Consider the following 57,671-nt stretch of genomic DNA (forward strand, 5'->3'; position numbering starts at 1 on the left):
CGCAAAATATCCGCTGATCTGGTATCCCCAGCTCGGGTAAAACGGCGATTCCATGATCGGCATCAGCTCTACATGCGTAAAACCCATTTCCTTAACGTAAGGCACCAGTTTAGCAGCCAGCTGCGTGTAGGTTAAAAACTCATCAGGACTCTCTAAACTGCGTGCCCATGAACCTAAATGCACCTCATAAACGCTGTATGGTTTATCCAAGCCATTATGCTCCTGGCGGGTTTCCATCCAGCTGGCGTCTTTCCATTCGTAAAAAGTATCTGCAACGATAGATGCCGTGCTTGGCGGTACTTCCCAACGTAATGCAAAGGGATCGGCCTTTTCCAGGTCGGCACCGGTTGATGATTTGATATAATATTTATAGGTTTCGCCCACGCCTATATTAGGGATAAAGCCCTCCCAGATACCCGAGGAATCCCAGCGGGCATTTAAACTATGCGAACCCCGGTTCCAACCGTTAAAGTTGGCTATAACAGACACATACTGCGCGTTTGGCGCCCAAACAGAAAAATAGGTACCAACAACCCCATTAAATTCCACCACGTGCGAGCCAAACTTTTCATACAGCTTATAATGCTTGCCCGATTTAAATAAACTGATATCAAAATCGGTAAAACGACTGTAGGGCTCAACAGCATTCAGGATCACATGTGTTTTAGGCGTGGATGGCTTTACTTTTGCCACAAACGTTGCAGCTACGGCAGGCTTGGATTTTGCAACGGGCTTTTTAGCTGTTGCAGGTTTTTCTGCCGGTGTAACCACCTTTTTGTCTGCCGCTTTTACAGCTTTCTTCTCTTTTACAGGTTTAGCTTCCGGTAACGGGGTTTCGGTTTTCTTTGTTTGTTTGGCCATGATATAATAACCTGTTAAGGTATGTTAGAATAACCCAATGTACGGGAATGGTTTGGTTTATATAATATCAAATATAACAGGATTTGTAAGATTTTGATTTGATTTAAAAGATTATACTTCGATCCCTTATTTTACTCCACCACCCCTCGCCATCCGATGACCTGAAAAACTTTTTAAACCTTAAATTTTAACACTTTTCTGCTCAAAAACGGGACAAAAAGGGCTGAAAACTTGCTCAAAAACCCTCATTTTAACACTTTTTAACAAATTTTAACATGGTTTTGATGTGTTTTTGAAACTTTAAAAAGTATTAATTTATTGATTATCAATTAACTAAGTTAAAATCAGTCGATTTTGGGGCTTGTTTTGTCCTTAACAAAACAGCCCGGTTCTCTCTTTTGGAGGAAACCGGGCCGGTGTTTGTATAAAGATACGAAAAATAGTCGGGAGTTGGAAGTCTTTGGCTCTGCCTGCGGAAACCCCTCCCTGCCATCACTCCGGCAACCACACCCCTCCCGTGGGGAGGGACTGGAAAGTCACGTAACAAAAAAGGCCCCGTTTGGGGCCTTTTTGATTATTTTAAAATTTCGATATGTTTGAAATTCTTGCTGAACTTAAACTCTACCGTTCCATTGGTATTGATGATGAAATCGCTTACCACTTTGCCATCGGCCAATATTTTGCCGGGTTTAAATGGTAGCCCGATGATGTTGAGGTGATAGCCTTCATAACGCGGGGTATACAGGCCTTCCATACTCTGGTGAATGGTCATCTGGCGGGAGTTACCGTTTACTACAAACTTTTTCTCGAGATAGATATCCTGCTCGTAAGCAAAGGTTTCGCCATAATCTTCAAACAGGAAAGAGTTCACTTCGTAGTCTGAATAATAGATGTTTTGCTTAACCTCTTCTATTTCATGCTCGCCAACGTATTGCATTACCGGATACTCTGGTATTACCGAACCGGCTTTTACAAATATCGGTATAGTTTCCAGCGGTGTGGCTACAGCTACTTCTTTGCCCCCTTCTACTATCTCGTGGGTCCAGAAATTGAACCATTTACCTTTGGGCAAATACACATTGCGGCTGGTTTGGCCCGGCTCCATTACCGGGCAAATGAGTATTTTATCGCCATAAGTAAACTCGTCCTGACGGAAGTGGTTTAATTTCACATCCTGCTCATGCATCACTATAGGCCTCAATATCGGGAAACCATAACGATGATGCTCCCAGAAGGTAGAGTAAAAGTAAGGCATCAGCTTATAACGCAGCTCGATAAACTTGCGGTTGATGGCTGTAAATGGTTCGCCAAAGCTCCAGGGCTCGCGCTCCTTGGTATCACCCGCAGAGTGCGCACGCATGAAAGGCGAAAAAGTCCCCATCTGGATCCAGCGGGTAAACAGTTCGCCATCGGGCTCGCCGCTAAAGCCGCCTATATCGGTACCGCAAAACGGTATGCCCGATACAGAGAGGCGCTGGCATTGGATGTTACCTAATTTAAGGTGTTCCCAGGAGGCCACGTTATCACCCGTCCAAACGGACGAATAGCGCTGTACGCCCGAGTAACCTGCCCTGGTTATGGTAAAAGGGCGTTTATTTTTCATGATGTTACGCAAACCCTCATAGGTTGAGCGTACCATTTGCATACCATATATATTATGTGCCTTACGGTGCGATCCGCGGAAACCATCGTACTGGTGGCGTACATCATCGGGGAAAGTACCGGCGCCAAATACGGCAGGCTCGTTCATATCGTTCCAAACACCGGCTACACCCATCTGTACCAGTTCGTCAAACAAACCACCCCACCAGGTACGCACCTCGGGATTGGTAAAATCGGGGAACTGGCAACGGCCCGGCCAAACGTGACCCTCCATAAAATAATCGTCGCTGCGGCGGCAGAAATAACGGTTCTTTTTACCCTCTTTAAATACCTCATAATTATCGTCGACCCGGATCCCCGGATCAATGATCACCACGGTTTTAAAACCATCGGCAGCCAGTTCGCTGATCATCTTTTTAGGATCAGGGAAGTATTTGCGGTTCCAGGTAAAGCAGCGGTAGCCATCCATATAATCAATGTCCAGATAGATACCGTCGCAGGGAATCTTGTTATCACGGAAGCCCCTGGTGATCTTTTTCACCTTAGCCTCGGGATAATAGCTCCATCGGCATTGGTGATAGCCCAGCGCCCAAAGCGGCGGCATGGGGTGCGTTCCGGTTAAAATATGATAGCTTTTTACCACGTCCATCATGTGCGGCCCGTGGATATAGTAATATTGGAGTTCGCCGCCATCGGCCCAAAAACTTGTTTTGGTGGTATCTTCGCCGCCAAAGTCAAACTGAGCTTTAAACGTATTATCAAAGAAAATACCGTGCGCTATACCTTCATTTACACTGATGTAAAAGGGTATGCTGCGGTAAAGCGGATCCTGGTTCCACTGGAACGAATAAGCGTCGGTATTCCAGTTTTTTAAGCGTTTACCGCGCAGGTTAAATTCGGTTGGCTTATCGCCCAAACCAAAAAAGCTTTCGTCGGGGTGACAGGTTTTGGTGCAAAAAACATAATAACCGCCAAACTTCACATTCTCTTCCCAGTGCATAGGCACAGCATCGGTGCTGGTTACATGGTTATTGCTATCAGAAAATGATATAAAAAAGTCCTTTTTGCGGATATGACAGTTTATCGATTTAGTGGCTACCCGAAATTCCAGCTCATCTTCAAACAGGGTAAATTCGGCAGCTTTATGTTCCAGTTTCGGAACCGCGTAAGAGAACTCTTCCAGGAAAACGCCATGTGGAGCAACCCTGATCCGTATGATCTCGTCCGTTACTACTACCACCTCAACTTTCGCATCGCCATCGGTAAAGTAGAATTTATTCCCCAACTGCTCGGCATGATTTGGCGTACCAAGGTATTTCTTGATGATTGGCTTTATAGCATCAGCCGGGTTATTGAGATGGTGGAACTCCTCGTCATCTTCTTCTTCAATTATGTGTTCCGCTTCAACTAACTTGCGAGGTATCAGCTCCTCATTTGGTATATTACTTTCCATTCAAATCTATTAGGGGTCTGCTACAAATATGTATAAAGTGTACTTACTACGCAATATACGACTATTGAATTAATGAAAAATCATTAACCGTGCCATTAAACGCAATTTCTCATAAATTTAATTTAATTTTTATATCGATTTTTTATTGGTGTGCGGTTACTTGCGCTCGTTTGCAACGAGTGCTTAACATGGGTTTGCGTTTAAAACGCAAGGGCGATGCAATCGCCTCTCCACAATAAGCACTCGTTGCAAACGAGCGCAAGGCTGAAAGAGGGGTTAAGAAAATATATTTGTCATGCTGAACGGTTGAAGCATCTACTGTACAACATGCAAGCAGAAGAAGATCCTTCGCTATCGCTCAGGATGACAAAAAATAAAAACAATCACACCTTAAAACGCCAGCAACAACCCGCTCGACGCAGGTATTTTCACTTCTACACCATTTTTTATCTCGTCGGTATCGAATTTCACCCCGCTGAGCAGGTCGGTAAACTCTGTTTTCCCACTTAGGTTTAGTTTACCGAGCAGATCATCGGGCATTTTAACAACCAATTCGCGTTCTGTCCGGTTAAAGTTGGCGATCACCAATACACGCTGTTCGGCGGTATAGCGCAGATAGATATATAATAACTGATCAAAGCCCGGCTGATGCTCATTGGCCATCATCAGTTCATAAAAAAGTCCGTTGCTCAAAGCCTCATTATCTTTTACGCTGATCAATAGTTTTTGATAGAAGCCGCGCAGGTTGTTTTGACTTTCGGACAGGTTTGCCTCATCAAATGCACCGTTATTGAGCCATTTCTGATGTTCGGGCAGGCCGCAATAGTCAAAGATGGACGTGCGACCATCGTCACCACTGAAACCCTGGTTGCCCAGCGCAGGTTCACCTACTTCCTGACCCGAATAGATCATGACCGGACCGGTGTTCATGGTAGCCGTTACGATCATACCAGGCACAGCCAGCCAGGCGTCGCCTGCAAAATAGCGGGAGGCGATGCGCTGCTCATCGTGGTTTTCCATAAAGCGCAGCATGTGCTGATCGATGCCATGACAATGGGTATTCCATACGTTATTGATCTCCCAGGTGCTGGCGCCATATTCGTTACGGGTTAAGCGCCGTATCGCATCGTACAAACCCACCTTATCATACAGATAATCAAATCCGCCTCTAAAAATATAGTCGCCGTATTTGTTTTTATCGTAAGCTTCACCGATGAATATGGTACCAGGATAGGCTGCTTTTAGTTTGGGGATAACCCAGGCCCAAAACTCGGTGGGCACCATCTCTACCATATCGCAGCGGTAACCGTCAACGCCTTTCTGGCTCCAGTAGGTCAGGATGTCGTAGATCTTATTCCACAGAGGGGGTATAGGGTCGAAATGACCGTAGCGGCCATTCATATAGTCGACCCCATAGTTCAGTTTCATGGTCTCGAACCAATCGTTTATTGACGGGGTAGCGCTGAATACGTCGTTACCCGTAGCCTTAGCGGGATCTTCATCAAAGCGGCCATCTTTCAAAGGGCTGTGAAATTCGTCCCCGCCGGGATTATAGCCCGATGGCACTACAAAAGACTGACCGGGGATATAATAAAAATCGTTCCGGGGATCGAAAGCTTTGCCCTTGTCGTCATCCTGCCCAAAATCGCGAACATCAGCAGGCTTTACGTCTGAGGCATAGGTACGGGCCACATGGTTGGGCACCAGATCCATGATCACTTTAAGGCCATTATTATGCGTGCGATGGATCAAAGCTTCATATTCGGCTATACGATTGTTGACGTCAACTGCCAGATCGGGCGCAATGTCATAATAATCCTTAATGGCATAAGGTGAGCCTGCCCTGCCTTTCACAATATCCGGATCGTCATTGGCGATGCCATAGGCAGTATAATCGGTCATGGTAGCGTGTTCGATAACACCAGTGTACCATACATGGGTAAAACCCATGGCTTTGATCTGTTGCAGGGCTTTGTCGCTGATGTCGTTCAGTTTACCAATGCCGTTTTCCTCGATGGAGCCGTTGACCTTATTACGTGTTTGCGCATTGCCAAACAGGCGGGGTAGTAATTGGTATATGATGAGTTTGTTCATTTTTTAGTATCAAGTAGCGAGTATCAAGTATCAAGACTTTTTCTTTGATTTTGTTTAGTGATTGTTTATTGGTGTAAAGACGCTGTAGGAACAGGCGTCGACTCCGACCGCTCTTTGATCACTTTGAGTATATTTTGCTGAATATCCTTCATTATCCAGGAGGCCCATATACCGGCATAAAAATTAAACGTAGTATTTAATTTAAAGGTGCTAAACAAACGTAGTTTACAATGATGCGCGTCTACCTGCTCTAACTGATAGGTGCCGTTAAGCACATCAAAAAAGTCGCCTCCAATTACAATATGCTCATCCATCGTAGTTGATGGGATATCATACGGATTGGCATGGATGGTAAAGGTCATGGATTGCAGGGGTTTGTAGGCGGTTACTACTTCGTCAAATACCAAACCTTTATCAAATATGGCTTTGCGTTTGCCGCCTACTGCTTCCTTATCCAGCTCTGCTTTAATGGGTCGCGGAAAACCTAAAAAGCGGGTAAAAGCCGCACTATCCTGCTTTTGATCAATGGCCCGTACACGGGTCACATTTTTCCAGATCTGATCTTTGGAGGCGTGGATATCAATTTCGGTATAGGCCTGATAAGTACCGGGAATGGCGCCTATCATTTTTTCTATCGGGGCCAGGAAAAGTGGCAGCAGCAATATCACGTAAACAAAGCTTTTATTTTTATCCCGCTTTTTTAATTTAAAATAGCGGGCTGTGATACCACCTAATCCTGCCAGGACTAAAAAAATGGGCATGATCATGAGCCAGCAAGCCAGGCCTTCAACCTTGAAAAAGAGTGTTATGATAAAGAAGATGAATATGGGGATAAATGGTATAAAAAAGGCCGTTGCCGAATACGAGATTGTTTCCGTTTTACATAAATAAACGGTCAAAAAGCCCACGCCAAATGGCAAGCCCAGCAAAAAGGTAACCGTCATTACGCTGTAAAGCCCACTCAGACCCAAAGCAAATAAGCCCCGCATGATCAAGGCGAAGGCAACCGCGGCGATAACAGCCAATATAATACGCTGTGTTTTATTCATTTCAATGGATATTAACCCTTACTTCTGCATTGGCGGCCATTGTTTGCTCCTTTCCATAAACCACCACTATAGTTTGTTTATCTGATGCATTTTTGATCTGCACACCATCTTTACTTACCTTAATATTCAGTAACGCCCCCCTGAAACCGATATGGAACGAGAACGATGACCATTTTGCCGGAATAAATGGCTGGAAAGACAGTTTTCCATCGCGGACACGCATCCCTCCAAAACCTTCTACTACCGACATCCAGGTGCCGGCCATCGAGGTGATGTGGCAGCCATCTTCGGTATCATTATTATAATCGTCCAGATCAAGGCGGGCGGTGCGCAGGTAAAACTCGTAAGCACGGGCTTCATCGCCCAGTTTGGCGGCTAATATGGCGTGCACACAGGGCGATAATGAAGATTCATGCACGGTACGTGGCTCATAAAAATCAAAATTCCGGCGGATGGTTTCCAGATCGTATCTATCTTCAAAAAAGTAAATGCCCTGTAATACATCGGCCTGTTTGATATAGCACGACCGCAGGATCCTGTCCCAGCTCCATTTCTGGTTCAGCGGACGGTCGGCAGCGGGCAGGTCTTTTACGAGGATCTGTTCTTTGTCCAGGTAGCCATCCTGCTGTAAAAACACCTGCAGCTTTTCGTCGTAACCATAGTACATCTTTTCGATGATGTGTTTATAGCGTGATGTTTCGGTGGCTTCGTTAAAGTTTATCCTGGTAGCCAAAGCATCATATTTGGCTTTATCGGCAGCTTTTACTTTTTCAATAACTTCTATCGTATACGCCATACACCAGGTAGCCAGCGTACTGGTGTACCAGTTGTTGTTGATATTGTTTTCGTACTCGTTTGGCCCGGTTACGCCCAGCATCACATATTGCTGCTTAGCCTGCGACCAGCTTACCCTTTGCGACCAGAAACGGGCAATGGCTATCAGCACTTCCAAGCCATAATCGGCCAGGTACGCTTCATCGGCAGTATAACGCACATAGTTAAAAATGGCATAAGCGATGGCCCCGTTGCGGTGGATCTCTTCAAAAGTGATCTCCCACTCGTTATGACATTCGGTGCCATCCATGGTTACCATGGGGTACAGGGCAGCGCCGTTTTTAAAACCCAGCAGGGCAGCGTTCTCTATGGCTTTACCCAATTGTTTGTACCGATACAGGAGCAGGTTACGCGTCACCTTTTGATCGGCAGTGGCCAGGTAAAAGGGCACGCAGTACGCTTCGGTGTCCCAATAGGTGGAGCCGCCGTATTTTTCGCCGGTAAAACCTTTGGGGCCGATGTTCAGGCGATCGTCCTCACCTGTATAGGTTTGGTTGAGCTGGAATATATTAAAGCGGATGGCCTGCTGGGCCGATACATCGCCCTCGATAATAATATCGTTATGCTCCCATTTTTTGGCCCAGGCCGCGGCTTGTTCGGCCAGCATGGTTTCAAAACCTTTAGCGCTGATACGGGTCAGGGTGTCGTTCAGGTGCCCAACCAATTCTTCCGGTTTATGATTTTGGGAAGATAGGTTAGCCACGTATTTTATGATACTGATGCTTTGCCCCTGCTGCGCCTGTATGGTTATAGTCGAAGCCACATATTTTTCCTTGGCGATGGTTTCTGCATTAGCCGGCACAGGCTGTCCATTCTGTAAAAGGCTGAACTTCATACCTGTGGCAACTTCAAAGCCTGTTTTTTTGGTGCGCATCACCACGTAGCCACCATCGGACTGGTTGGCTTTACTTATTTCGTCCCAAAACTTTTCGTCGTAATTGGAGTCTTTGTTTACTACATCGCCGTCGATAGCAGGTGTCAGGGTAATGTTGCCGCTAAAGTTTACGGGGGTAATGGTATATTTTATGGCAGCCGATTCGTCATCCACCATACTGCAAAAGCGGATGGCCTCAACCTCCACCGCTTTACCACCGGCTGTTTTGGCGCTGAAATTTCTTTTCAGAAAGCCTTCCTTCATGTTCAGTTCCCTGCGGAAATTGCTTACCACACAGTTGGCCAGATCAAGTTGTTCACCATCCAGATTAATGTCGATGATCGTCCAGTTGGCGGCGTTGAGCACTTTGGCAAAGTATTCGGGGTAGCCGTTCTTCCACCAGCCTACCCGGGTTTTGTCGGGATAATAAACCCCAGCCACATAGTTGCCTAATAATGATTGTCCGCTGTAAGCTTCCTCAAAATTGGCACGCTGACCCATGCGGCCATTGCCCAAACTAAATATACTCTCTGATATTTGATGATGATGCGGATCAAAGCCTTCTTCAATAATGCTCCACTCATCTGGTTTTATGTAGTTTTTCATTTAAAATTTCTACTCTACCGTCATTGCGAGGTACGAAGCAATCTCTATGCTGCACAGAGCAGTTGTAAGTGACCTGCCTATGTAGAGATTGCTTCGTACCTTGCAATGACGCGTTTGGGGTTTAGTATATAAAAGTTATAATTTGTCTAAAGTCATCTCATTCAGCCCACTCACCACCAAATCAGCTTCATACAACACCTTGGGGTCGCCTATGCCAATGGCTTTCATACCGCCTGCTTTGGCTGCCTCCACACCGGCAATGGCATCCTCAAATACTACGCAATATTGCGGTTCTATATCCAGTGCCTCCGCACCTTTTAAAAATACTTCGGGATCGGGCTTGGCTTTGCTCACTTTATTACCGTCGATAATAGCATCAAACAGGTGTACTATCTCCAGCTTCTCCAAAATGGTCATGGAATTTTTACTCGCGGAACCCAGGGCGGTTTTGATGCCCGCATCACGGCAACTTTGTACAAACTCGCGTGCGCCGGGCAATATTTCGGCGGGTGTCATCTGGTTTACCATGTCCATATACCAGATATTTTTCTGGGTGGCCAGTTGCTCCTGCTCAGCTTCAGTTTTGGTTACGCCGCCCCAACCCAATATCAGCTGTAAGGATCGTACACGGCTTACGCCTTTCAACTGTTCGTTCTGTTGTTCGGTAAAATCAAAACCCAGGGAGTTGGCCAGGCGTCGCCAGGCTTTATAATGGTATATGGCTGTATCAACAATTACACCGTCGAGGTCAAAAATACAGGCTTTTATATTGTTCATTTTATACTGTGTAAGCTGAGCCTAATGTATTGTTTTTGGATTGGGGGAGCAAAGATTTTTGGAGAAATAACAAAAGAAAAAATCTTTGCTCCCCCAATCCAAAAATCTCAAAATCCAGTATCCGGCATCAGCTTTCCATACCCTTTTGCGGTATGTTAATAAAAAATCGAGGGCTTTATTTGGATTAATTATAAATAATAATAATCTTTGTGCCCAGATATGATAGCCTCTACTCCAACCATCAACCACTGGACAGATGTTTTTAAAACATCGACCGGTGCTATTTACCAATGCGATGCCGAGCGTTGCTGGTATGTTGATTTTGCGGGAAAGGTGGCCAAATTCGATTATCGCTGCCTGTTAAAGCTGCGTAAGTCGGTTTATCATATCGATATTGAGCATGCCCTGCTCAATACCACCAAAGACCCCGATGTGGAGATCATTTTTATCTGCGCCTGCGATCATTGCTATGTATTATCACTATTACAGATCATAGCTTTGAAAGAATTATTGGAAGGTACTTTTGTCATGCTGGAGTTAAATCACATCCTGCATGAACGTCTCTGTAGCATAGCTAGTTAACTATTTAGACTAATACTAAATTCATATTATCTTTAAATTATAGTTATATTAACTTATAGCATTATTATTGTATCATAATACCTGCAACAAGTTATAATTACTGTTCAATTTAATACTACTATGAAAGATCTACTCCGCATAAAAAGCCTCATTTCAACTGAGATTGAAGCGCTTTTAAATCAACAAGTAAAAAAAGAAGCCCTGTCTTCATCTATATATTTATCCATGGCTTCATGGTGTAACCGTAATGGTTATGACTTTTCGTCCGACTATTTTTTTAAACAAGCTGAAGAGGAAAGAGTTCACCAGTTAAAATTTTATAAATACATCCTGGATATGGGCGGCAACGCTATATCTCCCGAAGTTACCGGCATCAAACAGGAATATAACTCTTTCCGCGAAGTGTTTGAAGAAGCTTTGGATCAGGAGATCAGCGTCACACAATCCATCAAAAATATTTATGCCCGTTGCATGAAAGAGCAGGATTTTGTGACCATGGAGTTTCTGAACTGGTTCCTGAAAGAACAACGTGAAGAAGAATACAAAGCCCGTCGCGCCCTTGAACTGTTTGAAGTTATTGGCGAAGAAGGTACCGGCAGATGGCAGATCGACAAAAACGTTGGCCAGATCAAATACGATAGCGAGGCGTAAAAGGCCCCCTCTAAAAAGACTTTTGAAAATCAAAAAGACCTTTGTTGATGCAAAGGTCTTTTTTTATAGCCCCCTTCAAGACACAAGTACCTAGAAGTGCAAAATTCTATAAAATGATGTCATTTCGATAGAGCAGAGTTGGGAAAAGCGTTGGGGCGAAAGAGAAATCTTCTGCATTAAAACAAGAAGCAATGACATGTCGAAGAAGATTTCTCCTCGTACCTCGTTCGAAATGACAGCCGATTTAAGTCTTTCCAACACGTGTGCTCTTTCAAAAGGGAGATTTAGAGAGACTATATCAGATCCATCAGTTTCAATACATCTTTGGGGTGATATTCTTTTAGCCAGGTGTTACCAGGCTGAATACTGCATATGGGCGCGTATTTACACCTGTCTGTACATTCGGTCTCTATAATTTCTATGTCTTCGGGACCGTGATGATGCTTGGCGTATGCTTTAGCCAGTTTAAACATATCCTTGCCACCCCGCTTTCCGCATTTGCTACCAACGCATACATACAGTACTTTGTCTGGTATGGTAAATTTACCCATCAGGATACTTAATTTATGGTTAACATTAAAGCAACAAAGATAAAACAATAAAGTTCCATTTGCGTGATCTACAGATCATTCAAAGCTTTTAAGATATTTTTCTAAAGGCTCCATACCCATTTGTTTACGTAGCTTATTTACTTCTTTAGGGTATTTCAAGGGCAGAGGTATTGCTTTACGAGTTTTAGGATCAACATTTACTTGAGTACCGTAAATTTGCTTTTGATGTTTGCCAACAAGTACCCGGTCGGTCAATAAAGCATAATTCTCCTTATCCGCGTTGTTTTTTTCTACCTCCTTTTTCATCAAAGCAAGTACCCGTTCCTGAAAAGGCACATCATCATCGCAATGTTGTACAATGGCCCAAAAACTACCGCTTGAACCGCCAACCAGATCATACCCCGGGTAGCCATATTTTTTGATGATAGCCTTGGCTTTTAGCTCATTTATACTGTCTGTCTCAGCCCATCTTTTTTGAATTGTTTCATCACTATAGGCCGATTTCTCCTTTCGTTGGGTTTTTGCAAATTCCTTGCGCCAGAACTGATCGGTCTTAAACATGGAATCGATCTGCTTTATTAACGCGGCATTCTTTTTAACAACCTGTGCCGAAGGCGCAATAGCAAAATAGCCGCAAAGGAGCCCTACAATAAGCAATGTTTTGATAAGTAATATTTTCATGGGATATTTTACAACTAAAGATATAGTTATAAATTCGATTATTCAAAATAAAATTTCTTTAATCATCGGAGCATTTAAAATCCAAACAGCGAAGCCTTTTTGAACACCATTCAAAACAAACAATTGTAAAAAAATCTGCACATTTGAAAAATGTTCAAAAAGTATCACACCTGCCTTCTCATCTGTCTGTTCCTATTATGGGGTTGTAACCCCAGGCCTGCTAATCAATACAAAGTAGTTAAAATAAAAGATGGCGATACGTTGGGTTTGCTCAGCAATGATAACCAGCAAATTACCGTTCGCCTGGCCGAAATTGACTGTCCAGAAAAATCTCAAGCATTTGGTAAAGCGGCCAAAAAATTCACTTCCGATCTTTGCTTTGGTAAGGATGTTACGCTGATAGGCAACACTAAAGATCGTTACGGCCGTACTGTTGCTATGGTTATTTTACCCGATGGCACTAATGTAAATTATCAGCTGGTAAAAAATGGTTTTGCCTGGCAGTACAAAGCTTATTCGCAAAGTGCCGAATTAGCCCAACTGGAGCAAAATGCCCGCGAAAATAAACTGGGCCTTTGGCAGGATGTCAATCCTACCCCACCCTGGGAATATCGCAAAGAAGGCCGGTCCTCCGGTTACGACAATAATCCTTACAAAAAACATTATAAGCACAAAGCAAAGCTTGAGGATGTGTATTAAAACAGTAACTTTATAGCAAGTCAAGTATCAAGTAATTAGTATCAAGTATCAAGACTACTTTGCTTTAGGCACTCTGTCTGAAATCTCGATTCTAAATTAAACCATATACATCGATATTCAATTCGGTCTTGATACTTGATACTAATTACTTGATACTAACATATGAAGTTTACAAAAGCGTTTTTATCCATCGCCTTTACACTGATCCTGATTTGGGCACTGCAAAAAAAATTTGGGCCTGTACCACCCCTTGGTGATTTTTTAAGTCCTGCCAATGGTTTTTGGCAAAATGCCGAAAGCAAGAATATCTTACCAACTACCCACTTGATGCTGCCAGGCCTTACCGGCAAAGTAACTATTAAGTATGATGAGAACCGTATCCCTCATATTTTTGCCGATAACGAGCACGATCTATATTATGCACAGGGTTATATAACCGCAACAGAGCGCCTTTGGCAAATGGATATACAAACCCGCCAGGCCGCAGGTCGCTTGGCTGAGGTACTCGGCCCGCAACTACTGGAGGTGGACCGTTACCATCGCCGCATGGGTATGGTGTATGGCGCCGAAAAAACCCTAAAGGCCATGATGAGTGAACCGGCCGTACGCCAGATGATCCTGGCTTATACCGATGGTATTAACGCTTACATTCACCGCCTGCACCCGCGACAGTATCCCATTGAATTTAAAATGCTGGATTATGCACCCGAAGAGTGGAAACCGATCAACTGTGCCTTTTTGCTCAAACTGATGAGTGAAACCCTGGCCGGAGGCTCCAACGAATTTGCCATGACCAATATTTTAAGGCGCTTCGGTTCTAAAACCACCAATGATCTGTTCCCGGATTACCCCATGCATGAAGATCCGATTATCCCGGTGGGTACCAAATGGGATTTTAAACCGCTGCCCATCCCTCATCCTTCAGCCAACTTTTTGGGTCTGATGAACGATAGTGTTAAACGTGCTGTTAAAGAAGAAGGCATCGGCAGTAATAACTGGGCGGTATCTGGCAGCAAAACCGCCAATGGTTACCCTATTTTAGCTAACGACCCGCATCTTGATCTTACTTTTCCATCTATATGGTACCAGATACAACTTACTGCGCCATCTGTAAATGTTTACGGAGTATCCTTACCGGGTTCGCCCACCGTTATTCTGGGTTTTAACAATAACATTAGCTGGGGTATCACCAATGTAGATGCCGATGTGCTGGATTGGTACCAGGTAAAGTTTAGGGATAATAAAAAAGAAGAATATTGGTATAATAACCAATGGAACAAAACTAACAGGCGTGTAGAGGTGATCAACATTCGCGGACAGGAGCCTTTGTACGATACAGTGATCTATACCCATCATGGCCCGGTGGTTTATGAAGATAAAACAAAGAAAACTGCAGGTTCACATGATTTTGTACCTGTGGGTGATGCCTTAAGATGGATAGCTCATGATGAATCGGACGAGTTGATGACCATGTATATTTTAAACCGGGGTAAAAACTATGCCGATTACCGCAAAGCGCTTACTTATTTTAACGCCCCTGCATCCAACTTTGTATTTGCCAGTAAGGATAATGATATCGCTATCACCCCCAATGGTAAATACCCTTTAAAATACCGCGACCAGGGTAAATTTATACTGGATGGCTCAGACCCAGCCGACGACTGGCATGGCTGGATCCCTTTTGATCAAAATCCCACGGTTAAAAATCCACCACGCGGCTTTGTCAGTTCGGCCAATCAATCATCCACCGATCCTACCTACCCATACTATATCAACTGGTCGTTTGCCCCATATGAACGTGGCAAACGGATAAACGACAGGCTCACCGCTATGCAAAAAGCTACGGTCGACAGCATGCGGATCCTGCAAACTGACACTTACAGCATCCGCGCGCAGGATATTTTACCAACCATGTTAAAATATGTCGATCCCTCCAAATTGGATCAAACCCAATTAACAGCGCTTGGTATTGCAAAAACATGGAATAAGGATTTCGCCGCCAACTCCATCGGAGCTACCATACTCGGTTACTGGTGGGCCAAGCTTTACAATATGATCTGGAGTGATGAGTTTGCGGCTAAAGATATGCAGCAAAACTATCCATCGGTTGACAGAACCGAGCAACTCTTACTAAAAGAGCCCAACTCCAAGTGGTTTGATGATATCCGTACCCCAGCAAAAGAAACCTGTACCGATATAGTAACCCAGGCTTTCAAAGCTGCTATCGGCGATTTAACCAAACAATACGGTAAACCAGGCAAAAGCTGGGAATGGGGTTCGGTCAAAAAAATGGAGGTCGCACACCTTACACGTCAGGAAGCATTCAGCTCGGGCAACTTTGCTACAGGAGGCACAGGTTCAACTGTTAACGCTTTAACCGGCGGGCACGGCCCGTCATGGCGTATGGTGGTACAAATGGGGCCAACAGTAAAAGGCTACGGCATTTTACCCGGCGGCGAATCGGGTAACCCCGGCAGCTTTTTCTATGACGACATGCTAAAAACATGGCAACAGGGACAACTAAAAGAGTTGCTATTCCTGCAGTCGGCCGATGAAATGTCTGATCGTATCAAAACAACATTAACTATAAACAGTAAATAGGTATCAAGTAGCTAGTATCAAGTATCACGACTTTTGAAAATCATCAGAAAATTTAGTTATCTTGATACTTGATACTAGCTACTTGATACCCTCAAATAAAATATAAGATCATGTTATTCCTCATCATACTCATACTATCATTTGCAAGCGGTTTCTTTTTACCCTGGTGGGTAGTGGCTATAGCAGCGTTTTCGGCAGCTTTCTTTATCGGCAAAACATCGGGCCAGGCATTTTGGTCGGGTTTTTTAGCGGTGTTTATTGTTTGGATAGTATTGGCTTTGTTTAAAAGCATCCCTAATGATCATATATTGGCCAAAAAGGTGGCCCTGCTATTTCATTTACCGGGTTGGGGTTACCTCCTCGTGATCACCGGGATAATCGGCGGACTGGTAAGCGGTTTCGCAGCGCTCTCGGGCGTGTTGCTGCAAAAAGCCTTCGGAAAATCTTAAAATAAAAATGCCCGGACCATTCAATCCGGGCATTTTTATTTTTCATTTCTGTTATTCTTAAAAAGAGCTTACAGCCTCTTTCAGCACAGCAACACCTTCTTTATCACTTTTTGATGAAGCAAAAATTTCCTGCGAGGTAGATTTATCGCCATAAAAATTAGCGATAGCGCTTTTATCAATAGCCAGGTTTGAACCATTAATAGTTATACCGGCAAATAATCCGCGGCTGCGTGAATACGAGTAAACTTCGGCCTCCAGTTTATAATCAGTACTTGCAGAAGAACTACGACCAACAGGACCTGCCGCCGCCGAAATATCTCCACCGATGGTAAAATCGCCGTTTTCAACTTTGGTTAGTACACCTTTGTGATGGAATACCAGGATCAGATCGACAGATTGTACGCCAATCTGCAAACCAAAGCTACCACCGGTTAAGGTTACAAATACCGGGTCGCTCCATTTGCCGTTAGCCAGTTTTACCATGGCAACGCCTCTGCCCCGTTTACCGCCAATACCAAAACCCGCATTGATCATTTTAGGGATAATAACAATTCCTTCAGACTGCTCCATTAACTGATGCGGAATAGTCTCTTTCATTTTACCAAACTCTTTTAATACGTTAGCAGCGTTATGCACACGTTCCGTTTCTTTATCGCCTGCTTTGGCCGATATCAGCACAAAAAACAAGCTTAGGATCAATGGGAACTTCAAAAATTTTAATGTTTTCATGGGGTAAAATTACAATTTGTACAATGTATATATAATTACTAACCCCCAAAACGTATACTTGTTTACATAATTGTGCAAGCCAACGGTCATTTGTTTTTTGTTTGAATCTTAGCAATGGAGATTCGGATAATCTGCACATCTGAAATCCTTATCTTTGCCAATAATGAGCACACCGGATAAACAGCAGATATTTTCTATCAACAGCACCGACGATTTTGATCAAACAACCCTGCAAATCTTTCGGCACCAAGCCAAAAACTGTAGCGTTTACCGGCAATTTATTTCGGGCCTGAGGATTGATGCAGATAAAATTACTTCAGTTGACCAGATCCCCTTTTTACCCATAGAATTTTTCAAATCGCACCGGATTCTCAGCACCGATGCCCCGGTTCAATTAACCTTTACCAGTTCGGGCACAACAGGCATGGTTACCAGCAGTCATTTGATAAGCGATAAAACCTGGTATGAGGATAGTTTCGGTAATGCGTTTCAATTGTTTTATGGCGATATCAAAGATTATACGGTACTCGCTCTGTTGCCATCATACCTGGAGCGCGAAGGTTCGTCGCTCATTTACATGGTTGATGACCTGATCAAACAATCCGAAAACCCCGACAGCGGTTTCTTTTTATACAATCACGACGAATTATACCAGCAACTGCAAAAACAACAGGAAGCCAAACGTCCCACGCTTTTAATAGGTGTTACCTTTGGCTTGCTTGATTTTATCGAAAGCTACCAGATCAATTTCCCAGAGTTGATTGTGATGGAAACCGGCGGTATGAAAGGCCGGCGTAAAGAGATGATCCGTGAGGAACTGCATGACACCCTATGTAAAGGCTTCGGTGTAAGTCATATACATTCGGAGTACGGTATGACTGAACTACTATCACAGGCCTACTCCAAAGGCGATGGTATTTTTGAATGCCCATCCTGGATGAAAATCATTATCCGTGATACTAACGACCCGATCAGTGCGTTAGCAAAGGGCAAAACGGGCGGTATCAATGTGATCGATCTGGCTAATATCAACTCCTGCTCATTCATTGCCACACAGGATCTGGGTAAGATCAACACCGATGGAGCATTTGAGGTATTGGGCAGATTTGACCAGTCGGACATCCGCGGATGTAATTTGCTGATTGCTTAATGCATTTTTGTATCAAGTAGTTAGTATCAAGTATCACGACTTTTTGGTATGGCCATATCGGTTTTAAAAAAGTCATGATACTTGATACTCGATACTAAAATCTTGTCTTTTAACCGGTATTATTATTATTTTTGCACGCATCATAAATGCTAAAAACATGATTGAGAAATTTTTAAACGAGGAACAAGATCCTAAAGCAGTTGAAAAAGTATACTCCCGTCTGGTGGACCTGCTATCTTCTGGTGAAGAGATCATTTATATAGCGGTTCAGAAAAAGCCATTAGTAAACTTATTTCCGGATTGCATTGCCATTACCAACAAACGTGTATTGTTTTTTACCCCGGCCAACCTGGGTTTATCCATCAAGTTTGTTGATTTTGTTTGGAAGGATATTGTTGATGTACATACCAAAGAAGAGATCATTGGTGCTGTATTCAGCGTAAAAACTACCAACGGCGCAGAAATGGCCGTTGATTACCTGCCAAAAATCCAGGGGCGTAAATTATACCAATACGCTCAGGAACGTAAGGAAATTGAGCGTGAGGCCCGTCGCCAGCGCGATCTGGAACAAAAACGCGCCGAGTCAGGCTCTATACAGTTTGATAATCCTGCCGCTGCCCATGCTGCTACAGCACAACAAACTTATACTGCACCAGCTCCTGTAGTAGCGCAACAACCAGCTCCATCTCCCATTGCTCCGCCAGCGCCTGCACCCGTTGTGCACGAAGCGCCAAAACCGGATGAGCTTACCGAAAAACTAAAAAAATTAAAAACGCTATTTGATAACGGCCTGATATCCCAGGAAGAGTACAATCACAAAAAACTCGATCTGCTGAGCGACCTATAATAATCATTAAGTCATTAAAAAAGGGCGATAAGTTAAAACTTATCGCCCTTTTTTGTCATTACGTTATTTTTAATGACTAATTAATCAGCCTGTCATCAAAGCTAAAAGATTCTTTATTCACTATTTTGATGTTCTTTGCTTCGGGGTGTAAAGGGTTTAGGATATAATTAAACTCTGCCGGTACTATGGCCGATGGTACCCGCATGGCCAGGTATTCTTGTTTTTTCAGAAACTCGTCGCCCAGTTTCCTCAACGCTACCGGCCCTGATACATCCTGCCAGTTATCTGGCAGCAAAGCAGGGTTTAATTGTGTTATACTATAATCCGGTACATCAATTTGAGCAAGGCAAAAATTTGCAGGGACAATCAGGGGATTCAAATGCACCAGCACTTCCAAATACGCCAGTGATCTCGACGAAGCCAGGTAAAGCATGGGTTTGCCCTCGCTGTTCCACCGGCCGCCATACAAACGAGCGCCCGTTCCGCTCAGATCATCCACATAATGGCATTTTGCAATACGATATAAAACCATTAGGCAAAAATACCATGTTCTATACGCCCCAACTCTCTAAAAACCATATCAAAGCCGGCTGAGGTATCCAGGATGGTAACGGGGGCCTCACCTTTAAATACATGGCCCGGGGTTTTTACCCATATTTTAAACTTATCCATGGAGCCAAACACTTCCTCGCCGCGGGTGTACAGCCGAGCAAGCTCAACGGCCTTTTCAGCGTACTCAGTTTTGATAATGGCGTTATCATCATAACGCTGTAAGGTACGCTCAGAGATGTGTAATATATTGGCCAGCTCCTGTATATTGAGAGATATTTTTTTGGCTAATGAAAGCAAAACACTTTTAGGGAAACCTTTACGCGCCAGGTTAATGATATCAAAATCTGTAGAGAATTTTACAGACCTTGCCCCTTCCAGTAAATGGTAAAATGAAGGAACCGGAGCCTGAACAACATACGCTGCCATGGGCTCATTCAATTCATTTTTTTTGCTATCAACTTTTGTTTTGTACGACATATATACAAATATAATTACCATTTGTCGTATTTCAAAATTTATAGCAATAAAAAAAGCGATGAGTGTAAAACCCATCGCTTCTTGATTATTGATCTAATAACTTCTTATTCAGCAACAATTAAAAAGTAGTTCTTTTTGCCTTTTTGCACTACCAGGAATTTATTGTTGATCAAAGCATCGGCAGTATAAATATCGTCGGCGGTGCCAATTTTAACTTTATTAATTGCTGAGCCTCCACCCTGTATCATTTTTTTGGCCTCGCCTTTTGAAGGGAATATCGCTGTTTTAACGGCCAGCAGATCGCTAACATTAATACCTTGCTGTAGCTCGGTTAAAGCGATGGTAAAATTAGGTACACCAGCAAACAGGCCTAGCACCTCAGTATCATTTAGTTCATTTAAAAACTCAATACCTACGTTACCAAATAAAAACTCGGATGATTTAATGGCTTTTTCATATTCCGCTTCGCCATGTACGCGTATGGTGATATCTTTTGCCAGCGCTTTTTGTAATATCCGGGTATGTGGCGCTGCATCGTGCTCCACTTCCAAAGCCTCAATTGCATCGCGTTCAAACAGGGTAAATATGCGGATATACGCTTTCGCGTCAACATCGGTAGTATTTAACCAGAACTGGTAAAATTGATATGGCGATGTGCGCTCGGCATCCAGCCAAACCGCACCGCTTTCGGTTTTACCGAATTTGGTACCATCAGCCTTTTTGATCAGGTTGGTAGTTAAGGCAAATGCTTCGCCGCTGTCTTTACGACGGATAAGTTCTGTACCGGTAACAATATTACCCCATTGGTCGCTGCCACCCATCTGGATACTACAGTTATGGTGTTTCCACAGGTAATAAAAGTCGTAACCCTGCACCAACTGGTAGGTAAACTCGGTGAATGACATTCCGGTATCGCCTTCCAGGCGTTTCTTTACCGAATCTTTAGCCATCATGTAATTAACCGTGATATGTTTGCCCACATCGCGGATAAAATCAAGGAAGGTAAAATTCTTGAACCAGTCGTAGTTATTCACCATTTCGGCGCTGTTGGCACCGCTGTTAAAATCCAGAAAACGGGTCAATTGCTTTTTAACCGACTCCAGGTTATGCTGCAAAACATCTTCGGATAGTAAATTACGCTCCTGCGATTTACCCGAAGGGTCGCCAACCATACCTGTAGCACCACCAACTAAAGCATACGGTTTATGACCAGCCCGCTGAAAATGGATCAGGGTCATGATCTGGGTTAAGTGACCCACGTGCAATGAATCGGCAGTTGGATCAAATCCTATATATCCCGAACTCATGCCTTTACTCAGCTTTTCTTCGGTACCCGGCATTTCGGTATGCAGCATACCGCGCCAGCGTAATTCTTCAACAAAGTTCATATTCAATATTTCAAAGGCTGCAAATATAAGAGAATAATTGGCTGAGCCGAATAGCTATATCACGCCAAAGCAGGGTTAACTAAAGGTAAAATCCATTTCAAATAATTACTTATTTTTTGTACCTTGAACAAAAGCCACTATTTTGCACAACAGCGCCTATGAATTTTTTATCGCATTATTACTTTGATCGTGATATAAACAACTGTTACCATATATTAGGTATCGTTTTACCCGATCTTTTAAAAAATGCCGATAAAAACATCATTCTTCACCCCGAAAAACTACACCATACCGATAAAAATATCAATTCCATCATCGCCGGCTGGAATAAACACCTGGCAGTCGACCGTTATTTTCACTCATCCGATTTTTTTGCAACACACTCGCACCAGTTAAAAAAGCAATTGCTGCCTGCCATTGAAGGTTCGCCGGTAAAGCCGTTTTTTCTGGGGCATGTGGCGTTGGAATTAATCATTGATAATCTGTTGCTTACCACAGGTAAAATACAGGTTGATGATTTTTACGCTCAACTGGCCGGTTGCGAAACAGCAGTGATCAGCGAGTTTTTAAATTTTTCGGGATTGCCAGACAGTCGTGTATTTTTTAGGTTCTACGATGATTTTAAGCGCAGCCAGTACCTGCACACCTACGCCGAAACACATCAGATAGCCTACGCCTTAAAACGTATTTGCATGCGCATTTGGCGAAACCCTTTTACTCCGCAGCATGAAGCACAAATGAATGAAGCACTGAGCGATTACCGCGACTATCTGCTCCCTGATTTCATGTCAATATTTGATGAGATAGCCAATAAGCTAATCGCTATTTGAGTTCTTTCTTTTTGTTCTTAAGGATCACAAATCTCACAAACAGGTATGTCGGTATCAGCATAATTGCTTGGATAATAAACACTGGTTGAATGTCTTTTGCATCTGCAAATCTATAGGCAAAACTAATTATGAATACCGGCAATGTTATTATAAGGCCAAACAATACCCATATACCAGAAAAGGTATCATCAGGATATACCGAACATACAGATAAGGTACCTAACCCCACATAAATTAATGTGATAACAAGTGCTTTCAGATAGTTATTTTGAGGAAGCAGTTTCATAAAGTATTGGTTAAATAACCATTAATGCAACAGGACAAAGCTATTATTTAATGTTTGATTAACTTAAAATCACAGAAAAACCCTCTATTTCGGTCAAAAAGGCTTAAATATCAGCAATTAACATTTAAAAATTCTTTTATTTAATAAAATTATATACCTACCTTTGCAGTCCCAATTAACAAATTGGGAAAAGGAGAAAAATTATTTAATGGCAAAAAAACAAGAAGCAGAAAAAGAATTAAAAGCGAAAGAGGCTGAACTGGACACAGTTACCGCATCTGGCGAAAAAGAAACCATTGAATCAGAAGCTGATTCAATATCTATCGAAGAGATCAAATCAAAAATTGCAGCTACTCCAAGTGCGGATTTCGACTGGGATGCAGATGACAAAAAATTTGGTAACTATACCGATAGCGACCGTGAGAAATTCGAGAAAATGTATGATGGAACTTTCAGCTCTATCACCAAAGGCGAAATCATCACCGGTACTGTTGTTAATGTTAACAACAAAGATGTGGTACTTAACGTAGGATTTAAATCAGACGGTTTAGTTTCAGTATCAGAATTCCGTGATACACCTGATCTGAAGATCGGTGATAAAGTTGACGTATTTGTAGAGTCACAGGAAGATGCTAACGGTCAGTTAGTACTTTCACGTAAACGTGCAAAAACTCAAAAATCATGGGAGCGCATTAATTCAGCCTTGGACAATGATGAGATCATCACTGGTTTTGTGAAGAGCAGAACTAAAGGTGGTTTAATTGTTGACATCATGGGTGTTGAAGCCTTCTTACCAGGTTCACAAATCGACATCAAACCTATCCGTGATTACGATGTGTACGTAGGTAAAACAATGGAATTCAAAGTTGTTAAGATCAACCACGAGTTTAAAAACGTAGTGGTATCGCACAAAGTGCTGATCGAAGACGATTTGGAAAACCAAAAAACAGAAATTGTTGCACGCCTTGAAAAAGGACAGGTATTGGAAGGTACCGTTAAAAACATTACCGACTTTGGTGTATTTATTGACCTTGGTGGTGTTGACGGTTTACTGCACATTACTGATATATCTTGGGGCCGTATCGAGCATCCACGTGAAATTCTGGCATTGGATCAAAAGATCAACGTTGTTGTGCTTGACTTTGATGACGAGAAAAAACGTATTGCTCTGGGCTTAAAACAATTAACTCCTCATCCTTGGCAAAGCCTTTCTGAAGATATTCAGGTTGGTTCAAAAGTTAAAGGTAAAATTGTTACCGTTGCTGATTACGGCGCATTCCTTGAAATCATCCCTGGTGTTGAAGGTTTGATCCACGTATCAGAAATGTCATGGTCACAAAACCTGCGTAACCCTCAGGAATTCCTGAAAGTTGGTGACGAGATCGAAGCACAAGTGTTAACACTTGACCGCGAAGAACGCAAAATGTCATTAGGTGTTAAACAATTAACTCCTGATCCATGGCAAAATGCTGGCGAGAAATACGCTATCGGCACTCAGCACATCGCTACAGTTAAAAACATGACCAACTTTGGTGTGTTTGTTGAACTGGAAGACGGCATCGACGGCTTAATCCACATCTCTGATCTTTCTTGGTCTAAAAAAGTAAATCACCCTAACGAATTCACTAAAGTTGGTGAAAAATTAGACGTGGTTGTTTTAGAACTTGATATCGAGAACCGTAAATTAAGCTTAGGTCACAAACAGCTGGAAGAAAACCCTTGGGATACTTTCGAAACCGTATTTACCATTGATTCAATTCATGAAGGTACTGTATTGAAAGTAACTGACAAAGGTGCTATCGTAGCTTTACCTTACGGTGTTGAAGGCTTCGCGCCAACCAAACACCTGGTTAAAGAAGATGGTAAATCAGTAAAAGCTGAGGAAACCGCTGAATTCAAGATCATTGAATTTAACAAAGAGAACAAACGTATCGTTATTTCACACTCACGTATCTGGGAAGAAGCTCGCGCTGACGCTCGTGTACAGGAATTTGAAAACCGCAAAAAAGAAGCAAAATCTGCTAGCAATGCGGTGAAAAAAGTGAAAGAATCAGTTGAAAAATCAACCTTAGGCGATCTTAGCGTATTAGCTCAGTTAAAAGAGCAAATGGAAGGTGCTGAAAACAAAGCCCGCAAGGCTGCACCAGCTGCTAAAAAAGCTGAAGGATCTGAAGAAGAAGCATAAGCTTTAACTGAAGCAATATTCTCACAAAGCCCTTCCGTTTATTCGGAAGGGCTTTTTTTATACCTTTAATTATTATGAAGGATACAAAACACACCAGTAAACTCATCAGTTACTGGCTCAGGCACCATCCCGAAGACGGGAACCTTGCTATTGATGATTTTGGCTGGGTAGCTATTACCGACTTATTAAATGCCCTCACCTTAAAAGGACAGGTATTTACATTTTCTGAGATTGAAGAACTAAGCAGATCATTTGATAAAGTAAGATGGGAATTTAGTGCGACTGGCGATAAGATAAGAGCAACCCACGGCCATTCTATTGAAGTTATTTTAGATGAGAAAGCTGTAAAGCCACCCGCTTTGCTATACCATGGCACATCAATCAATAAAATAAAAGCTATTATCGAAAACGGCCTGCTTGTGATGCAAAGGCAATTTGTGCATTTGTCATCAGATATCGAAACTGCTGTTACTGTCGGTAAAAGACACGGGCAACCAATATTGATAGAAATTGATACTAAATGGCTTGAAGAGGATGGCTCGGTATTTTATCAAACAAGTGATAATATTTGGCTTACTACAAACATACCGGCAAAATACCTGAGTATTAAACCATGGGAAACTGTAAGTGATAACGAAAAAATTGATTTGTTAACCCAGTTAAATAAAGAGGTAACAAGCAATCATCCACTATTTCATAAACTTAAAAATTTAGAATTGGTAATGAGACGACATGATAATAATGATACATTATTCATCGACATGACGGACAATAAGGTTTATATGGTGCATCTTACCTGGAATACTTCTCAATTGTATGATAATTATCCTTACAATAAAGAATATTCATCTTTTGAACATTGGATGAAAACAGCTTTAACAGCCGATCAAATGGATTGGTATCCATATTAACCATATAAAATAGTTTATATCATGACCGGTGAAACCAACCTCAGTACCCTACTTAAAAACATGACACCCGTATTAAATAAAGGCGATTATGTTTATTGTACCGTATCATCTCTCCATTCCATCGATACAGCCCATATTTTAGGTCTTTTTAAAGAGGCGGAAGGTTTTACACTTATCCTCAAAAAAGAGATCGCCGATCAGCTTCAACTGGAGTATAGCTACACTGCTGCCTGGATAACACTCACAGTACATTCATCATTAGCGGCCACTGGACTAACCGCCGCATTTGCCACAGCCCTGGCGCAGGAAGGCATCAGTTGTAATGTTTTGGCCGCTTATTATCATGATCATATTTTTGTGGCAAAAGAAGATGCAGACACAGCCATGGCCGCGCTTAAAAAGTTATCTGCCGGATAAATGAAAAATCTAATTACAACCCTATTCTCACCAAAACTCTGCGTTACAGTAGTGCTGGCATCTTTTTTTGTAAGTATTTTCTTGTTCGCTATTAATTTTAACCATTATGTAATACCCTACACAATATCCAAAGCACTGCTTATAGTATGTTTATTAGCCCCAATAGTTTTTTATGCAGGTATTATAACCCGGACCATGTATCTATGGAAGACCTATTCCAAAGCACAAAAAAAAGCCCGACTATTTGCTTTGATTATTTCGGGGTTTGCTCTGGCTCTTATTTTCCTTTTTCTGTTCTACTAAATGTAATTTCTAATGCCCTGTTGATTAAAATTATTGAATACGATCAGCAATAAGACTTGAACTTGCAAGGCTCGCTTTTAAAACTCATCACCCAAAACTCAAAACTATTTACTATTTTTGCCCAAATCCACCCATACGATGCAAAATCTTACACTGCTCGACGGACAAAAGTTTCAGATCACCATACAACGTTTATGTCGCCAGTTGATTGAAAATCACGATGATTTTTCAGGATCGGTACTCATTGGTATCCAACCCCGGGGCATATACCTGGCCAAACGTGTAGCCGAAGAACTAAGAAAAATATTACCCGGCAAAACCATTTTACAGGGCGACCTGGACATTACCTTTTACCGCGACGATTTTCGCAGGCGCGAATCGCAACTGGTACCTAATCAAACCAAGATAGATTTTATTATTGAAGGTAAAAAAGTGATCATGATGGATGATGTGCTCTGGACAGGCAGAACCATTCGTGCAGCCATGGATGCCATGCAGGCTTTTGGTCGCCCGGAAAAAGTGGAATTGCTGGCGTTGGTCGATCGCCGTTATTCGCGTCATATACCGGTATCGGCCGATTATGTAGGGATAGAAGTGGATTCCATCGCATCGCAAAAAGTAGTAGTAAGCTGGAAAGATACCGACGGCGAAGATAAAATTGTGCTGGTATCGGAAGCGCAAGACTAATTATAGATAGTACATATTATAAAGCGTCATTGCGAGGAACGAAGCAATCTCTATACTATACAGGGCCGCTCTGTAAATTGGGGATTGCTTCGTACCTCGCAATGACGGGAAGGATAAAAAATCCGAAATAAAAAATCATGGCAGGACTAAGCACAAGGCATTTATTAGGCATAAAAGATTTGAACCGGGCAGATATCGAACTGATATTTGAAACTGCCGATACTTTTAAATCGGTTTTGAACCGGCCGATCAAGAAAGTGCCTTCGTTGCGTGATGTAACCATTGCCAATATATTTTTCGAAAACTCTACCCGCACACGCTTATCGTTTGAGTTGGCCGAGAAACGCCTTTCGGCGGATGTGGTTAACTTCGCTGCCTCCTCATCATCGGTAAGTAAAGGCGAAACACTGATTGACACCGTAAACAACATCCTGGCCATGAAGGTAGATATGGTGGTGATGCGCCACCCTTATGCCGGCGCGGGCATCTTCCTGTCTAAACACGTAAAGGCGCAGATCGTAAACGCCGGCGACGGCGCTCATGAGCACCCTACCCAGGCCCTGCTGGATGCCTTCTCTATCCGCGAAAAATACGGTGATGTAGCCGGTAAAAAAGTAGTGATCGTGGGTGATATACTGCACTCGCGGGTGGCGCTTTCCAACATCCTCTGCCTCAAACAATTGGGTGCCGAGGTAATGGTTTGCGGCCCGACCACGCTGATCCCTAAATACATTGGCTCCCTGGGTGTTAAAGTTGAACATAACCTGATCAAAGCCCTTAACTGGTGCGATGTGGCCAATATGTTACGCATACAGCTGGAACGCCAGGACATTAAATATTTCCCTTCCCTGCGGGAATATACCATGCTCTTTGGCCTCAATAAAACCATCCTCGATTCGCTGGATAAAGAGATCACCGTAATGCATCCCGGCCCTATCAACCGTGGCGTAGAGATCACCAGCGATGTGGCCGACAGCAAGCAATCCATCATCCTTGACCAGGTAGAGAATGGTGTAGCCGTGCGTATGGCGGTGCTGTACCTGCTGGCCGGGCAAACGCCGTAATGATCAATAAGAGGCAAAATAAAGGTTCAATTTTCTTAACCCCATTTATATAACAACGCTTGTTATCAGCGTTGATAATCAAACTAAAATGATAAAGTTTAAGAATCTTTGCTGTTTATGCCTTTTCCTCTCCCCTGTATTTTACTTGGCACCAGCTCATGCCCAAAGCCGCCAGCAGGTAAAAACGGATTCGGTGTTTGCGCTGGTTCAAAAGTATTTCAATACCCAAAAAGCAGACTCGCTTTACGCGCTTGGTGGCGAATTATTCAAAAGAACTTTAACGCCGGAAGGTTTCCGCTCGGTGGCCAATCAACAGCTTTTCCCGCTGGGCGATATTAAAGGTTCGTCCCTCGTTAGTTTCGTCAATAATAAAGTAAGTACGTATAAACTGATATTTGGTGCGGTTACTTTACAACTGCAAATGAGTCTTGATCAGGACAATAAACTTGATCTTTTCCTGTTTCAACCATTTACCCAGGTAACCGCTGATAAACTGGGTCAGGCTGCCTCAACCAATAAGCTATTAACCCCCATGGATAAAGTGATCGAATCTGTTGTACGCCCATACATTCAAAAAGCCAATACCGTAGGCTTGAGTGTAGGCGTTTTAAAAGATGGTAAAATAACCACTTACAACTATGGCGAAACAACCAAAGGCAACAAGCAACTGCCTACGCTCCATACCATTTTTGAGATAGGATCGATCACCAAAACATTTACCGCCACATTGCTGGCTTATTATGTAAATGAGGGAAAAGTAAAACTCAGCGATCCCGTTACCAAATACCTGCCCGATTCTGTCGCCAAAAACCCCGAATTAAAGCTGATCACACTTCAATCATTAAGCAATCATACATCGGGTTTGGCCCGTATCCCTGACAACCTGGAGGCTCAGGCGACTGATGAACTTAATCCCTATAAAGATTATACCAAACAGCAGTTATTCGCCTATCTGAAAACATGTAAGCTGAACAACCCAACCGGCGAAAGATATGATTACTCCAATTTAGGTGTAGGGCTGCTCGGATCTATCCTATCGAAAGTGAGCGGTAAAACATTTGAGCAAATGGTACTCGAGATCATCTGCCGCCCTTTAGTAATGTCAAGTACTACCCAGCAACTAAGCCCGGCACGACTCAGCAATTTCGCTACGGTTTATAATGCTACCGGCGAGGCTACCCCTGCCTGGGATTTTGACGTTTTAGCCCCCTGCGGAGCCCTGCATTCATCGGTAAATGATCTGCTGGTATATGCAAAGGCTAACATGTCACCAGCTCCTGACAAGCTCGGAAAAGCTTTGGAGCTAACCCACCAGATCACCTTCAGCAAAGATGCCAAAATGGGCCTGGCCTGGCATATTATTATTGTTGATGGTGTAGAGTATTACTTTCATAACGGCGGCACTTACGGCAGCAGCAGTTTCCTGGCTTTTAACGCGCAAAAGAACCTGGCAGTAGTGATACTTTCCAACTCAGCCGAAAGTACTGATGCCATTGGTGTTAAAATGCTGCAAGCCTTGCAGAAGTAAAAGCGGTTTTATAAAACACATGTCATTTCGAACGAACAGCGGGGTGGAATCAAACGTTGGGGTGAGGAGAAACTATCTCTTGAGCGATAGCGAAAAATCTTTTGCGCCATGCATTACGGCTTGTCGCTCGTAAAAGATTTCTCCTCGCCCCCACTCGCATTACCCCTTACTGCTCGTTCGAAATGACACTCGCTTTAATCACTATTACAAAAAAACATCCCACCTTGCCTACAGCAAAGCGGGATGCAAACAAAAGTAATCAGTCAACTGAATTAACTCAATCCTTATCCTATCAACTAATTATTTATCTTTTACTGTTGATCCGTTTCTGATCTCGTCTGAGGCTACTTTTACCAGTTTGTCATCTGGTTTAATGTCACCGTAAACTTCCATCATATCGCCCGATGTTAAGCCTTTTTTGGCGTCAACCCATATTGCTTTGTGATTTACCACCTTAATTACAAACACCTTTTCGGTTGAAGTGTAAACGGCCGTTTTTGGTACTACGTAAGCGCTATCGCCACCAGGCAATGGTACGCTCACTTCGGCAAACATGTGCGGCAAAAGCTTTTTATCTTTATTGTATACGTCCATTTCCAAACGCTCAGCTCTCAATTTTTCATCCAAAGCGCCAGCCAAACGTTTCACCTGTGCGGTAAATTTTTGATTGGGTAATGCTTTTACAGTAAAATCCACTTCACTTTTATTGCTCAATGAACCTGTAGAACTTTCTGGTATAGATACTACCAAACGCAGCCTTTTCTGATCCTGCAGCGTAAACAGCGGATCGGTACTTTTACCACCCGGACCTACATAGGCACCCAGGTTTACATTACGACTGCTGATCACCCCATCAAACGGAGCGCGTATTTCCAGGTAAGCCAGGTTGGCGGCAACTTCCTTATAAGATGATTTTGCAGCTTCTACGTTAGCCAGATCAGAGTTTTTCTTGGCCTCAGCCTGTTCCAAATCGTTTTGAGATACGGTACCGGGAGTTTTGCTGGTGCTTACTAACCGGTCATAAGTAGCTTTGCTGGCATAGTAAATAGCTTCCTGTTGTTTTATTCTGGATTGTGCTCCCGCTAATTGCGAGTTGATCTCCGGTGCTTCTAAAACACCCAGTAATTGTCCCTGGTGAACTTCGGAACCGATATCAACCAGCAGCTTTTTCACATAACTATTCACCTTAGCGTACAGGTCAACCTGTTGGTAAGGGATCAGTTCGCCGGGAATAGTAACCGAGCCGCTCAGCTTTCCTTTTTTAACCGCAACCAGCTCAACCGATGGGGTTTCCACCGCTTCCTGCTGCTGTTCTTCGGCGCTTTCTTTTTCTTTTTCCTCTGAATGACAGGCACTCAGGAAACTTATAGCTACCGCTAATACGGCAAGCATAATGATGGATCTATTTTTAAGCTTTTTCATGATGATGCAAAGGGACATAAAATTTACTTTCTTTATCTTCTGGGTCTAATGATACTGATTGTGTGCTGGCATTACCTTGTACCCAGGCAAAAACCAATGGTAATATTAACAGGGCTGCAAATGTTGAAGCAATAAGTCCGCCAATAACCGCGCGGCCAAGCGGCGATGTCTGATCACCACCCTCTCCCAGGCCAGATGCCATCGGGATCATACCTACAACCATGGCCAAACTGGTCATTAATATAGGGCGTAAACGCAGGGCAACTGCTTCGCGGGCGGCTTTCAACGCGTCGCCGTTATGTTTACGTAACTCTTCGGCGTTGGTTATCAATAACACCGCGTTGGATATGGATACACCTACCGACATGATCATACCCATGTACGATTGCAGGTTGAGTGTCGCCCCGGTTAATTTAACTAAGAATAATGATCCGAACAATACAGCCGGCACCGTTGATAAAACAACTAACGACATTTTGAACGACTGGAAGTTGGCTGCCAGCATCAGGAATATTACGGCAATGGCTACCAATAAACCTGATTGTAAACTATCCAATGTATCGGTTAGTGTTTGGCTCAGGCCGCGCATGTCAATCGTTAATCCGTGTGGTAATTTACCAATTGATTTAATAGCTTCCTGTACATCATGTGTAGCCGTGCCTAAATCTTTTTTATTGATGTTGGCTGTAACAGACATGGTTGGTATGGCGCCAATATTATCATCTTCGCCATTAGCTATGCCGGTTTTTACATCGGCTACATCACCCAGTGTTGGTCTTGACTGATTGGCTAAAATCGGGATCTCCTTTACATCATTCAGGCTTGCCATTTGATATTCAGGTATCTGTACCTGTACCAGGTAGCTTAAGCCGGCACGTTCATCGATCCAGTTATTTTTTTCGGTAAACCTTGATGATGAGGTAGAAGCGATCAACGAGCGGGAAATATCATTTAAACCCACACCCAGTTGCGCCGCCCTTTGCCTGTCGATAGTAATATCTAACGATGGATAGTTAAATGATTGGCCTATCTGCGCATCGCGTAGATATTTGATCTGTTTTAATTTATCCAGCACCTTGAAGGCATATTCCTGGTTCTGTTTTTTGTTTTTACCAGCCAGAGTAACCTCTATCGGTGTAGGGGATCCCTGACTCAATATCTTGTCAGTCAGCTCTATCGGCTCAAATGAAATCTTGATACCAGGCATTCTCTGCGCTATCGAATCCCTGAATTTTTCTTTCAGATCGTCCAGGTTCACTTTATAATCTTCTGTTAAACTCACCTGCATAACCGCTTCCTGCGGACCAGCCATGAACATATATATCGGGTTGGTGGAGAACGATGACGGGTGCGTACCTACCATCGTAGAGGTAATAGCAATGTGGTTTTTACCAACTATGTTACCTAATATATGCTGCGCTTTCACCACTTCTATCTCAGTACGCTCCAAACGGGTACCATCCGGTGCACGTAAACGTACCTGGAAAGTTCCGGAGTTTACTTTAGGCAATACATCGCGACCGATAATATTAAAGAGCAGGAAGGCTAAACCAAAGGCTACGATAACGTAAACAGTTACCAGGATTTTCCGGTTGGGCATCATCCTGTCCATCAGGCGCATAAAGCTATCCCTGAACTTGTCAAAGCGGGTTACTTCTTTACCGGTATGCTCCAAAGCCCTTTTCATGGCTTTTTCTTTTTGTTCCCATGGTTCGCCTTCATCTTCCAAAGCAAAACCATCTGCATGGCTGTGATCTTCGTGTTTGTTCACCATGATCCAGTTAGCCATGATAGGTACAAAGGTTTGCGCCAGGAAGTAAGAAACGATCATGGAGAAACCAATGGCTAATGCCAACGGCAGGAACAAGGCTCCAGGGATACCTTTCATGGTAAAGGCCGGTGCAAACACCGCCAGGATACAAAACAAGATCAACAATTTAGGGAAAGCGATCTCCTTACAGGCATCCCATATAGCCAGGGCTTTTGGTTTACCCATATCAAAGTGCTGGTGTATGTTCTCGATCGTCACCGTCGACTCATCCACCAGGATACCAATAGCCAGCGACAAACCGCTCAGCGTCATGATATTGATCGTTTGTCCAAAAAGCGAAAGGAAAAATATAGCTGATATAATACAGGTTGGAATAGTTAATATTACGATGAGCGCACCACGTTTATCGCCCAGGAACAGCAATACCATTAAACCGGTGAGTACCGCACCTATGGCACCTTCTTCGGCCAAACTCTTCACCGCGTTAATTACATAAACCGACTGGTCAAACACGAACGACAATTTCACGTCATCCGGCACCAAAGCCTGGAAACGGGGAAGCGCTTTCTTCAAATTCTGAACCACATCCCAGGTTGAGGCTGTGGCCGATTTGGTAATAGGCAGATAAACCGAACGTTTACCGTTGATCAGCGCATAACCGTTGGTGATATCCGCACCGTCTTCAACGGTAGCTACATCATGTAAAAAAACTGTTTGTACACCATTTTTGTATAATGGGATATTACCAAAATCAGGAATCTTTTTGATAGTGGTATTTGCCGGTGCCAGGTAGTTATAGTCGCCTATACGTACGTTACCTGCCGGCGTGTTCTGGTTGTTTTCGCGCAAAGCAGCCACGATCTGGTCGGGCGTTAAGTTATGCGAACGTAACAATCCGGGGTCAACCTTGATCACCACAGTACGCTGGTTACCGCCAAAAGGAGCCGGTGCTACCAGACCGGGAACTGATGTAAATGCCGACCTGATGTAAACCAGGGCGAAATCAAGCAACTCGTTGTTGGATCGGGTGGGACTACTGAGCACCAACTGACCAACGGGTAACGTGGAGGCATCAAACCTCAAAATAAACGGAGGCTGCGAGCCCTGCGGGAATGCCGACTGGGCCCTGTTGGTGAACGCCGTGACCTCCGCCGCGGCCTGTGCCATATTAGTACCTTCGTAAAAAGTAACTTTTATCAGTGTTAAACCTTGTACGTTTTTGGTTTCGATGGTTTTAACGCCCGAAACAAAAAGCAACAGGTTCACATACTGCTTACCAAAATAAGCCTCCATCTGATCGGGGGTAAAACCTCCGTAAGGGTGGGATATATAGATAACCGGCAGGTTAAGATCAGGAAAGATATCTATCTTGATAGTACGTACCGCATTGATCCCGAAAAAAAACAGTCCGGCAACTATAACCAATATGGTGATTGGTTTTTGTAGCGCCCCTTTGATCATTCCCATTATAAATGTGTATTACTGTTATTAAAAATTATTAATGAATATGCCGAAATCGCCTGTGGCTGCCGATTTAAACAGCAAGGCCTGCCATACATTGTTTAAGGCAATGTAGCGGTCAACCTCGGCACGGTTCAGTGTATAAAGGGCCTGGGTAAAATCAACAATGTTGGCCAGTCCGTTTTTATACAAGGTATATTTCTGCTTATACGCATCGCTCGCGGCCGAAACCTCAACCGGTACCTCGCGGTAATTTTTCAAGGAGTTACCGATACGGGTTTGCGCCAGTGCCAGCTGTGCTGTCAGTTGCTGCTCCACCAGGTCGTAATCATTTTTAAACTGCTCTGAGGTATACTTTTGCGATTGTACCTGATAATGCACCCGGAACGGGCTGGTAATGTTCCAAACCATGGCCACGCCAAACAGGTAATTGTACCGGGTTGGATTGGCACCCGCTCCGTAACTGCTGTTAACGCTGTTAGGATTGGTAGTATAATCATAATTAAAGCCAGAGCCCCTGCCCTGGTATACGCCAAACAAGGTAAATGTAGGATAGCTGAAAGTTTTTAGATACTTGGCCTGTTCGTCGCTTACGCCAATGCGGTTTTGCAGGTAGCGTAATTGTGGGTGGTCTGCCAGTTGCACCGCACTTAAAGCATCCAGTGTGGTGGGCAGCTTGGTAACAAAAGCGCTATCCAATAAAAAGTCCTGCGCAGGGATACCCAGGTAAACCGAAAGCTGGTTGCTCTGATCCTGAACAGTTTGCTGCGTATTGGTCAGCGAGATCTTCGCATTGGATACTTCTGCGTTAGCCAAAGCCGAATCAACACCCGGATTCAGTCCATTCTTTACGCGGGCAACCACCACCTTTTGCAGATCCATGGCGCGGTTCAGATTATCCTGCTGAGCTTTTGCCAATTGCTGGGCTGCCAGTAAATTTAAATAGGTGCTGGCCACGCGAACTTCGTGTTGAAACTGCTCCTGTGCCAGGTCGGTCTCTTCACGGTTAACGATGTTCTTTTGTACTTTAATGCGCTCATGCGATTTGCCAAAGCTGAAAAAGTCCCAGCTTACGTTACTTAAATACAAGGAGCCGAATGCCGCGTTCCAGTTTTGATTGGCCTGGGCCGGGCCCGATGATGCTACGGATAAACCACGGTAACCATACAAAGGTCCGTTTTGACCGTTGGCCGTTCCGTAGTCTTGTTGTGCCGAGATGCTTACATCTGGTAAATATTCTGTACGTGTTTCTTTTAGAAATGCCTTAGCAGCGTTTAACTGATTAGCTTTGGATTTGATGGTACCGTAATTAGCGAGTGCCATTTGTTCAGCATCTTTGATGTTTAAAACTTTTTGCTGAGCCTGAGCCTGGAAGACAAATAAAACACCTAAAAACAGAAGTAGTTGTTTTGAAGGTAGCTTATACATAACGTGTATTTTATACACGGCAAAGGTAGGCCTATAGGATGTATGAAAAAAATGAATTAATTTTGTCATAATCATTAGTAAAATTCATAATGAATATAGCACTCCACCATTTCCGCTTAGTTGATACCATATCAAAAGAGGGTACTTTAACTAAAGCAGCCGAAACATTGCACCTCACCCAATCGGCCCTGAGCCACCAGTTAAAGGAACTGGAAAAAGAGTTGGATATCGAAGTTTTTCACCGCGAAGGCAAAAAATTACATTTGTCTGAGATTGGCTACCGCTTTTTGCGCAGTTCTGAGAAGATCATCGCCGAAATACGCTCCATGGAAGAGGATATCCGCAACTATAAGAACGGTAAAACCGGCAAGCTCAATATCAGTATGCAGTGCTATACGGCTTACCACTGGCTGCCCGGTGTTATTAAGGATTTTAAAAGCCAATGGCCCGATATTCATATCAACATCGTGTCAGACGCTACCCGCCGTCCGCTGGAATATTTGATGCGCGGTGATCTGGACCTGGGTATTGTGCGCACCCAAATGATTAATACCAAAATAACTTACGAGGCTATTTTCGAAGACCGCCTGAATGTCATATTACCAGCAGATCATCCGCTGGCGAGTAAAGATGTGATCAATATCAGTGATTTTCAGGATCAGGACCTGATACTGGCCCTTTACGACCCCAGCTACCAGGACACCCCATTGATTGAAACCCTGATCCAGGAGCAGCATGTAAAGCCCAAAACATTAAACCGCATCCACTACACCGATGCCACCATTGAAATGGTAAACGCAGGCCTGGGTATCAGTGTAATGGCCGATTGGATAGTAAAACCTTACCTGGCCAACAGAAATGTAGTAGCCAAACCCCTGCACCACAGCGTAGCCAAAAGAACCTGGTATGCCGCCACCTGCAAGGATAACCCGGTGATACAAAATTTCCTGGCTTGCTTAAAAGTGTATTTTGCCCAGAACCAAATGTGCATGGAAGAAGAACATTTTGAAGAATTATTGGAACAGGTGGTTTAATATAACACGCAGACGACTCACCCCGTCTGCGCTCCGCTGGACGCCCCTCTCTCCCGCTTTGCGGCATAGAGGGTACGGAATTTACCTGTTTTTCTTTCTGCTGATGCTGATCTTCAAATCCCCTCTTTACGCCTTCGGCGTAGAGAGGGTGACCGAGCGCAGCGATGGTCGGGTGAGTCAACCGACCAAACCCTTCCCTCAGCATTATCCCTACACCAAAGGCACCATCAAACCTAATCACCTACCCCAGCAACAACTGGATAAACAGGTAGAAGTATTTTACGACCAATGGAAAAAGCGCTATGTAAAACCCGGCTGTACCCCTGGTCAATATTACATCTGGTTTGAAAGAAAGGGCAAGGAGTGTGTATCCGAAGGTCAGGGTTATGGTATGATCATCACCGTACTGATGGCCGGTTACGACAAAACCGCTCAAAATACTTTCAACGGTCTTTATCAATATTACAAGGCCCATCCTGCCAAAACATCACCCTACCTGATGGCCTGGGCACAGGTAAAAGGCTGCAAAGATCTTGACCACAGCACCGCTACCGATGGCGATATGGACATTGCCTATTCCCTGTTGCTGGCTGCCAAACAATGGGGCAATACCGGGAGCATCAATTACCTGCACGAAGCCCAGGGCATCATCGCGGCTATTATGCAACATGAGATCAACCAGAAAACTCATTCCATTTTGCTGAGCGACGCCATTGAATATGATAGTGCCGATTATTTTGACACCCGCTCATCCGACTTTATGCCGAGCCATTTTAAGGCCTTTGAAGCCACTTTACATAATGGTAAATGGAAATCAGTAACCGATAATACTTATCGCCTCTTTGCGGCCATGCAGGTCCAATACAGCCCCGATGCGGGCCTGGTGCCCGATTTTATCCGCAGCGTTCATAAAAATCCACATCCGGCTCAGCGTAATTACCTCGAATCGCCATACGATGGCTCTTATAATTACAATGCCTGCCGCGTACCCTGGCGCATTGCCAGCGATTATTTGCTATATGGTGATAGACGGGCAAAGACTTTCGCCGATAAAATAAACCATTGGATCCGTGCAACCACCAGCGGTAACCCCGATAATATTTCGGCGGGATATACACTAGCGGGCAATGATATCAAAGGACGGTATTTTGAGGCACTTAGCTTTATAGCACCTTTTGCTGTATCGGCCACGGTTGATCAAACTAATCAGCAATGGCTCAATAAACTGTGGGATTACCTGGTGGCCTTTAAACTCAAGGACTACGACTATTACGATAACAGCATTAAAATGCTGGATATGATCATCGTATCGGGCAACTACTGGAAAGCATCTTGATTTCGGATATCGGATGTTCGATTTTGGATTTAAAACCTCGGTTTTAAGATCTTAGTAGAGACGCATCACATGCGTCTTTCAAGGGCTATAAAACTGCTTGCGTTACTGGGAGACACATGTGATGTGTCTCTACATCAAATTCCCCTCTTGGCGCAAGTCTTCTGTTTTGGGTTTGAGGGCAATAGCTGACTTGTGACTTCCGAACAAGCACAAGTCATCTACCCAACAAGCACCCGCTCAAGACATGCGCTAAAAACGGTGTTCAAGAAGGCTTCGCCGTTTCGGATTTAGAACTCTGATTCAGAAAAATTTAGAGCTTAGAACTTAGTTTTTAGAATTTAGAGTTTCGATTTTAAGATTTAGAATTTCGATCTTAGTGTTTAGAATTTTAAACCCCAATGGAACAATACCAGAAAATGTATTTGTACAAACGAATAGTACAGGCAAAACTATTCATCGACAATCATTTCTCTGAAAATATCGACGTTTCCAACATAGCCGATGAAGCTTGCTTTTCAAAATATCACTTCATCAGGCTTTTTAAATCCATATACGGCAAAACGCCTCATCATTACCTCACCAAAGTGAGAATAGACAATGCCCAATTGTTATTAACAGAGGGGAGGTCCATCACAGATGTTTGTTTAATGATAGGTTTTGACAGCCCAACATCATTCACGGCGGTATTCAAAAAAATAGTGGGCAAAACGCCATCGGCATTTCAAAATGATCAAAAAACAAAGCAACAGGCCATCCGCATCAACCCGCTGTCGGTAGTTCCAAATTGCTTTGCAGAATCTCATGGTTACATCAAAAAATAGCAATTTTCAAGAGGTATTACTGTGATTGATTGCTCATGTTTGTGCTGCTAACCAACACCTACAAAAAATGATCACCAAAGTAACGCACATGTGCATTTATGTCCTGGATCAGACCAGTGCATACGATTTTTATGTAAACAAACTGGGTTTTAAAGTACATACCGATGCCCCCATGGGCGAAGGCGCCCGATGGCTTACCGTAACCCCGCCCGAACAACCGGAATTGGAAATAACCCTGTTCCTGGTTGCTGAAGGTGGTATGTTCGACAAAGAAACAGTAGGCACCATGACCCACCTGATCAAAAAAGGGACCTTCGGAGCAGCTGTATTTACCTGCCACGACCTGCTGGCCACATACGAAGAATTATCAGCAAAAGGCGTAGTGTTCAAAAAAGCACCCACAAAAGAGTTTTATGGCTATGAGGCCTTATTTACAGACGACTCTGGCAATTGGTTTTCATTAGCACAAATTGAATCCTAACCTATGAAGTCAATCTTCGACCAGGAAACAAAAGATGAACTCATCGGCAGGGTGAATTCATTAAATGCTGATAGCCATGCGCAGTGGGGCAAAATGAATGTGTACCAGATGGTAAAGCATTGCAGCCTTTGGGAAGATATGATGCAGGGCAAGCAAAAGTACAAGCAAGCATTTATCGGTCGCCTGTTTGGCAAAATGGCTTTGCGCAGGATAATGAAAGATGAATCGCCCCTGGCGAAGAACACCCCTACGCTTCCGGAACTTAGAATTACCAGCAATGGCGATATGGTATCGGAGCGGACAGAATGGATTTCTAAAATCGAGGATTACGTTCATTTTTCCAACCCAGGTTTTGTACACCCCTTTTTTGGCAGCATGACCGAAGAGCAAATCGGATATATGGCTTATAAACATACCGACCATCATTTGCGGCAGTTTGGGGCGTAAATACATGTATGTTAATCGATGCTTGATGCAGTCGCTCGGCTCCAGCCGAGTGATGATTATTTTCAGGCCTCTGGCCTGCGAGTTTCCGGCAGCGGCCGGAGGCCGGGTAATATAGGTTACTCGGCTGGAGCCGAGCAACTGCAGAATTGAAAAATAACTGAAGCTTTAAATGCCCAGCCCAGTGCGATTCCTTCCCTCGGGAAGGGGAGGAAGGGGTTTCTGTACGATGTTTTTTACCCCTTACCAGCCAGTTCTTTTTCCCATTGCCAAAACAGATCAGTAAATTTTTCCTGGGCTGGGTCTATAATTTCTTCATAAGGTTCTTCTGTAGGCTCTGCAGCAAAATTATCGTGTAGCCAGGCCATATAGGCTTCTATATGATTACTCGGTGCATAGCTGTCCCTATCATTGCTGAGCTTAACACACTCACCATCCAATACGGGTTCTATATCATATGTAAGCAGGCGCAGGAGCTGCAATGCATTCTCGGCTACAACATCAATTCCGTTCTCTTTGTCCAGTACAATTACAGGCATATCCCTGGTTTCTTTTCCCAGTCCCTCATCCCACAGGGCATATAATGCACCAAAGCTGGTGGCCCGGGCAAAAGGTATAAGCGCGCTTATAAACGCATTGCTCTGGTTCCATGTTTTCAAGACAGATGGATCATATCCTCTCAGCAGAAAATATTGTGCATAATTGGCGTGCTCTTGCTGAAAATCAAATAGCAAAACCAATTCCTGTGGTATTTCTCTCCCCCGGAAATTCTTTTCAAATGCTTCAAAACTCCGGTGTTCCTGTACCGCTTCAAAACCCTCCTCAGCATCAATATCGTATTTCAACAAAAAATCATACAGACTATCGGCATACTGATCATTGGCGGCTTGTATAACAAGCGCTGCTTCTGCATCTGTTTGTATAGGCTCCAGTCCAAAGTTTGCTTTTGACCAGGTTAAAAATGCCTCCCGGTTTTCGCTCTCATCTTCGTGTTCCTTGCCCTTATAAAAATAGGCAGAACTCCAATCTATGGTAATCTCCACATCATAACCCAGCAGCCTGATCAGATCTTCCGTATTTTTTGCTACCAGATGTATCCCGCCTTCATCGCCAAAAACCACCACCGGGCATTTGTCCAGGTTTTCATTAATTACCCAAATGGCATAGGTGCTTCCACCGGCCGTTGCTGTGGCAAACTCTATAAACGAATGCAGGAAACTTTCTTCGCCCGAATAAGTGTTTAATCCAACCTTATCAATCACACTCAGGTAAAAACTATCCGCATAGCTCCCTCCCCCATACTTGCTTTCAAATTCAAATAATTTTTCCAGATCATAAGGAATGCCATATATCCCAAACTGCTTTTGAAAATCATGAAGTGTGATCCGCCCGGCATCCACGTTTTCTATATAATCGACGATCCCTGTCCAGGTCTGCCAGGTAAATTTTTTGATGTCGTCCGGACTGCTGGCTTCGAGCTTTTTAAAACCTTCGTTTTCATTCTCCCTGTAAAAAGTAAACAAAAAACCGGCTTCTATCCGCATGTAAACATTCAGACCGTTATCGTGCAGAATAAAAATACTGTTGCCCATACCCTCACCGTCAGCATCGATATATGGCTTCTTTATATTAATCTCCGTACTACCGAATTCAAGATCCAGTCCATTATCGTCGTGCGCAGGAACAGCGTCGGAATTAATGATCCTGCTGAAATTGTCAATATCAAAATCGTATTTCATAGCCGTGTTTTTTTGTTAGAATTGCCCTTTGTAAAACTACAGCGCATAAAAACAGCCGGCAAGTTTCAGCTGGCTACAGAATATCTACCGGTCATCTACAATTCGTCTACATCCATGCCAATTTACACCTGGCGTATAAACCCCTCCCTGCCATCGCACTATCCAAACGCGCCCCTCCCGTGGGGAGGGAATTGAAATTTAAAGATCTTGAACCAAATTTTAAAAGTCAGGGCCAGTGCGATTCCTTCCCTCGGGAAGGGGAGGAAGGGGTTTCTGTACGATGATTTTTAACCAAGCGATCAACGTCACAAAAGTCGTATTGCTTATCCCAAACTATTTCAGGAAATTTGTTTTAAACCAACCATACGATGGAAACCACCGACATCAGCAACCCTATATTTTTACAAGCTGCAAATGCTTTGGATGCTGGCAGACTGGATGAATTGCAGGAGCTGGTAAGTCAATACAAAACCCTGTTGCGTGACCGCCTGATTACGCCCAATGAGGAAGGTTATTTTAAAGATCCATACCTCATTTGGTTTGTGGCCGATAACCCTATCCGCAACCCAAAATTGCCGCTTAACATTGTGGAGATCACCCGTTTTTTGATCGACGCAGTAAAGCGTGAAGCGCCGGATACGTATCAGCAACAGGTAGATTATACACTCGGCCTGGTGGCTACCGGGCGGATCCCGCGGGAATGTGGTGTGCAGATAGTGATGATGGATCTGCTGATCGACGCCGGAGCCACCCCCGGTGGCGGTATGGGCGCTATCGCGCATGGTAATATCGAGGCAGCCCAACATTTAATTAACCGTGGCGGCGAAATTTCGCTGGCATCTGCCATGCTACTGGACCGCAAAGCAGATACCGACCGTTTAATGGACACCGCGCCCCATGCAGAAAAGCTGACGGCTTTAACCGCGGCGGCATTTTACGGCAAGGCAAATCTGGTGAAATACCTGCTGGATAAGGGTACCGACCCGAATGGCTATCCTGAGCAGGGTACGGGTTTTCATTCGCATGCAACACCCCTGCATCAGGCTGTATCCGCTGTCTCTCTGGATGTGGTGAAATTATTGGTAGATGCCGGCGCCCGGCTCGACATACCCGATACTATATATGACGGCACACCGCTTGACTGGGCTTTACACTTGCAAGCTGAAACCAGTAACGAAACAGAAAAGGCAGCTTATGCTGATATGGCGGCTTATTTAAAAGAGGCGCAAAAATCTAAGTAACACTTTTTTCAGGGCGCATAAACCCCTCCCTCCCACTACACAAGCCAAACGCGCCCCTCCCGAGGGAGGGAATTGAAGTTTAAAGATCCGGAACCAAATTTTTAAAAGCCGGGGTGGTGCGATTCCTTCCCTCGGGAAGGGGAGGAAGGGGTTTCTGTACCATACCAACTTATACCTGTGATATCATCTCCGCCACACCCTTTCCACTGGTCAGAGCTGCCTCCACGGTACCCATAGCCGTACCTTCGTAAAGATATTCGCCTGTGAAAAACAGGGTATCACCAACCGGGGTATTCAGGGTGTTACGACAAGCGGAAGCATTAACGGTATCATAAGCGTATGAGCCCAGTGTAAATGGTTTGGCTGTCCAGTTCATTACCCGCCAGGTTTTAAGTCGTTGCTTTAGCTCATCTACCCCTAACTGGAAAATATTAGCCACCGATTGCAGACCCTGCATCAGTATGTCCTCATCGTTCATCTCTTTTTTGGCTTCGGCATCCGGGCCACCTATCCAACCGGTAAATATGCTGGAGCGTTCGGGAAACTGTGTCCACCAGGTAGGTATTTCTTCCTGTGATAGCAGATAGCCTATATTATCAAGACTCCGGCCAATACGTGCCTCCGTTTCTTCGGTGTACCAGAAAGCCTCGTCAAACTCCAGTAATATTTTGATCACCGAGCCAAAACCCATCCCTTGTATAGCCTCTGCATACGCTTTAAGCGGCGGATGAAAAGTTATTGCGCCGGTTTGCCCTTCGCTTGCTTTCAAAACACCAAGTGGCACAGCCAGTATCGCCTGTTGGGCATGGTAAGCTGTTCCATCAACCGTGATAGCGCTCACCTTCCCGGGCTCCCAATAAATATCTTTGACGATGCTATTCAGCAATATTTCGCCGCCATTTGCTTTGCATTCGCCGGCCAGGTAATTCATCAGGCTCACATACCCTCCTTCTACCCGATGCTGCGCGCTGTCATCCTCGCTTTGCCACTCCTTTCGCAAGGCAAAACAACTGGCTTTCTGCGGATCACCGGTATCATAACCCGATACAAATTGCCGTACCGAGGTCCTCATCTGGTCGTATTTATCGCCGGGAAATTCCTTCGACATAAATTCCTCGATACTGATGTCCTGCTGCAGGCTGTTCAATTTGTCGATGAGCAAATCCCAGTGCTCAATAAATGATTCATTTTCTACAAAAGCGCCTTTATCATATTGCACCATTTCTCCCGAAGCGGAACGGTATTTAATTCCCGCCTCGTTTAGCAAACCAAGGGTAACCGGCAGATCGCCGTGTACAAACTCCGCCCCCAGCTCTATATGTTTTCCGGTAATGGCATCCAGTTGTGTGTGGATCCGGCCGCCAATACGGTTATCAGCTTCCAGTACGATTACTTTTTTACCGGAATTAGCCAGTTCGCGGGCAGCCATCAGTCCGGCAGCACCGGCGCCTATGATCAGTATATCAGCAGTGTTCATCAAAGTATTTTACAGGCAAAGTTATATTTTGTATCGATGATGGCAACCATCAGTTTCGGTGCTCTTCCATTTGCTTTTGACCATAAATTTTCGTACCTTGTATATCAATTACGACGGCCCGGTTTTCTTGTAAAAAGAGAGAACCGGGCCGTTTAGTTAAGCCTAAAACAAGGCCAAAAATCGACCATTTTACATATAGTTATTTGATAATCAATAAATTAATACTTTTTAAAGTTCCAAAAACCACTTAAAACCGTGTTAAAATTTGTTAAAAAGTGTTAAAATCGATGGTTTTGAATCAATTTCTGGACCTTTTCACCCCGTTTTTGGGCAGAAAAGTGTTAAAATTTAAGGTTTAAAAAGTTTTTATTTACCTTTTGATCCGGCAACACTTTTGGAATTGTTATGCAGCACGATGAACGGTTGGTACAGGTCCCAATTGGGTTCTATATCTTTTTGCACCATCAGTCCCTTTGCCGTAAATGAAAAATTTCCAAGGATGATGTCCGGGTAACCATCATGGTCGATATCGGCTACGTCCATAGCTATCCAGCGGCCATATTGGTTAATAGGTAAAGCATGTACCCTAAACTTGCCGGGAGCGGTTTGCTCATGGTAGGTAAAACCTTCTTCGGGGTGGTATTTAAAATCGGGGAAGAAAGCGATCACTGCTATGTCCAGATCGCCATCATGGTCAAAATCGGCAGCAATAGCCTTTGAGCAGCCATTGATGTGATAAAAATAGGTTTGCTTAAATTTCCAGTTGCCCTGATTGGTAAAAACATACACCCCATGGTAGGGTTTAAATACAGGCGAAAAATCATTGTTATCGCCACAGGTATACACAATATCCAGCAGGCCATCATGGTTAAAATCAATCAGCTGAAAACTGCTGGAGCCATATACCGAAGGGAAACGCACCAAATTCTGACTGGTAAAACCGCCTTTTTTATCATTCAGGAACATCCAGATGCCTTCGTCGGCCTGGGCAAAAAGGCAGGCAATATCGGGCCAGCCATCGTGGTTAAAATCACCGGTAAAAATCTGCGTAGCGCCAGGCAATGCCCGTAATATTTTTTTGCTGAACTTGCCCCCTGCCTGTTGTTGCATCACATACAAACCGCCGCGGTCGCGCCCGAAACCGCAGGATACATAGTCAGTGAGCCCATCTTGATTAAAATCGGCATAGGCGCTTTTCACGGGGCGGGGTAAACTATCGGTAATTAAGGTAGAGTCGTTTTTGACAGGTTTGTCGAGGTTAATATTGATCAGTTCTCCCTTCAAGGCATCATTTGGTGGCAGTATCCCGATACAGGTAATGACAGCCCCATTGGGTTCGTTCTTTGATTTAAAAAAATTGACATCCGTAACCGGCGAATGAAACTTTTTGACCAATACAGGTTGCAGGTCACTGTTCCATTTGTACAGGTTATTGCCTGCATTACCGGTATAAATGAAATTATCATTGGGATTGTAAGCAACCATGGTTGTCATCGCCTGTAACCCTTTACGATCTACGTTTTGGGGTTGCCTAAGACTAAATATAGCCCAATCTTTTACCTCGTTGGGCTTAGGTATGATCAGTTTTTTGGGCGATGTATTTTTATAATAAGCCAGTATCTTGTACCAGTCTTCCTTGGATATACTGGTGTTTGCCGATACCAGATAGTTGCCCATAAAACTTTTGAAACCAAATTTGGGAGCCATCGCGGGCATAATACCTGTTTCCCAGGTAGCGCTGTCCAATAGCGAAGGATCCGGAAGCTGGTGGCAGCTTGAACAATGGATCGCTGCCAGCCTTTTGCCTTCGGCTAAGTATTCGTTGTTGCTTTGGGTAGTATTGTTGCTGTTTGAACAGCTGGTGATCAGCATTGCTCCACTTAACACCATAGCTTTTAGTAAACACAAGCTGTTTACCCGCATCCTGTAGTTTTTAGTCATGTACACATTTCAATTTTGGCAAACACAAGCAGGGTGCAGCTTTTATACTTATTTTTTGGTGTGATTTTCGAGTACTATCAAAGGTAACTTTTTATCCCATGTGGGTTTAAAACCGGGTATAAATAAAAACCCGCTCGAATAATTGCCCAATATAATATCGGGTTTTCCATCATTATTTTGGTCGGCAACTTCCATACACATCCAGTGTCCGTATTGGCTTACTGGGATGGCATGTGGTTTAAAATCAAAGGGGTTAACCTGTTCAAAATAGATAAATTCTTCGGCAGGGGTATTCTTCATATCGGCAAAGAAAGCAATGGTGGCTATGTCCAGATCACCGTCACCATCAAAATCCGTGGCTATGGCTTTGGTACAACCGTTGATTGGATAAAACCAGCGCTGTTTGAAATTCCAGTTGCCGGCATTGGTATAAATATACAGGCCATGATATGGTTTTATCCTGCGCGAGTCATGATAGTTATAACCGCAGGTATAGATCAGATCGGGATTGCCATCATGATCCATATCAGCCAGCTGAAAACTGGATGAGCCATATACCGGTGGAAAACGAAGCAGGTTCCTTTTAGTAAAACCTCCTTTGTGATCATTTAAAAACTGCCAAAGGCCTTCGTCGCCGCTGCCTATCAATACCATTACATCGGGCCAGCCGTCTTTATTAAAATCACCGGTGATAGCCTGAACAGCCCCTGGTTTATTATAAATTGTTTCCTGGCTATAAGTGTGGTCTGCATTCTGTTTTAAGAGGAAAACACCGCCTTTAAGTTTGCCCGCACCACAAACTATCATATCGGTAAGGCCATCCTTATTAAAATCGGCAAATACGGTTTGCTGGGGTCGGGGCAGATCTGAGGCCACAAAGGTTTGATCGTTGTTTAGTTCCTTAGCATCCAGGTTTATTTTTACAATTTTACCATTGGGAAAATCGGCAGGCTCCAAACGACCTACACAGGTAAAATAACCCGCATTGTTACCCGCTGTATCTTTTGTAAAATGCACATTTACCGCGGGCGAGGGTAATGTACCCAGCGAATCGGGCTTTAAATTACTGTCCCAGCCAAGTAGTTTGCTGTTGGTAAAATCGGCGCTGTACAATTTATGCGTATACGGGTTTACAGCTACCATTGTAGTAAAACTGTTATAGTTTACGGGCTCTGGCTTTTTTAGTGTAAAACCAGCCCAGTCATTGATCAACGGAGTAGGCTTTGGCGCGGAAACAACTGTATCCGGCGCAGCTTTTTTATAATAGGCCACCAATGCGAGCCATTCCTGTAAAGATGCGCCCGCAGTATCGGCTATATCACGTTTATAGTAGGTTGACCCATAAATGGAGATGTGCATAAAACTTGCCATATAAGGTAATACATGCTTTTCCCAAACATCTTTACTCAAAGCATTGGCGGGTACAAGAGCATGACAGCTTGTACATTTTAACTGGGCCAGGTTTTGCCCATCTACCAGTACATTGCCCGTTAATTGATAGGGTTGTTTAGTTTTATTTTTGCAGCTGTTCATGAACGTTATGCCAGACAACAACGCAATAAACAACACGATATAAAATGTTACATAATAGCTTCTTCTCATAGAATTATCCGTCAGCTATTTTTTAAGTTTTAGTTTTTTCCAGATGTATTCGCCAACCTGCCTGCCTTGCACAGCACCCTGATCAACACTGTTACGATAGTGTATACCTCCATAAAAACGACTGATCGAGGTTTCGTCTGAAGCTTTTAAAAAGGAATCAAAATGACGCTGCATACCGATGTAACGCAGGTCGCTGGTATCCTGATAGGCAAAGTTATCGCCAAAAATGTGGGTTAATATCACTGCCGATGCACCACTGATATCACTATGCCCGCTCGGGAACTCCGGGAATGGAGGTGTTTGCAGCATGGGCAACCAGTTAGCGTCAATTTTATCGTTAATAACCGTTACCGGTCTGATATAGTTAAGATCATATTTCACCTGCCAGCCACAGATAAAGGCGTCAAAAAGAGCTATAGATGTTAAAGCATAGGCTTGTGCCGTTTTCACCACATCGGCATGTGTTTGTTTACAGGCAATAGCGGTGATACCTATCCAGTGCCCCCCGGGTGTGATTTTTTTATTAGCAAACATCACGTGCCCGCTATGCTGAATTACAAAAGGGTTATCATCCCAAAATTTAGCGATATCGATCTGTTCTTTGGTCAGATTTTTACTTTGCTGATACACCTCTACATTCTGCTTAAAATAGGCGCTGTTTTTATCCTCACTAAAAGGCGGTGGAGGTGGCAACGGGAAATTGGTGGAGGTATCAACCGCAAAGGTGTGCATGGTGCCCCAGCAAAACTCTACCCCATCCAGGTAATCGGGTGGTGTTGGATGCCATTGACCAGGGTTATCGTTACCTAAAAATCTGGGTTTACCACGGGTTTGCGGATAATTGTCGACAGATGCCCGTTTGAGTATGTACTTGCCAATTTTTTCGCCAAATGCCATTGAACGCGCGTAGGTAGAATCGTCCAGGTTGTCTTTGTAACTGGCAAACACCTTATTTTCATACTTTTTCAAGGTATCAACCGAGAAGGTAACTTTATGAGCTACAGTAAAAAATGCCTTGGTAGCCGCCAAAGTAAAATTGTAATTTTTATCTTTTTGAGGCTTAGGTGGTTCACCAAACCCTCTGAGCTGTGCAGTAATCGAATTGTAATCGGGGTTTGCATAACGTACGGCCTCATAAGCTGCAAGCGTGGTATAACCATAAATACGACTGGCAACCGGCGGGGTAAATACATCATATATAATTACCTGCGTTAGCTGGTCGACGTTTTGATGCAGTACATCCGTATCTTTCATTAACGCGGCTTTCTTTTTATCACCACAACTAAAAAGTAAACAAATACCGGTAACGGCTATAATTATTTTAAAGCACTTCATGTATCAATTAATTAAGCTGTAAGTTTCTTTGGTGGCCATTGCTATCAGTTATAGTCACTGATGCCATATTGTTCTCAATATTAAAAAATCTGCCAGACTGCGACAAGAAAGAGCTACCGTTGTAAAACTCTTCCCTCCTCATCTTGCCATTTTTATATTTAACAATAGCATACGTATCCAAGGGCTGCAGGTTAACTGTTTTAACCGCTCTTTTTAATTCAAATAGTTTCATAACGCCGCGATTTTGCGTAGCGGCCAATAAGTAGTTCCCTTTAGCACCTTTTAATTTAACCAGTGCCTTACCGTTACCTGGAATAAAAAGACCGCCTTCCAGTAATGTAAGTGGCTTAAACCCGCCTTTACCATCACCTTTAAGTATAAGACCATTAAAGGCATCGTAACGGCCTGTTGTAACTTCGGTGCCAAAATCATTACCGTTGATAGCTACATCAAGATTACCATCACCATCAAAATCATCAACCGTAATGCCGCACAGTTCAGACATTTGAGCTTCCAGCGGTAACGGCATAACAGTAAATTTACCATTGCCATCATTACGCAAATAGCATGACTGCAGATAATTTGCTTTTAACCGTATGGCACCTTTACGCATTTCAGGTGTTAATACAGAATCCATGGTAGCTATGGCTAAAGATTTATAATTCTGATACCGAATGCGCATGCCGATCATCTGCTTAACAATATCATCACGCCCATTAACCGGGAATTCTTTCATTTCTCCCTGCTGATCTTTTAGAAAAACAGATGGAAAAGCATCGTAACTACCATTATTATCAAAATCCTTTGCGGTAATAAATATGGGATATTGATCTGTAGCCTTATAAAAAGTATTTAAGCCAGTGTTACCAACTATATAATCAATATCGCCATCATGATCGAAATCGCCGGCGGCAATGGTGTTCCACCAGCCCAGCTTATTTTCGACCCCGGTATTATCGGTTATATTTTTAAAAGTGCCATGATCATTCTGCAGGAAGGTAATAGGCATCCATTCTCCTGTAAGTATCAAATCGGGCCAACCATCATTGTTAAAATCGGTAAAGGTGGCATCACATACCAAACCAACATCTTTTAATGCTTTTGCAGCCGTTGCCGATACATCGGTAAATTTAATAATGCCCTTTTTACTATCGTTACGTAAAACAAAGCTCGAAACAGGCTTAGGATAGTTCCAGGGATCAACGCGACCGGATACAAAAAGATCAAGCTTACCATCCCTGTTAAAATCGGCAGCTTTAACACACAATTTGCTGGTGAAGTTTTTAGGTAGCGCATCTGGTTGCAGTTTAAAATTCCCCTTACCATCGTTCAGGTATACCCTGTCCTGGTAGTTTGTTGATCCGGATTCACTTTCAAAACCACCGCTGGCTATATACAAGTCGGGATGGCCATCGCCATCAGCATCAAAAAGCAGGATTCCTTCATCTTTAACCCTAACTTTTTGTGATAAAAAGTCGTTATGGGCCGAGATTGGGTTAACTGCTAAAGGTAGATCCTTTGTTTGGGGTAACAGATCGCGCTGTATAAATTTACCATTGGCTTGCTGTAATAATATCTGGGCCGGGTATTGGGTTGTGCCCCCTACTACCATATCGTCAAAACCATTGCCATCTACATCGCCAACGGCAACGGCAGGCGTATATTCTGATAATTTATGTGGTATAAGCTTTTGGACGTTAAAATCAACATAATCTTTATCCTGATGCTTATAGGTGATACCTGCCGATGTGGTTATTTCTTTAAATAAGGATGATTTATTGATAACCGGGTGGTTATAATTGTAGTTTTCTTTAGCGTCGGCAATATTTACTTTAAGTGTTTGATCGGCTTTTACATTTGACAATAACTGCTTTTTACCATTATCCCATCTAATCACCACAGAATCGAGCTGGTCTATCTTACCTAAACCAAAATGAGCAATATTTTGTATGGTTGACAGGTAGCCCCGGTAAGGCATGTTTTCATACACCTGCTGTTTGCCATGATCATAATAAATATTGGCCATGGCACCTATGCCATTGAGATTTTGGTTACCGCCATGAAACTGTATGTGTAAATAGTGATGGTTATTTTTATCTTTTTCGCGGGTGGTATTTTTATAGATGAACGCTTCGTCATCAATGTTATTGATGATCATATCCATAGTACCATCATTGTTCAGATCGGCATAGGCTGCTCCGTTTGAAAATGACGGGATATCTAATCCCCAACTTTTAGTTACATCTTCAAATTGTAGCCCGTTAGTATTTTTAAAGGCATAATTGGGTATTTTAACAATAGGTATTTGATCAAGCACCTGTTTAGTTGATGCTACTGAATAGGCCTGCTGTCTGAACACAATAAAATCATGATCGGTTACATCACGCGGATAACCGTTTGTTATTACCAGATCGCGGTATCCGTCATTATCAAAATCTGTAAGCATGGGTCCCCAGCTCCAGTCTGTTTGCGCTACACCACTAAAAAAGGCTGTTTCACTGAAGATCGGATCTCCAATAGAGTCATTTTGCCCTAATCGTGGGCCCTGATTAATTTGTAATGTATTGCGAGTATATTGATACTGGTATTTATACCGGTCGAAGTTTTGAAATATCTGGTAGTTGTTTGGTGGCATGAACATCTTTTTGCGATAATTATCTTCAGGATTCATGTCAACCTCAAATACATCCGGCAATCCATCATTATTTACATCTTCAATATCCTGCCCCATCGCACTGTAGGATGTATGTTTAAAGTATTCCTGTGCCTTGTCTGTAAATGTGCCGTCGTGGTTATTAATGTATAATATGTTACTGGGCAAAAAATCATTAGTTACATAAATGTCTTTCCAACCATCGTTATTAATGTCCACTATACTTGCAGCGTGGCCATATCCCTCTATAGTGATACCTGCCTGTTTGGATACATTGGTGAATACCCCATGTTTTAACACCGGGTTCCAATCGTTACGATAAAGTCTGCCTGTACTGCGATGGCTACCATCTGTTATAATTGGTCTGAACGTACTCTGGTTATCACTTGCTACCGCCTCATTAACGGCGAGATACATATCCAGATCGCCATCATTATCATAATCAAAAAATGACGCCATGGTGGAATGAACATTAATGTCAAGGCCATACTCTTTGGCCATTTCTTTAAACCTTGGTACACCATCGGTACCTACTCCCTGGTTTACATATAATAGGTTGGTTCTTTTAACAGAATCATCCAATAAAGTATTACATACGTAGATATCGGGTAAACCATCGTTATTTATATCAACAACAGCAACTCCACGTCCCCAGCCGCCTTTACCACCTACTCCTGCTTGAGTGGTTACATCTTCAAACTTCATATTACCCTTATTCAGGTATAAACGATTAGGCACAGCATTCCCAATAAAATAAATATCCTGAAGACCATCGTTATTAAAATCGCCAATACCCACGCCGCCACCGTTGTAAATATTAAGCATGGTGAGGGGGTTTATTTTTTCGTTTTCAACAATAGTATTACTAAAGGAGATCCCAGAATACGATGAAGGTATTTTTTCAAAAAGCGTTGACTTTTTGCAGGCCATTAATGAACACAGGAACATGCATAAAAAGGGGATAATACGCTTCATGAAATTTTAATATCAGGCTATAAAAAAGGTGGAGATAAACATCTCCACCTAAAATTACAATTTATAAATTATAACAGGTTTAAATTAATAACCTTTGTTTTGAACCAATATAGCCTTACCACCTAATGATTTTGATAAATCAATTTGTTGCTGAGGTATTGGATAATACTCATTTAACCCAGGAGTAAAGTGAGCTCCCTGCAATTGAGAATTTATTCTTACATCGTAAGCAAAGAAGGCATTAATTTCAGTTGCCATGCTACCGTCACTTACCAACGAGCCATTAGGAAGACTTGATGAAGCACCATCCCAGCGTTGTAAGTCAAAGAAACGGACGCCTTCCATACCAAACTCAAGCTTTCTTTCAAAGCGAACAGCTTTGCGTGCATAAGTTTTATCACTAAATGAACCCGCTGGATAATCCTTCACAACATATTTATCGGCAGCGGTGGCCCCTAAAGTATTTCTGGCGTAGGTGGAGGTACCTGTGCTGTATGGTGCTCCTTTATAAACCCAACCGTCAGGATTAGCGGCTCTTTCCCTTACCAGGTTAACATCAGTCTCTGCATTAGCAGTGATACCAGCCTCAATTTCTGCTTCAGCAGCCATTAGTAAGATATCGGAAAAACGCATCAGGTTAATATTATTTGACGTAAGCTGAACGTTATTCCAAACACCTGGAGTAACATCCGAATTGGAGCCTTTTTCTGATTGTGAATAAACATTTTTACGTGGATTGAAAACACCATCTGTAGGGTCACGTATCCATGCAGCTGGAGGATTACCCCAGTCAAGATACGGAATATTAGGGCGGCCTACGGTAATATCCAAACGAGGATCGACATTACCTGCCCATGGCGCTGCACCATTGCTTACATCCTGACCAATAACATCAAAGCTTGTAAACAGCGGTAAACCGTTGCCATCAGTTTTGAATGAATTGGCTAATGATTGGGATGGATTAAACCAACCGCAGCAACCACCAGGGCCACCATAAGGGAAGTTCAAATCATCGCCGGCATTACCGTTTTGACCCAAGCTACCGTCATTTACGGAGTTTTGTGCTGCGAATACAGATTCAGGGCTGTTTTTTTGTGAAGCTTCTGGGCTAAAGTTGGTCTGAAAAACCGGGTTAAGGGCATATTTTTGACCACGTGCGGTAACTCCATTTGCTATTAAATCACGCAAAATTGGTAAGGCTGCAGTATAGTTATGCTCAAACATATAAGTTTTGGCTAAGTATGCTTTTGCTGCCCAGCTGTTAGCACGACCTGCCTGGGGCTGAGTGGCTGGCAAACCTGCTATCGCGGCATTAAAATCTGCTTCAATCTTAGGGAAGATTTCGGCAGTGTTGGGTACGTTATAGTCCTTCATGGTTTCATCAACATAAGGCACCTGACCATACATCTTCCTCAATTCCAGATAGTAAAAGCCACGAAGAAATCTAGCCTCTGCTATTATACCTTTAGCATCTGCAGCGGCCAGATCTTTAGCCAAAGGAACAGTGCGCAATACGTCATTTGACCTTGCAACACCATCAAATAACAAGGTATATCTGGCAGTAATATATGGGTTTGCCGTATTTGCCGTAAAGTTACCTACAGGCAATGCATCCTGACCACCATCAGATGGTTGTGATCCTTTATAGGCATCCCCAGCAGCAATACTACCGAACATCCAATTGGAGCCCGATGCGTTTGAACCTCCGCCTATACCACCTACGCCATCCAATAAAGAGTAAGCACCTATTAACATACCATTTACACCAGCTGCGTTTGCAACGTTTTCTGGTTTTAAGTTACCTAATGGATTTTGTGTTAAAAGATTCTTTTTACAACTATATGCCAAGCATAGCGCCACCAATACTAATGGTACTATGACTTTTAAATGTATTTTTTTCATAATTTCTTTTCTTAAAACATTAAACATTAAAATGTTGCCTGTAATCCAATGCTATATCTCTTTTCGTTTGCAGGATAGTTACCAAAGTCAATACCGAAGCTGGTATTATCACCTGATGTACTGTTATTCAAGTTTGAATTCTGCAACTCAGGATCTAAACCACTGTATTTGGTTATGGTGAAAAGGTTATTACCTAATACAAATATTCTGAGCTTGGAAATTCCTATTTTAGCTAAGTCTGCTGTCGGGAAGGTATATCCGATCTGCAATGATTTCAATCTTAGGAATGATCCATTTTCAATATAAAATGAGTTAAATGCCCCAGTGTTACCGAGGTTAGCCTGCCTGGTTAAAATAGGGATAGTAGCATGACTATTGTCAGCACCTGGATGCCATGAATCAGTTATGATATTTGATGAAACGTTACCATCAAACACAGCAGGGAAGCTGGTCCAGTATTTAACATAGTTGGCAACCTTATTACCATAAACGCCATAGAAGAATGCACTAAAATCGAAGCCTTTATAGCTACCATTCAGGTTTAAACCACCTGTAAATTTAGGGTTAGGGTTACCGATAAAGGTACGGTCATTGGCGTCAATCTTACCATCGCCGTTAACATCCTTTAATTTAAATAAACCTGGTATAGCTCCAGGATATTTAGCAGAGCCATCAACATCGGCCTGGCTTTGATATAAGCCTAAAACCTGGTATCCAAAAAATTCACCTACAGGCTGTCCTGGTTGTAACCTTACAAAGTTTTGCAGACGGGTTGAGCCCCCTGAATTAACATCCAGGTATGGTTGGCCTGAGTTTAACGATTTAACTAAGTTGCTGTAATGACTAAAGTTTAACCCAACATTAAATTTAAATGCATTGATGCTTCCGTGGTAATTTACACTTGCGTCAAAACCTGTATTGCGTAAATCGCCGGCATTAACGTATGGAGGATGCAAAATAGCCCCGGGAGCAAGGATTTGTGATTGGAATAATAGGCCTGATGTTGTTTTCTTATAATATTCAAAAGAAAAATCAAGCGCGTTATTAATGATAGTAGCGTCTATACCAATGTTTAACTCTTTATCGGTTTCCCATGTAGTAAGCGGGTTACCTACCTGGGTAAGTGAGCTACCTAATATAGCGGCGTTACCTTTACCTTCAATATCATAATATTGGGTACCTGCTCCTGCAGTATACAGGTTAAAGGCATTATAAGGTTGAGTTTGAACACCACTTAATGATCCTAAAGAACCATAACCAGCGCGTAATTTCAAATCATTGATCCAGCTAGCACCCTTCAGGAAATCTTCTTTTGAAAGCCTCCAGCCTACTGTTGCAGAAGGGAAGGTACCGTAACGGTGGCCTGGTGCAAAGAATGAAGAACCATCACGTCTGATAGTACCGCTTAACAAGTATTTATCATCATAGGCATAATCTACCCTTGCAAAATATGATTGTATGGAATTTGAATACGGTGCAAAACCATTTGCTGAGTTAGCATTTGTTTGTCCTGCGGGTGAGCCAGTATCCAATGATACATAGTTCGGATCAATGGATGCTAAATAAGTACCTCTTTGCCCCTGCAAAAAGCGACCATAGTTATTGATCGATTCTTCGCCGGCCAGTACTTTAATACTATGCTTGCCTATTTGTTGATCGTAATTTATGGTATTTGACCAGGTATAGCTGCTGTTATAACCAGAATATTCTGTATAAGAGTTAGCGCCGGTATTACCTTCGGCATTTTCATAAGGAGTTGGGCTAAAATAGCGATTCCAGAAATTATCAACAGTACCACCGAACTTGGTACGCACTGTAAAATGTTTCAAGATATCAACCTCAGCAAATAAATTGCCTTGTATTTGCCAATCCTGGTTGTTTCCCCTTAATTGTGTATTAGCCAAATTACGCTGAACAATAGCAACGGGATTTGAGGAGTTACTTAAACCTGGAGATCTTGAACCAGCATAATTACCCATAATGTCGTAAATAGGAATTATAGGAGGTTCACGATAAATATATGATATAGCGTTACCTTCGTTCTGGTTACCTATCTGAGGGTTATTTTTGTTAAAAACATAAGCATTTTCACCAACTCGGATATGGTCATTAATATTAAAGTTTGTATTCGCTCTTAATGAATAACGTTTTTCATATGTTCCTATTAAGGTACCTTGTTGGTTAAGATAACCTACTGACATCAAATAGGTCGACTTATCGCTACCACCACTTGCAGTAATATTATGTGAAGTTAATGGTGCAGGTTTAAACACTTCATGAAACCAGTCAGTACCTTGTTTGTTTGCCAGGGTAATTGGATTAGCGCCAAGTTTGTCTACCCCATTTGGACCTAAGCGATTAGGATCAAGAGGATTTCCTGTTACGGGATTCAGATTATACCAATTCGGGGTAGTCCCGGGGTCACCTACATGAGCGCCCGCTGGCGTTATGTAATCAGGGATGGTGAAAGTACCTGTGCCAAGAGGGTCAAATTGTTTGTTGGTATTTCCATTTACACCTCCACCAATTTTGCCATCATTTTTAAATGATTCGTACTCGGCTTCCATGTAAGTTTTGGTATCCGCCAGTTTAAAACCATCAGCTAATGGCCGGGTAGTTCCGTATAAACCATCATAAGTAATCTGAGCTTTACCAGATTTTCCTTTTTTGGTAGTTACTACAACAACACCGTTTGAACCACGCACACCGTAAATTGACGCAGAACCGGCATCTTTCAATACCTGGATAGATTCAATGTCATTAACATTAATATCGTCTAATTTTCCCGGCGTTCCATCAATAATAATAAGTGGTTGTGTACTGAAGATTGATCCTACACCACGAATATTAACAGATGCTGTACCACCTGGTTGCCCAGAATTGGTAACCG

At 43.2% G+C, this 57,671-nt stretch carries 44 protein-coding genes (2 of these 44 running past the window's edge); 20 read left to right on the forward strand and 24 right to left on the reverse strand.

Features of this window, described 5'->3' with window-relative positions; all coding sequences use genetic code 11:
- The 6 genes from glgB to pgmB all read right to left on the reverse strand — a co-directional run.
- Nucleotides 1–861, reverse strand: partial view of a 1,4-alpha-glucan branching protein GlgB gene (gene glgB, locus AC57BQ_RS15915; RefSeq protein ID WP_496407226.1) — the 5' portion only. It extends 1,290 nt beyond the left edge of the window; 861 of the gene's 2,151 nt are visible here — the first part of the coding sequence; its start codon is at nt 859–861; its stop codon lies off the left edge, out of view.
- A 574-nt stretch (nt 862–1,435) separates the two neighbouring features.
- Nucleotides 1,436–3,916 (reverse strand): glycoside hydrolase family 31 protein, encoded by a 2,481-nt coding sequence (locus tag AC57BQ_RS15920; RefSeq protein WP_496407227.1) that lies wholly within the window; start codon nt 3,914–3,916, stop codon nt 1,436–1,438.
- A 390-nt stretch (nt 3,917–4,306) separates the two neighbouring features.
- Nucleotides 4,307–6,010, reverse strand: a complete 1,704-nt coding sequence (locus AC57BQ_RS15925) for an alpha-amylase family glycosyl hydrolase (protein ID WP_496407228.1) — start codon at nt 6,008–6,010, stop codon at nt 4,307–4,309.
- Nucleotides 6,011–6,075: 65 nt separating this feature from the next.
- Nucleotides 6,076–7,059 (reverse strand): SRPBCC family protein, encoded by a 984-nt coding sequence (locus tag AC57BQ_RS15930; RefSeq protein WP_496407229.1) that lies wholly within the window; start codon nt 7,057–7,059, stop codon nt 6,076–6,078.
- 1 nt (nt 7,060) lies between these two features.
- Nucleotides 7,061–9,373 (reverse strand): glycoside hydrolase family 65 protein, encoded by a 2,313-nt coding sequence (locus AC57BQ_RS15935; RefSeq protein ID WP_496407230.1) that lies wholly within the window; start codon nt 9,371–9,373, stop codon nt 7,061–7,063.
- 135 nt (nt 9,374–9,508) lie between these two features.
- Entirely contained in the window at nt 9,509–10,150 is a 642-nt protein-coding gene (gene pgmB, locus AC57BQ_RS15940) for a beta-phosphoglucomutase (RefSeq protein WP_496407231.1), read from the reverse strand.
- A gap of 219 nt (nt 10,151–10,369) precedes the next feature.
- On the opposite strand from pgmB, the gene AC57BQ_RS15945 reads away from it, so the two are divergent.
- Together AC57BQ_RS15945 and AC57BQ_RS15950 are read left to right on the forward strand one after the other, a co-directional pair.
- On the forward strand, nt 10,370–10,732 hold the full coding sequence (locus AC57BQ_RS15945) for a hypothetical protein (protein WP_496407232.1): 363 nt from the start codon (nt 10,370–10,372) through the stop codon (nt 10,730–10,732).
- A gap of 120 nt (nt 10,733–10,852) precedes the next feature.
- A complete protein-coding gene (locus AC57BQ_RS15950; RefSeq protein WP_496407233.1) occupies nt 10,853–11,383 on the forward strand; it encodes a ferritin in 531 nt (176 codons plus the stop codon).
- A 293-nt stretch (nt 11,384–11,676) separates the two neighbouring features.
- On the opposite strand, the gene AC57BQ_RS15955 is transcribed toward AC57BQ_RS15950, so the two are convergent.
- Nucleotides 11,677–11,934, reverse strand: coding sequence for a (2Fe-2S) ferredoxin domain-containing protein (locus AC57BQ_RS15955; protein WP_496407234.1), 258 nt, complete (start codon nt 11,932–11,934; stop codon nt 11,677–11,679).
- Nucleotides 11,935–12,009: 75 nt separating this feature from the next.
- Complete coding sequence (locus AC57BQ_RS15960) at nt 12,010–12,615, reverse strand: DUF6624 domain-containing protein (protein ID WP_496407235.1); 606 nt, start codon at nt 12,613–12,615, stop codon at nt 12,010–12,012.
- 150 nt (nt 12,616–12,765) lie between these two features.
- Between AC57BQ_RS15960 and AC57BQ_RS15965 the strand changes: the two genes are divergently transcribed.
- From AC57BQ_RS15965 to AC57BQ_RS15975, 3 genes are all read left to right on the forward strand, one after another.
- On the forward strand, nt 12,766–13,314 hold the full coding sequence (locus tag AC57BQ_RS15965; protein WP_496407236.1) for a thermonuclease family protein: 549 nt from the start codon (nt 12,766–12,768) through the stop codon (nt 13,312–13,314).
- A gap of 162 nt (nt 13,315–13,476) precedes the next feature.
- Complete coding sequence (locus tag AC57BQ_RS15970; RefSeq protein ID WP_496407237.1) at nt 13,477–15,915, forward strand: penicillin acylase family protein; 2,439 nt, start codon at nt 13,477–13,479, stop codon at nt 15,913–15,915.
- 110 nt (nt 15,916–16,025) lie between these two features.
- Nucleotides 16,026–16,364 (forward strand): hypothetical protein, encoded by a 339-nt coding sequence (locus tag AC57BQ_RS15975; protein WP_496407238.1) that lies wholly within the window; start codon nt 16,026–16,028, stop codon nt 16,362–16,364.
- Between the two features lie 57 nt (nt 16,365–16,421).
- On the opposite strand, the gene AC57BQ_RS15980 is transcribed toward AC57BQ_RS15975, so the two are convergent.
- Nucleotides 16,422–17,093, reverse strand: a complete 672-nt coding sequence (locus AC57BQ_RS15980) for a lipid-binding SYLF domain-containing protein (RefSeq protein ID WP_496407239.1) — start codon at nt 17,091–17,093, stop codon at nt 16,422–16,424.
- 163 nt (nt 17,094–17,256) lie between these two features.
- On the opposite strand from AC57BQ_RS15980, the gene AC57BQ_RS15985 reads away from it, so the two are divergent.
- Nucleotides 17,257–18,243, forward strand: a complete 987-nt coding sequence (locus AC57BQ_RS15985) for a LuxE/PaaK family acyltransferase (RefSeq protein WP_496407240.1) — start codon at nt 17,257–17,259, stop codon at nt 18,241–18,243.
- Between the two features lie 157 nt (nt 18,244–18,400).
- On the forward strand, nt 18,401–19,090 hold the full coding sequence (locus AC57BQ_RS15990) for a PH domain-containing protein (RefSeq protein ID WP_496407241.1): 690 nt from the start codon (nt 18,401–18,403) through the stop codon (nt 19,088–19,090).
- A 76-nt stretch (nt 19,091–19,166) separates the two neighbouring features.
- Here AC57BQ_RS15990 and AC57BQ_RS15995 read toward each other — a convergent pair whose 3' ends face one another.
- From AC57BQ_RS15995 to tyrS, 3 genes are all read right to left on the reverse strand, one after another.
- A complete protein-coding gene (locus tag AC57BQ_RS15995; RefSeq protein WP_496407242.1) occupies nt 19,167–19,622 on the reverse strand; it encodes an RES family NAD+ phosphorylase in 456 nt (151 codons plus the stop codon).
- A complete protein-coding gene (locus AC57BQ_RS16000) occupies nt 19,622–20,119 on the reverse strand; it encodes an Xre family toxin-antitoxin system antitoxin (RefSeq protein ID WP_496407243.1) in 498 nt (165 codons plus the stop codon). Before AC57BQ_RS16000 ends, AC57BQ_RS15995 begins: the two co-directional genes overlap by 1 nt.
- Nucleotides 20,120–20,223: 104 nt before the next feature.
- A complete protein-coding gene (gene tyrS, locus AC57BQ_RS16005) occupies nt 20,224–21,507 on the reverse strand; it encodes a tyrosine--tRNA ligase (protein ID WP_496407244.1) in 1,284 nt (427 codons plus the stop codon).
- Nucleotides 21,508–21,665: 158 nt separating this feature from the next.
- On the opposite strand from tyrS, the gene AC57BQ_RS16010 reads away from it, so the two are divergent.
- Nucleotides 21,666–22,337 carry an ACP phosphodiesterase gene (locus AC57BQ_RS16010; RefSeq protein ID WP_496407245.1) on the forward strand — a complete coding sequence of 224 codons (672 nt, stop codon included), beginning with the start codon at nt 21,666–21,668 and terminating at the stop codon, nt 22,335–22,337.
- On the opposite strand, the gene AC57BQ_RS16015 is transcribed toward AC57BQ_RS16010, so the two are convergent.
- Nucleotides 22,330–22,623: a hypothetical protein gene (locus tag AC57BQ_RS16015; RefSeq protein WP_496407246.1), complete on the reverse strand. Its 294-nt coding sequence runs from the start codon at nt 22,621–22,623 to the stop codon at nt 22,330–22,332. The genes AC57BQ_RS16010 and AC57BQ_RS16015 overlap by 8 nt on opposite strands.
- Nucleotides 22,624–22,831: 208 nt before the next feature.
- On the opposite strand from AC57BQ_RS16015, the gene rpsA reads away from it, so the two are divergent.
- From rpsA to AC57BQ_RS16045, 6 genes are all read left to right on the forward strand, one after another.
- Nucleotides 22,832–24,808 (forward strand): 30S ribosomal protein S1, encoded by a 1,977-nt coding sequence (gene rpsA / locus AC57BQ_RS16020; protein ID WP_370998670.1) that lies wholly within the window; start codon nt 22,832–22,834, stop codon nt 24,806–24,808.
- 74 nt (nt 24,809–24,882) lie between these two features.
- Entirely contained in the window at nt 24,883–25,719 is an 837-nt protein-coding gene (locus AC57BQ_RS16025) for an RNA 2'-phosphotransferase (protein WP_496407247.1), read from the forward strand.
- Between the two features lie 21 nt (nt 25,720–25,740).
- Nucleotides 25,741–26,136 carry an ACT domain-containing protein gene (locus AC57BQ_RS16030; protein ID WP_496407248.1) on the forward strand — a complete coding sequence of 132 codons (396 nt, stop codon included), beginning with the start codon at nt 25,741–25,743 and terminating at the stop codon, nt 26,134–26,136.
- A gap of 441 nt (nt 26,137–26,577) precedes the next feature.
- Entirely contained in the window at nt 26,578–27,126 is a 549-nt protein-coding gene (gene pyrR, locus AC57BQ_RS16035) for a bifunctional pyr operon transcriptional regulator/uracil phosphoribosyltransferase PyrR (protein ID WP_090467167.1), read from the forward strand.
- A 137-nt stretch (nt 27,127–27,263) separates the two neighbouring features.
- On the forward strand, nt 27,264–28,190 hold the full coding sequence (locus tag AC57BQ_RS16040) for an aspartate carbamoyltransferase catalytic subunit (protein ID WP_090467170.1): 927 nt from the start codon (nt 27,264–27,266) through the stop codon (nt 28,188–28,190).
- 145 nt (nt 28,191–28,335) lie between these two features.
- Nucleotides 28,336–29,718, forward strand: a complete 1,383-nt coding sequence (locus AC57BQ_RS16045) for a serine hydrolase domain-containing protein (RefSeq protein WP_496407249.1) — start codon at nt 28,336–28,338, stop codon at nt 29,716–29,718.
- 300 nt (nt 29,719–30,018) lie between these two features.
- Here AC57BQ_RS16045 and AC57BQ_RS16050 read toward each other — a convergent pair whose 3' ends face one another.
- From AC57BQ_RS16050 to AC57BQ_RS16060, 3 genes are read right to left on the reverse strand one after another with little or no spacing between them, the layout of a single operon-like run.
- Entirely contained in the window at nt 30,019–31,140 is a 1,122-nt protein-coding gene (locus AC57BQ_RS16050; protein WP_496407250.1) for an efflux RND transporter periplasmic adaptor subunit, read from the reverse strand.
- Nucleotides 31,127–34,378, reverse strand: a complete 3,252-nt coding sequence (locus AC57BQ_RS16055; RefSeq protein WP_496407251.1) for an efflux RND transporter permease subunit — start codon at nt 34,376–34,378, stop codon at nt 31,127–31,129. Before AC57BQ_RS16055 ends, AC57BQ_RS16050 begins: the two co-directional genes overlap by 14 nt.
- 21 nt (nt 34,379–34,399) lie before the next feature.
- On the reverse strand, nt 34,400–35,800 hold the full coding sequence (locus tag AC57BQ_RS16060) for a TolC family protein (protein ID WP_496407252.1): 1,401 nt from the start codon (nt 35,798–35,800) through the stop codon (nt 34,400–34,402).
- Nucleotides 35,801–35,889: 89 nt separating this feature from the next.
- On the opposite strand from AC57BQ_RS16060, the gene AC57BQ_RS16065 reads away from it, so the two are divergent.
- From AC57BQ_RS16065 to AC57BQ_RS16085, 5 genes are all read left to right on the forward strand, one after another.
- Nucleotides 35,890–36,834, forward strand: coding sequence for a LysR family transcriptional regulator (locus AC57BQ_RS16065; protein WP_496407253.1), 945 nt, complete (start codon nt 35,890–35,892; stop codon nt 36,832–36,834).
- Between the two features lie 103 nt (nt 36,835–36,937).
- The gene (locus tag AC57BQ_RS16070; protein WP_496407254.1) at nt 36,938–38,170 is read left to right on the forward strand and encodes a family 8 glycosyl hydrolase; all 1,233 of its coding nucleotides are present in this window, start codon (nt 36,938–36,940) and stop codon (nt 38,168–38,170) included.
- 398 nt (nt 38,171–38,568) lie between these two features.
- The gene (locus tag AC57BQ_RS16075; RefSeq protein ID WP_496407255.1) at nt 38,569–38,991 is read left to right on the forward strand and encodes a helix-turn-helix transcriptional regulator; all 423 of its coding nucleotides are present in this window, start codon (nt 38,569–38,571) and stop codon (nt 38,989–38,991) included.
- 67 nt (nt 38,992–39,058) lie between these two features.
- Complete coding sequence (locus tag AC57BQ_RS16080; protein WP_090467185.1) at nt 39,059–39,472, forward strand: VOC family protein; 414 nt, start codon at nt 39,059–39,061, stop codon at nt 39,470–39,472.
- Between the two features lie 3 nt (nt 39,473–39,475).
- Nucleotides 39,476–39,919: a DUF1569 domain-containing protein gene (locus AC57BQ_RS16085; protein WP_496407256.1), complete on the forward strand. Its 444-nt coding sequence runs from the start codon at nt 39,476–39,478 to the stop codon at nt 39,917–39,919.
- A 233-nt stretch (nt 39,920–40,152) separates the two neighbouring features.
- Here AC57BQ_RS16085 and AC57BQ_RS16090 read toward each other — a convergent pair whose 3' ends face one another.
- Nucleotides 40,153–41,655 carry a hypothetical protein gene (locus AC57BQ_RS16090; protein WP_496407257.1) on the reverse strand — a complete coding sequence of 501 codons (1,503 nt, stop codon included), beginning with the start codon at nt 41,653–41,655 and terminating at the stop codon, nt 40,153–40,155.
- Between the two features lie 368 nt (nt 41,656–42,023).
- On the opposite strand from AC57BQ_RS16090, the gene AC57BQ_RS16095 reads away from it, so the two are divergent.
- A complete protein-coding gene (locus AC57BQ_RS16095; protein WP_496407258.1) occupies nt 42,024–42,896 on the forward strand; it encodes an ankyrin repeat domain-containing protein in 873 nt (290 codons plus the stop codon).
- 169 nt (nt 42,897–43,065) lie between these two features.
- On the opposite strand, the gene AC57BQ_RS16100 is transcribed toward AC57BQ_RS16095, so the two are convergent.
- The 7 genes from AC57BQ_RS16100 to AC57BQ_RS16130 all read right to left on the reverse strand — a co-directional run.
- Nucleotides 43,066–44,373: a flavin monoamine oxidase family protein gene (locus AC57BQ_RS16100; protein WP_496407259.1), complete on the reverse strand. Its 1,308-nt coding sequence runs from the start codon at nt 44,371–44,373 to the stop codon at nt 43,066–43,068.
- Between the two features lie 366 nt (nt 44,374–44,739).
- Nucleotides 44,740–46,314 (reverse strand): FG-GAP-like repeat-containing protein, encoded by a 1,575-nt coding sequence (locus tag AC57BQ_RS16105; RefSeq protein WP_496407260.1) that lies wholly within the window; start codon nt 46,312–46,314, stop codon nt 44,740–44,742.
- A 48-nt stretch (nt 46,315–46,362) separates the two neighbouring features.
- The gene (locus tag AC57BQ_RS16110) at nt 46,363–47,916 is read right to left on the reverse strand and encodes an FG-GAP repeat domain-containing protein (protein ID WP_496407261.1); all 1,554 of its coding nucleotides are present in this window, start codon (nt 47,914–47,916) and stop codon (nt 46,363–46,365) included.
- A gap of 15 nt (nt 47,917–47,931) precedes the next feature.
- Complete coding sequence (locus AC57BQ_RS16115; RefSeq protein WP_496407262.1) at nt 47,932–49,251, reverse strand: vanadium-dependent haloperoxidase; 1,320 nt, start codon at nt 49,249–49,251, stop codon at nt 47,932–47,934.
- Between the two features lie 7 nt (nt 49,252–49,258).
- A complete protein-coding gene (locus tag AC57BQ_RS16120; protein ID WP_496407263.1) occupies nt 49,259–52,879 on the reverse strand; it encodes a VCBS repeat-containing protein in 3,621 nt (1,206 codons plus the stop codon).
- 84 nt (nt 52,880–52,963) lie between these two features.
- On the reverse strand, nt 52,964–54,781 hold the full coding sequence (locus AC57BQ_RS16125) for a RagB/SusD family nutrient uptake outer membrane protein (protein ID WP_496407264.1): 1,818 nt from the start codon (nt 54,779–54,781) through the stop codon (nt 52,964–52,966).
- A gap of 26 nt (nt 54,782–54,807) precedes the next feature.
- A protein-coding gene (locus tag AC57BQ_RS16130; RefSeq protein ID WP_496407265.1) for a SusC/RagA family TonB-linked outer membrane protein crosses the window boundary here: on the reverse strand, nt 54,808–57,671 show its 3' portion. The gene runs 463 nt beyond the window's last position; the window shows 2,864 of its 3,327 coding nt (coding positions 464–3,327); its start codon lies beyond the right edge, outside the window; the stop codon is at nt 54,808–54,810.

Source organism: Mucilaginibacter sp. BGA-UO-ETr-C110, assembly GCF_059567985.1.

Coding starts and splice junctions, on each gene's coding strand:
- AC57BQ_RS15920 (WP_496407227.1), bottom strand. CDS start 3,916: ATGGAAAGTAATATACCAAATGAGGAGCTGATACCTCGCAAGTTAGTT.
- AC57BQ_RS15925 (WP_496407228.1), bottom strand. CDS start 6,010: ATGAACAAACTCATCATATACCAATTACTACCCCGCCTGTTTGGCAAT.
- AC57BQ_RS15930 (WP_496407229.1), bottom strand. CDS start 7,059: ATGAATAAAACACAGCGTATTATATTGGCTGTTATCGCCGCGGTTGCC.
- AC57BQ_RS15935 (WP_496407230.1), bottom strand. CDS start 9,373: ATGAAAAACTACATAAAACCAGATGAGTGGAGCATTATTGAAGAAGGC.
- pgmB (WP_496407231.1), bottom strand. CDS start 10,150: ATGAACAATATAAAAGCCTGTATTTTTGACCTCGACGGTGTAATTGTT.
- AC57BQ_RS15945 (WP_496407232.1), top strand. CDS start 10,370: ATGATAGCCTCTACTCCAACCATCAACCACTGGACAGATGTTTTTAAA.
- AC57BQ_RS15950 (WP_496407233.1), top strand. CDS start 10,853: ATGAAAGATCTACTCCGCATAAAAAGCCTCATTTCAACTGAGATTGAA.
- AC57BQ_RS15955 (WP_496407234.1), bottom strand. CDS start 11,934: ATGGGTAAATTTACCATACCAGACAAAGTACTGTATGTATGCGTTGGT.
- AC57BQ_RS15960 (WP_496407235.1), bottom strand. CDS start 12,615: ATGAAAATATTACTTATCAAAACATTGCTTATTGTAGGGCTCCTTTGC.
- AC57BQ_RS15965 (WP_496407236.1), top strand. CDS start 12,766: ATGTTCAAAAAGTATCACACCTGCCTTCTCATCTGTCTGTTCCTATTA.
- AC57BQ_RS15970 (WP_496407237.1), top strand. CDS start 13,477: ATGAAGTTTACAAAAGCGTTTTTATCCATCGCCTTTACACTGATCCTG.
- AC57BQ_RS15975 (WP_496407238.1), top strand. CDS start 16,026: ATGTTATTCCTCATCATACTCATACTATCATTTGCAAGCGGTTTCTTT.
- AC57BQ_RS15980 (WP_496407239.1), bottom strand. CDS start 17,093: ATGAAAACATTAAAATTTTTGAAGTTCCCATTGATCCTAAGCTTGTTT.
- AC57BQ_RS15985 (WP_496407240.1), top strand. CDS start 17,257: ATGAGCACACCGGATAAACAGCAGATATTTTCTATCAACAGCACCGAC.
- AC57BQ_RS15990 (WP_496407241.1), top strand. CDS start 18,401: ATGATTGAGAAATTTTTAAACGAGGAACAAGATCCTAAAGCAGTTGAA.
- AC57BQ_RS15995 (WP_496407242.1), bottom strand. CDS start 19,622: ATGGTTTTATATCGTATTGCAAAATGCCATTATGTGGATGATCTGAGC.
- AC57BQ_RS16000 (WP_496407243.1), bottom strand. CDS start 20,119: ATGTCGTACAAAACAAAAGTTGATAGCAAAAAAAATGAATTGAATGAG.
- tyrS (WP_496407244.1), bottom strand. CDS start 21,507: ATGAACTTTGTTGAAGAATTACGCTGGCGCGGTATGCTGCATACCGAA.
- AC57BQ_RS16010 (WP_496407245.1), top strand. CDS start 21,666: ATGAATTTTTTATCGCATTATTACTTTGATCGTGATATAAACAACTGT.
- AC57BQ_RS16015 (WP_496407246.1), bottom strand. CDS start 22,623: ATGAAACTGCTTCCTCAAAATAACTATCTGAAAGCACTTGTTATCACA.
- rpsA (WP_370998670.1), top strand. CDS start 22,832: ATGGCAAAAAAACAAGAAGCAGAAAAAGAATTAAAAGCGAAAGAGGCT.
- AC57BQ_RS16025 (WP_496407247.1), top strand. CDS start 24,883: ATGAAGGATACAAAACACACCAGTAAACTCATCAGTTACTGGCTCAGG.
- AC57BQ_RS16030 (WP_496407248.1), top strand. CDS start 25,741: ATGACCGGTGAAACCAACCTCAGTACCCTACTTAAAAACATGACACCC.
- pyrR (WP_090467167.1), top strand. CDS start 26,578: ATGCAAAATCTTACACTGCTCGACGGACAAAAGTTTCAGATCACCATA.
- AC57BQ_RS16040 (WP_090467170.1), top strand. CDS start 27,264: ATGGCAGGACTAAGCACAAGGCATTTATTAGGCATAAAAGATTTGAAC.
- AC57BQ_RS16050 (WP_496407250.1), bottom strand. CDS start 31,140: ATGAAAAAGCTTAAAAATAGATCCATCATTATGCTTGCCGTATTAGCG.
- AC57BQ_RS16055 (WP_496407251.1), bottom strand. CDS start 34,378: ATGGGAATGATCAAAGGGGCGCTACAAAAACCAATCACCATATTGGTT.
- AC57BQ_RS16060 (WP_496407252.1), bottom strand. CDS start 35,800: ATGTATAAGCTACCTTCAAAACAACTACTTCTGTTTTTAGGTGTTTTA.
- AC57BQ_RS16065 (WP_496407253.1), top strand. CDS start 35,890: ATGAATATAGCACTCCACCATTTCCGCTTAGTTGATACCATATCAAAA.
- AC57BQ_RS16070 (WP_496407254.1), top strand. CDS start 36,938: ATGCTGATCTTCAAATCCCCTCTTTACGCCTTCGGCGTAGAGAGGGTG.
- AC57BQ_RS16075 (WP_496407255.1), top strand. CDS start 38,569: ATGGAACAATACCAGAAAATGTATTTGTACAAACGAATAGTACAGGCA.
- AC57BQ_RS16080 (WP_090467185.1), top strand. CDS start 39,059: ATGATCACCAAAGTAACGCACATGTGCATTTATGTCCTGGATCAGACC.
- AC57BQ_RS16085 (WP_496407256.1), top strand. CDS start 39,476: ATGAAGTCAATCTTCGACCAGGAAACAAAAGATGAACTCATCGGCAGG.
- AC57BQ_RS16090 (WP_496407257.1), bottom strand. CDS start 41,655: ATGAAATACGATTTTGATATTGACAATTTCAGCAGGATCATTAATTCC.
- AC57BQ_RS16095 (WP_496407258.1), top strand. CDS start 42,024: ATGGAAACCACCGACATCAGCAACCCTATATTTTTACAAGCTGCAAAT.
- AC57BQ_RS16100 (WP_496407259.1), bottom strand. CDS start 44,373: ATGAACACTGCTGATATACTGATCATAGGCGCCGGTGCTGCCGGACTG.
- AC57BQ_RS16105 (WP_496407260.1), bottom strand. CDS start 46,314: ATGACTAAAAACTACAGGATGCGGGTAAACAGCTTGTGTTTACTAAAA.
- AC57BQ_RS16110 (WP_496407261.1), bottom strand. CDS start 47,916: ATGAGAAGAAGCTATTATGTAACATTTTATATCGTGTTGTTTATTGCG.
- AC57BQ_RS16115 (WP_496407262.1), bottom strand. CDS start 49,251: ATGAAGTGCTTTAAAATAATTATAGCCGTTACCGGTATTTGTTTACTT.
- AC57BQ_RS16120 (WP_496407263.1), bottom strand. CDS start 52,879: ATGAAGCGTATTATCCCCTTTTTATGCATGTTCCTGTGTTCATTAATG.
- AC57BQ_RS16125 (WP_496407264.1), bottom strand. CDS start 54,781: ATGAAAAAAATACATTTAAAAGTCATAGTACCATTAGTATTGGTGGCG.